Below are 55,910 nucleotides of genomic sequence, written 5' to 3'. Positions count from 1 at the left end.
GCAAACATTAGCGCGGCGGTGCGGGCGCGGGCCGCGCCCCTTTCTACAGAGCAGGGCGCCGCGATTGCGGTGCCCTGGCGGGTAGTGTCACGCTCACCCGACGGAGATATTGAGGTGGCGCACAGTGGGCGCGCACCCGCGCACTCAGTGCGCTTCGCACTTGCCGGCGGCGGCATGCTCGGCTTGACCTTGCCGGGCACAGTGTTGCCGGGTGAACGGGTCACGGTGCTTGTGCGTCACGGTGAGGCGGGAGTCTGCGCCGCAGCGCCCGATGCCATGCTCGTGCTGCGCTGGTTTGAGCCCGATGGCCGCGAATATTTGTGGCCCATTGCGCTCGAGTAGGCGCGCAGGGTAGGCGCTTGTGCCACCGCTGCGGGCACGCTGCGGGCACGCTCCGGGCACACTACGCGCGACACGCCGAGGCGGGGTGGGGAGGAAAGTTTCCACGTGCGGGCTGGCCTGTGGATAACCTGCCGCGAAGCGCGAGACTATGCGAAAAGTTCTCCCCAAGTGAGGGGGTGGGGCGGTGGATAGGAAGTGGAAAACTACATTGATGTAACTACACCATGTTGTGGTTAAGGTCGGTGTGGTTCACTATATGTAGTGCCTCGGCCGAGGCGCGTGTGTTTTGAAAGAGGGGCGTGAAATGGCCATCACGGTATACACCAAGCCGTCGTGCGTGCAGTGCACGGCGACGTATCGTGCGCTCGACAGCAAGGGCATCGAGTACAACGTGCTCGACCTGTCTGAAGACGAGACGGCGCTCGAAACGGTGAAGGAACTGGGGTACCTCCAGGCTCCCGTCGTGGTGACCGACGACGAGCACTGGTCGGGCTTTCGTCCCGACAAGATCTCGGCGCTCGCAAGCCGGCTGGCCTAGGCCGCCGCGCTTCAATACCCCGGGTAATGTACTCGGGGTACAGCGGTATATGAGGTAGATGATCATGACTGATCTGGTGTATTTCTCGAGCGTCTCGGGCAACACCAAACGCTTTATAGACAAACTGGGTCGCCCCGCAGCCCGGATCCCGCTCTACGCGCGCGAAGAACCGCTCGTGGTCACAGAGCCGTACGTGCTCCTCGTGCCCACATACGGCGGCGGCCCCGCCACAAGGGCCGTACCCAAGCAGGTCATCAAATTTCTCAACGATGAGAGAAACAGAGGACTGCTGCGCGGCGTGATGGCAGCCGGCAACATGAACTTCGGTTCAGGGTTTGCGATTGCCGGCGACATTATTGCGAGGAAGTGCCAAGTGCCCTTCCTCTATCGATTCGAAGTATTTGGAACCCCGGACGACGTTACGGCCGTTCGGAAAGGATTGGAAGAGTTTTGGAAGCATCAGTGATGGAGTCACACGAGTCCTCGAAGATCAGCGAGATGGATTACAACTCGCTGAACGCCATGCTGAACCTCTACGACGCAGACGGCAAGATCCAGTTTGAGAAGGATCGCGAGGCCGCGCGGCAGTACTTCCTGCAGCACGTCAACCAGAACATGGTGTTCTTCCACAACTTTGAAGAGCGCATGCGCTACCTGATCGACAACGACTACTACGAGAAGGCGCTGCTCGACCAGTACGCCCCCAAGTTCGTTGAGTCGCTCACCAACGAGGCTTACGCCATGAAGTTCCGCTTCCCGGCGTTCCTCGGCGCGTTCAAGTTCTTCACGTCGTACGCCCTCAAGACGTTCGACGGCAAGCGCTACCTCGAGCGCTTCGAAGACCGCGTAGTGATGGTCTCGCTCGGCCTCGCACAGGGCGACGAGGAGCTCGCGCGCGGTTTTGTGCGCGAGATGATCTCGGGCCGATTCCAGCCGGCCACCCCCACGTTCCTCAATCTCGGCAAGGCGCAGCGCGGCGAGCTCGTCTCGTGCTTCTTGCTGCGCGTCGAGGACAACATGGAGTCGATCTCACGCGGCATCAACTCGTCGCTGCAGCTGTCTAAGCGCGGCGGTGGCGTAGCGCTGTCGCTGTCGAACATTCGCGAGTCGGGTGCCCCGATCAAGAAGATCGAGAACCAGTCGTCTGGCATCATCCCTGTCATGAAGCTGCTCGAAGACAGCTTCAGCTACGCGAACCAGCTGGGCGCGCGTCAGGGCGCGGGGGCCGTGTACCTCTCGGCTCACCACCCCGACATTATGAAGTTCCTCGACACCAAGCGCGAGAACGCCGATGAAAAGATCCGGATCAAGACCCTCTCACTGGGCGTCGTGGTCCCCGACATCACGTTCGAACTCGCGAAGAAGAACGAAGACATGTACCTCTTCTCGCCGTACGACGTCGAGAAGGTGTACGGGGTGCCGTTTGGCGACCTGTCGGTGTCTGAGCACTACTACGACATGGTGGGCGATGCGCGCATCAAGAAGACCAAGATCAGCGCGCGCGTGTTCTTCCAGACCGTGGCCGAGCTGCAGTTCGAGTCGGGCTACCCCTACATCGTTTTCGAAGACACGGTCAACAAGGCGAACCCCATCAAGGGCCGCATTAACATGTCGAACCTGTGCTCAGAGATTCTGCAGGTCAACACCCCCACGACCTACAACGAAGACCTCAGCTACGACCAGATCGGCAAGGATATCTCTTGCAACCTGGGCTCGATGAACATCGCCATGGCGATGGACGGTGGCGACCTCGCTTCGACCGTTGACCTCGCGATCCGGTCGCTGACCGCGGTGAGCGACATGAGCTCGATCGCCTCGGTGCGATCGATTGAAGACGGCAATGCTCAGTCGCACGCGATTGGCCTTGGCCAGATGAACCTGCACGGTTACCTCGCTCGTGAGCGCGTGCACTACGGCTCAGAAGAGGGCATCGACTTCACGAACGTCTATTTCTACACGGTGCTGTTCCACGCGCTTCAGGCGTCGAACAAGATCGCGATTGAGCGTCAGCAGGTGTTTGGCGGCTTCGAGGACTCGAAGTACGCGTCGGGTGAGTTCTTCGACAAGTACACCGATGCCGAGTGGCTGCCCGAGACGCCTCGCGTCGCCGAGATCTTCGCAGCCGCCGGCATCGAGATCCCCACGCAGGATCAGTGGCGTGCGCTGAAGTCGAGCGTCATGGAGCACGGTATCTACAACCAGAACCTGCAGGCCGTGCCGCCCACCGGCTCGATTTCGTACATCAACAACTCGACGAGCTCGATCCACCCGATCGCCTCGAAGGTTGAGATTCGTAAGGAAGGGAAGCTTGGGCGCGTGTACTACCCGGCGCCGTTCATGACGAACGACAACCTCGAGTTCTACGAAGACGCCTACGAGATCGGCCCCGAGAAGATCATCGACACGTACGCGGCGGCAACGCAGCACGTCGACCAGGGTCTGTCGCTCACGCTGTTCTTCAAGGACACTGCGACGACCCGCGACATTAACCGCGCGCAGATCTACGCGTGGCGCAAGGGCATCAAGACGATCTACTACATCCGGATCCGTCAGCTCGCCCTCGAGGGCACTGACATGACCGAGTGCGTCAGCTGCATGCTCTAACATCGGCCAGGAGTGTTCCCTCACAGGAGCACTCCTTCTGATCTTCCAGGGCATTCCTGGCTATCCTGGGAGCGGTCATCCTGCGGGACCTGCTGCCCCGGTCATCCTGGCCGGGACCTGCTGCCCCGGTCATCCTGCGGGAGCGAAGCGAGTCGCAGGATCCAAACAACGAGAAATACAAAGCACGAGCCAAGAAGGAAACGATGAACCCGAAGCCGTTCAAGCTGGGCCACGCGGTACAGGCGATCAACTGGAACCGCATCGAGGACGAAAAGGACCTTGAGGTCTGGAACCGCCTCGTCAACAACTTCTGGTTGCCCGAGAAGGTGCCGCTGTCGAACGACGTGCAGTCGTGGGCGACGTTCACCGATGACGAGAAGCGCCTCACTGAGCGCGTCTTCACCGGCCTTACCCTGCTTGACACGATCCAGGGCACCGTCGGCGCGGTCTCGCTGATCCCCGATGCGATCACCCCGCACGAGGAAGCCGTGCTCACGAATATCGCGTTCATGGAGTCGGTGCACGCCAAGAGCTACTCGTCGATCTTCTCGACGCTCTGCTCGACACAAGAGATCGACGACGCGTTCCGCTGGTCGGTCGAGAACCAGTACCTTCAGAAGAAGGCACAGATCATCGTCGACTACTACGAAGGCGACGACCCGCTCAAGCGCAAGGTTGCTTCGACCCTGCTTGAGTCGTTCCTGTTCTACTCGGGCTTCTACCTGCCGATCTACTGGTCGTCGAAGGCGAAGCTCACGAACACGGCAGACCTGATTCGCCTCATCATTCGCGACGAGGCCGTGCATGGCTACTACATCGGCTACAAGTACCAGCAGAGCGTCGCCAATGAGACGCCCGAGCGTCAGGAAGAGCTCAAGGCGTACACGTTCGACCTCATGTACGAGCTCTACGAGAACGAGGTGCTCTACACGCAGGATCTCTATGATCCCGTAGGCCTCACCGAAGACGTCAAGAAGTTCTTGCACTACAACGCCAACAAGGCGCTCATGAACCTCGGTTACGAGCCGATGTTCCCCAAGGAGATGTGCGACGTCAACCCGGCGATCATGTCGTCGCTTTCGCCTAACGCAGACGAGAACCACGACTTCTTCTCGGGCAGCGGTTCGTCGTACGTCATTGGCAAGGCGGAAGCCACCGAAGACGAGGACTGGGACTTCTAACAAAGTCATCCTGCTAACTGGCAACGCTCGTCGTCCTGCGCGCAGTCAGTCTTGTCACGTCATCCTGCGCGAGCGTAGCGAGTCGCAGGATCCATTGTTGCGTAACAGCGCCCCTGATTTGCGAGTTTTCGCGAATCAGGGGCGTTTTTCATGCTCCCAGTCGAGAGGTCGAGGGGCGCGAGATGAACAGGAATATCCGCGCGATGCGGCATGGAGGGGGGGCGCGCACCTTCCCCGAAGTCTGAAACAGTGGCACGAGTCAGGCCAAACCGACATTGAGTCTAGGAAGATTCGATTTGTTCGAGCCAGTTGTTGACTTCTGTTACAGCCTCGGCCATCGGGAGTGGAAAGCGCGCAGAGTTGGCCGCCGAAGCGTACGCGGTTGCCCAGTGCGGGTAAGCGGTGAGTTTTGCGGGCCAAGGGCGTGGAGTGCCACCTGCGGTGATTGCTTCGCTTGCGCGTGCATCGAAGGTGTCGGTGATCGCGGCTCGGATCTCTTCGGGCGCAGGGTATCCGCTATCTTGGACGATGCTGCGAAGCAGAAGTAGATCGACGACATCGCGAGCTCGATCATTTACTGCGGCTGGTGGATTGTGAGGATCGGTAACTGCATGAACCTTTTGTGCGATTTGGTATCTCATGGACAGCCCAGCTAGATGATCTGGCGAGGGCAGCCCGAACCCAGCAAGCGAAGGCGCAGCAACCGGTTCTGAGTATTCGCCTGCATTGCCTTCGTCGGGGGAGATCTCGACCTGCATGCGACGCCACGTTTGCCCATTCAAAAGAGCGACAATATCAAAACGCCGCGGTTTGATGACCTTGTGGGGAACACGGATTATTTCGATCTCGTCCCGCCTCAATTGCAGAGGTCCAAACGGTTCTGCGAGGGTCTTGTCGAGGGCATCCAAGAAGTTGTCAATATCCCCTCTGATCAACCCATCGAGATCAGTTGTCGCACGTGAGAACTGCGGCAAACGATGCTGCAACAGTGTCCCACCCTTGAGTAAGAAATAGGGGCGTCCCTGAGTGTCCACTGCCTGCTGCAGTGCTGCAGCGACAACGGTTGAAGCCACGAGCCACCCGAGACGTCCGCCATCAGATTCGAGCCGCCGCTCCGCCTGTGCGATCCACGTATTGAGCACGCGAGCTGAATTAGGGGCTTTGTCTTTGGGGTGCAGCTGACCAATGGCTTCTGAGAGATTCATGCTTTCACCGCTTCATAATCACGGGCATCGAGTAGAGATTCAAGCTGCCTACCTGCAGTCGCGGAGAGCAGGCTTGTGCGGCCGCCTCGCTCAATGGCCTGTCGAATCAGATAGGTCGCTGTCCCCGTTCTAATGCAATCCTCAATTGTTGTCTGCAGGTCGGTAATCGGAATCCCTTCCCACCATGTCCGCTGTTTCGAGGCGAGGTCGCGACGGTGAATGACATATCGTTCTCCGCCCGAACGGCGTATTCGACGATTGCGCGTTACGGTGAGATGAATGCGCTCAGGATTTACGTCACTCACGGACCACGCAGCTAGAGCAGTCTCGTGCGAGAGGCAGGCCTCTGGTGCGCCGGTCCACAGCACCGCGAGTGCCAGGTTGTCATGAGGCGTTGCCGTCACCTGAGGAACGCGATACACGCCGTGCAGGATCCGCTCAACGCGCCCGCGAGCTGCGAGCTTAGGGAGCTCGGTCTTCGGGATGCCATCTTCGACTGCCTGAGCTGCAGTCACAAAGCCGTGCTGATCTAAAGCGATCTCACGCAGTCGCTCTAGATACGTCAACACCTCGGCCATGTCAGAAGTATACCAAAAAGGATTACTACTGGCAGTACTGCTTGCGCGGTGCGCTGCGAAGGATGCTTTGGTTCCGCCGACTGCAAGTGGTCACGCCGCACCGCAGCCTTCACCCGACCCATGTCGGACGTTGGCCGGGCACCGGCGGTTATTGAGGCCGGGTCTACAACTGTTCCTGATGGGGCGATGCAAGCCTCACCGACCTGCTGGCGACAACGGCTTCAGCGCAATGCCTATTTCACAGTGTGGTTCAATGCATATTGGAGATGCCTCCTCTACGGGCGCTCACTGCCCGTGTGTTCAACGCAGGAGCAAACGAAACAGGAGTCCTTTGTATGAGCATTATCGTCGGCGCGTACGCTGCATCACCGTCACTGACCGGGTGGCAACCGAAACTCGAAGCAGAGTACCTCGACAGTGTTCTGAGCCTCGATCATGTGCGTGGGCTCGAGCTTCCCTGGCCGGGGCGGTTGCACGCCCACGATGAGGCATGGCTGCTTGAACACCTTCCTGGTTCTGCGGACCTCGTTGTTTCGGCGATCGGCCACGCTGTGGGATCCCTCGCAGCTAACCCTAGTTTTGGGCTCGCGTCCGTCGACTCCGAAGGCCGTGAGCTTGCGTTGGTCGGTGCGAAGCGCTTGCGCGACGACGTGGAACGTCTCGTGCAGCGCTCAGGACGAGCGAGTGTTGTCTCCGTTGAGCTGCACAGCGCGCCCCTGGCGACTGACGGGAGTAGCGACGCGCTTGCCGATTCACTTGCCCAGATCTCGGCGTGGGATTGGAATGGTGCAGACCTGGTCATTGAACACTGCGACACCCTCATCGCGGGCCAACGCCCCGAAAAGGGCTATCTTTCGCTCGATGATGAGATTGCCGCACTCGAAACAGTTGGCGGCACGGTTGGCCTCGCCCTGAACTGGGGCCGATGCGCAATTGAATTGCGTGACGCCGACCTGGTCGCCGAACAGGTTGCACGGGCGCAGCAGAGCGGCCTCCTGCGCGGGTTCGTATTCTCAGGTGCGTCAGCAGTTCAGAACACCTACGGCCCTGCCTGGGAAGACAACCATCCCCCGTTTGCGTCCGCTAATCAAGGGGGAGCAGGCGAGTCCTCGTCCCTACTCACGCGTGAACGAGCACACGCTGCGCTCGCCGCAGCGGGAAGCCTTGACTGGGTTGCTGTCAAGATGGGTTTTCGGCCCATGAACGCATCGGTTGCAGAACGGGTCGACATGATTCGTCGCGCTGTCGAGATTGTTTGGGGCCTTGAAAGCGAGCTCAAACAGGTGTGATGCACGGGTGTGCCCCGACACTGGCATTGAAGCCAGGGCCGGGGCGCGCGCCCTACGGGCGAAGCAACCGCCCGGGCGGCTACTCAGCCGGCGGCATCAACACCGAGTCGACGAGGTAGACGACGGCATTGGCGGTCTGCACACCACCGCAGATCACGTTCGCGTCGTTGACCTTCAGGTTGTCGCCCGATCCGGTGACCTCGAGGGCCTGGCCTTCGACGGTCTCGTGGCCGCCCGCGATGTCGGCGGGCTCGATCTGGCCGGCCACCACGTGGTAGGTCAGAATCTTCGACAGCAGGCCATCGTCGGTCTTGAGCGCGTCGATGGTGGCCGCGTCAATCTTGCCGAACGCGTCGTCGACCGGCGCAAACACGGTGAATTCGCCGCCGTTCAGGGTGTCGACGAGATCAACCTTCGGGTTGAGCTGCCCGCTTACGGCCGCGACCAGCGTGGTGAGCATCGGGTTGTTCGATGCCGCGACCGCGACGGGGTCCTGCGACATGCCCTGGATCGAACCGTCGCCTGTGGGCACCGCCTCAGCGTAGGCTGCGCAGCCGGGGCCGACGAGGTTCGCGGCCGGGTCTGCCATGTTGCCCTCCGTCTCAGGCGTCTCCTTCGGCGTCTGCTCCTTGCTGGTGTCTTGCTGGGACTGCTTCGTGCCTTCATCGGCGGGTGCGTTCATCGAGCAACCGGTCAGCGCGACGGCGCCAGCAAACGTGAGTGCGAAAGCCGATCCGATCATCTTGCGGGTGGTAGTCATGATGTCCTCCTCGTTGTGGAACCACGGTCACCCGCGGCTTAACTCTCATTCGGAGCCCCCGCGAAACCGGATTGCACATTCCCAAAAAAACTTTTTGCTGCAATCCGATCGACCCGCGGCACCGAATACCTCGCAACTAAGGGAGGCACCATGGACACCGTGCTTATCGGCCTGCTGGGCGGGCTCATCACCGGCATCTCGCCGTGTATCTTGCCGGTGCTGCCGGTCATCTTTTTGACGGCGGGCGCCCAGTCGGCCAGGGTCGGTGAAACCCCCGAGGTGATCCCGGCGCCCCGCAGCCGCCCCTACTTCGTGATCGCGGGTCTCGTGCTGAGCTTCACGGCGGTCACGCTCGCGGGCTCGATCATTCTCGGCTTCTTCTCGCTGCCGCAGGCCGCGATCCGCTGGGCGGGCGTCGCCGTTCTTGTGTTGATCGGCGTCGGCATGCTGTTTCCCCGAGTCGAGCAGATTCTCGAGCGCCCGTTCCAGTGGCTGCCGCGGCGCAAGGTCAATGACGGCGGCAACGGCTTCGGCATGGGCCTCGCTCTCGGCGCCGTGTTTGTGCCGTGTGCGGGCCCGGTGCTCGCGGCGATCATCGTCGCCGGCTCCACCGGAACGATCGGCGCGGGCACGATCGCGCTCACCGTGTCGTTCGCGATCGGCGTCGCTCTGCCGCTGCTCGCCTTCGCGCTCGCTGGGCGCGGGCTGACCGAGCGCATCAGGGCGTTTCGTAAGCGCGAACGCGCGATCCGGATCACCGCGGCCGCAGCCCTCCTCGCGCTCGCGGCGGGCCTCGCGTTCAATCTTCCCCAGGCCATTCAGCGCCTCATTCCTGATTACACCGCAGGGCTCCAGCAGGAGCTTGCGGGGAGCGAGGGTGCCAGGCGCGCGCTCGACCTGGGCGGGCTCGTGACGGCCGAAAACCGTGAGCTTGATAAGTGCAGCAACGGGGCGGCCGAGCTCGAGAGTTGCGGCACCGCCCCCGATATTCGCGGCATTGAGGCCTGGCTCAACACGCCTGCAGGCGCCGCCGTCGATCTCGCGCAGCTGCGCGGTGAGGTCGTGCTCATCGATTTCTGGGCGTACTCGTGCATCAACTGCCAGCGGTCGATTCCGCACGTCGTGGCCTGGGATAGCGCGTACCGCGACGCCGGGCTGCGCGTGATCGGTGTGCATTCACCCGAGTACGCGTTCGAAAAAGACGCACAGAACGTGGCAGACGCCGCCCGCGGGTTCGGCATCGAGTACCCGGTCGCGCTCGACAACAATCTGTCCACGTGGACGGCCTACCGCAACAGGTACTGGCCAGCCCACTACCTGATCGACGCGCAGGGCACGGTGCGCCACATCTCGTTTGGTGAGGGCAACTACGACTCCACCGAGCGCATGATCAGGCAGCTGCTCAAAGACGCAGACCCGACGGTGAAACTCCCCGACACGACCGACACGAAAGACACCACCCCGCAGGTGGGCACGACGACGCCCGAGACGTTTCTCGGCTACGCGAAAGACGTGAACTTTGCGGGGCCCGGCGACTACGGTGCGGGGGTGAACGAGTTCACGCTGCCGCAAGAGCAGCCCCAAGACTCCTTCGCGCTCGACGGCTCCTGGCGGGTCGAGAGCCAGTACGCGACACCCGCAGGCCCCGCAGGCCCCGCCGACCCCGCGACGCCCGGTGACACCGCCGCCATTCGGCTGAACTACCGCGCCAGTGAGGTGCGCATGGTCGTGGCGGGCGAGGGCAGCCTGCGCGTCACGGACGCCGCCGGCGAGCGCACCGTCAAGGTCTCGGGCACACCGCGCTCGTACGCTCTCCTCGGCAAAGACTCGCCGCCCGCGGGCACGCTCGAGGTGCAGGTGCCCGTCGGGGTCGAAGTGTACTCATTCACATTCGGCTAAGAATCGCCCGGCAAAACACGCAGAAAGCGGGTGAGTACGGCATGCTGAAGGAGATGGTGATCGACGGTTGCGACATTCCCGAAGACGGGACGGCCGCTGACCCTGCCGACGCGGCCCTCGCCCGGGTCGCCACCGGCGACCAGCGGGCCTTCGCCGCCCTCTACGACATGCTGTCGGCGAGGGCGCTCGGCCTGATCCGGCGCGTGCTCATCGATCACGCCCAGAGCGAGGAAGTGCTGCAGGAGGTGTTTCTCGAGGTGTGGCAGCAAGCGCGTTCGTTTGATCCGGATCGGGGGAGTGCGCGCGCGTGGGTGCTCACCTTCGCGCACCGACGCGCGGTCGACCGGGTGCGATCGGCGCACGCCGCGGCGGGCCGCGATGAGCGGGCTGGGCTGCGTGAGCTGGGCACGCCGGGTCAGCCGATCGACGAACAGGTCGAGCTGCTCGTCGACGGGGCGCAGGCCACTGAGGCGTTGCACGCGCTGCCCGAAGCGCAGCGTGAACCGCTCGTGCTCGCTTACTTTGGGGGCTATTCGCAGAGCGAGATTGCAGTGTTGCTGGGTGTTCCGCTGGGCACAGTGAAGACGCGCATGCGCGACGGGCTGACACGCCTGCGCAAGACCCTGGAGGTGGTGTCATGAATCTAGGGGAGTTTAGACAGCTTTCGGCGGGCCACGCCCTGCACGCGCTCAGCGCAGCAGACGAGGCCGCGTTCACACGGGCGCTCACTGAGCACCCCGAGTGGCGGTATATCGTCGACGACGATCTCGAGACGACCGCCGCGCTCGGCGACGCGGTGCCAGGCGCCGAGCCGCCCGCGAGCCTGCGCGCCAGCCTGCTCGACCAGATCGCGCTACTGCCGCAGCAGGCGGAATCTGGTGCGGGTGCGGGTGCGGGTGCGGGTGCGGCCGCGGCCGTCGGGCCTGCGCTGCCCGAGCCCGCGACTGGTGGCCCGGAGCCCGCTGCGACTGAGCCAGGCGGCTCCGCCCCGATTCGGCATCGGCGCGTTCGCCGCCGCCGCAGAATGTGGGTGGCCGGTGCGTTCGCGCTCGCCGCATCGCTCGCGGTGTTCGCGGCGATCACCCTCGGCCCGCAGCTGCTGGGATCGGTGACGCACGAGGATCCGGCGGTGGTCGCGCTCGCCGAAGTGACCGGGGCGGGTGACGCGCAGCAGCAGACCGCCGAGGTTGCCGGCGGCGGCGAAGCGACCCTGCACTGGTCGCAGGGTCTCGACCGTGCCCTGCTTGTGACCGATGGGCTGCCGCAGCTGCCCAGCGGCGAAGACTTTGAGGTGTGGCTCGTGCGCGGTGAGACGCCGATTTCTGCGGGCGTGCTCGCAGACGGGAGCGAGCCTGCGCTTCTGAGTGACTTCGAGTCGGGCGACACGATCGCGGTGACCGTGGAGCAGGCGGGCGGCTCGCCCACGGGCGCCCCCACCACCGACCCGCTCGTCGCCATCACGACGGCCGCGCTGTAAGCTCCAGAAGACGCGGGCGTCGTGAAGTCTGAGCGGGCAGGTCGCTGTGCTTGGCCGTTCAAGCCTGGGGAATTAGGCTGCACCCATGTCCGATGATGTACTTGCATACCTTGCGCAGTTTCCAGATCAGACGCAGCAGCGCCTTCAAACGCTTCGAGGCCTCGTTCGTGAGCGCTGCCCCGCCGCAGCCGAGGGAATGAGCTACGGCCTCATCGGGTACAAGCTCAACGGCCACCCAGTCATCTACTTTGGCGGGTTCAAACAGCACATCGGGCTCTACGCAACCCCGGCTGGCCAAGCGGCGTTTGCAGAAGAGTTCGCGCCCTACGTGCAGGGCAAAGGTTCGGTGCAGTTGCCGCTCACAGAACCACTGCCTATCGACCTCATTACGCGCGTGATCTCGCACAGGGTTGAGTCGGTCTCTGACGAGCTTCCCCAGATCGGGCGGCCCGCTCGAGCTGCGCTCGAGTCGATCGGCGTCGCCCGGCTGAGCCAATTAGGCACCCATTCTGAACAGGAGCTGCTCGCGCTGCACGGGGTTGGACCGAAGGCTCTCCGGATCCTGCGTGAGAGCGGGGCGCGCTTTCGTGAAGGTCCTGTCGAGGCGCAGCTGAAATGAAACCTCCGCTGCTACGCTGAACAGTGGGTGTAATGACGGCATGTGAGGAGATGGAGCGACGTGGAGACTGAATCATCTCGCTCTTCGGAGGAGGCACACGCTGTCTGGGCGTGCGTGGAAGACGGGTTTTACGTCGCCACACAGTCGATGAGGTTCTTAGGATTTGTCGATCGCATAGAGAGCGACATTTTTCAGGTGTGCAACGCTCAGTCAGAACAGGTGGGCTTGTTCAGTTCGCTCGAGGCGGCCCAGGCGTGCCTCATAGAGCATGCACAACGTGACGGATTGTTGGCATTACGTGGGGAGGAGCTGAGTTGAACCGAAACGATACTGTAACCAGCGGGCAGCTCTTTGCCCTCATGTATTCGAGCGATGCAGTGAGCGGGGTTGACGAGGCAACGCTCGACGACATCTTGCACACCGCCCGGCGAAAGAACACGATTCGCGGCATCACCGGAATCCTCTTATTTCGCCAGGGGAAATTCTTTCAGTACATTGAAGGGCCAGAGCGCAGTATCAAAGACCTATATCGTGAGATATGCGCGGACTCTCGCCACACGAACCTACGGGTGCTCCTCGAAACGCCCGTTCACGAACGCCGATTTTCTGAGTGGACGATGGGACACGAAGCCCTGCGTCAGTCGGCCGGTGCAACACCCGCGGGCTACCGCAGCACATTTGCAGATCTCGAGGACACGGAGCGGCCTGAAAACGTACTGCGTGCGGTCATCGAACTGACGCACTGGTACAGGGCGCGCGCAGCCCGTGCATTGCGCGCGTCTGTCGAAGTTTAGGCGAGCACTTTGTCTGAGCGGCAAGGAGCCGAGCAAGAAGTCATTGCGCTTACGAATATGCGTGAGAGCCAAACCCTGCTGCGGGCTCAGCGCGCTACCACTCAGGCTGGGTTCACTGCTGAGCGTATTCCGCAACGATTCTTCGCTCGGCGACCGATCCTAATCGATGATGGTGACGAACACCTTGAGCACCGTCGGCAGCTCGTGCGGTTCTTCAGCCCGCGAACGCTGGAGATGAAACATCGAGCGTTCATTGAGCGTACCGCGCAGGAGTATGTTGCGGGCGTGCAGCAGCAGGGCGGCTGCGCACTCGATGAGCTCGCGCTGCACTTCTCGGTGCGGGTGGCGTCAGAGATCGTGGGGCTCACTCAGAGCAGCGTTCCCGCTTTAGCACAACGACTTGAAGCGTTTTTTCGACAGCCCGAAGTCGATCACACCCGGGGCGATCACGGACGCACACGCAAAGACTGGATACGGGCCGCACGTAACGCCCTCACACCCCTTTTCACCTTCTATATGAAAGATGTACGACCCGCGATTCGGGCACACCGACGTGTGCCGCAAGACGATGTGATCGGTCACCTTCTTGAGCAGGGTTACCGCCCCCGCGAGATTCTCATGGAGTGTCTGACGTATGGCACCGCGGGAATGGTCACAACGCGCGAGTTTATGAGCATGACGATGCTGTATCTTTTGCGCGAAGAGTCCCTGCGTGCGCAGTATCTCAAGGGTGACTATCGAGAGCGCATCGCCATTCTGAGCGAAATTATTCGCCTCGAACCGCCCGTCGCGCACATTTACCGGCGTGTGCAGGCTTCAACGACCGAGTGCCCGCACTCCGAGGGGGCGCTCGTTGACGTCAACGTGCGGCAGGCAAATCGTGACCCGCAGGTGTTTGAGCCGAACCCTGAAGCTGCCTGCCCGGCCAGGCAGCTCGCGGCGTCTGAACGCACCGGGCTGAGCTTCGGCGATGGGCCCCATCGCTGCCCAGGCTCCCACCTCGCTCTGCTCGAAACTGACGCTCTCGTGAGGTCACTATTGACCGCGGGAGCGACGCTCGAGCGAGAGCCGGATCATGAATTCGACACGCTCGTGCAAGGCTACAAACTGCGCGGCTTCACCCTGCGGTTCGAGAGCCCGGCACGCGAGCTATAAGCTTTCGTGCAGCGCTGGGCCACCAGTGCCGGCCTTTCAAGGGCGCGCTCCACAGATCGTGCCCTTTCACCCCCCAAGCCTCTAGCAGATTGTTCGCGGCTATCCAGCCTGTCGTGGCGGCACGTTCCATGAGTGCGATGGGCAGGTCGCATCTCACCCAGTCGCCTGCGAGCATGAGCCCCGGTAACGGGGTCGCCACTTCTGGGCGATCCTGCCAAGACTCAGTGCCGATCAATGCACAATCGCGTTCGATGAGCAGTTCTTCAGCGACGACGCCAAGCGCCGCGGTTTCTGGATATACGCGAGCAAGTTCTGCGCGCAGCTCGTTCACCAGCGCTTGTTCTTGCGCCGTGTCTCCCCGAAAGTCACCCGGAAGTGCATAAGCGTGAAGCTCTACGACGCTACCGTTATTGGCCGCGGCCCAAGCGCGAGCCCCTTCTTCGAACCGTTCGAGCACACTCACGTTATCGAGGGGTCCGAAGCGAGCTGTACCCAGGAAAGGCGGACGATCTTGACTGACTGGGCCGTCAAGCCACAGTCGCAGTACTGCAAAGGGTGGTGCGACCTGGGTAGCTTCTACCCGTTGCTTCCATAAGTGCGCCTTCTCGCTGTGGGCCTCGAGCTGTGACGCGGTCACGATCTCTCTCGTTGCCTGCGGGCCCGCTGCAAGAACTACTGCGTCTGCCTCATAGCGGGAGCCACCTGTAAGGGTTACGCACCAGTTTTTCTGCTCGGGGCAGTGCTCGATGTGTGCGACTGACCCGCGCACTCGCTGCAAACCCTGGCGTTCGAGCGCCGCACTGAGCGGCTTCCATATCGCGGTGTTGAAATCATCGCGTGGCACGTCGAACAGCAAACCCTCAGCAGAACCCAGAAAGTAGCTATGAAACATCGCTACAAGCTCACCAGCAGAAAACTCGCGCGGATCGGCAAAGAAGCTGCGAGCAAACACCTCGAGCGCGAGGTGGCGTGCCCTGTCCGGAAAGCGCAACTTGTCGAGAAAGTCTGAAGCGCTGACGTGATCAAGGTCGGCGTAGGTCTTAGGAAAATCGACGTCGAGAAGTGACAGAGCGGTATCGATATCGACCTTGGTGAGATCTCGAGCCGTGAACGTGGGGCTTTTGAGCACAAAGGAAATGAAATTCCAGGGTGGTGTGCGAGGGATGCGCGTAAACGAATCGCGGTCACCGTTGGCGCTAACCACTGGATAATCTGCCACAGGTCTCAGGATCTCTGAAAGGTCGTCGGCCCGGCTGAGTAGTTTGCGAAGGTTGTAGTACTGACGAAAGAACGCATGAAACCCGCGGCTCATACTGACGTCACCCGCTGGCGTACTGACGTTCCAAGCCCGAACGCGGCCGCCAAGGTTTTCTTCGGGTTCGATGAGTTCGACGGAGACGCCACGCTCGATGAGACCGCTCGCTGCGGCCAGGCCTGCGATGCCGCCGCCGATGACGACTACACGCCGGGGCCGATCCGGCTGCGAAGCTCCTTGTGAACCGGGAAAGTGCACTGCCCGACGATCCCGGTGGAATTTGGACGTCGGCACGTTAAACACCCTTTCGCTTTGTTAATGCCGGGGCATCGGTAGCTCGCGCCTCGCGAGCGCCCCGCCCTGCCGATTTCCAAATCAAGATCGTCAGTGTGAGCATGGCGAACCCAAAACCAAAATCCTCGATGGGAATGTTCCAAGGGAAGCGGATGCCGAGCATCGTGTCTGGATTGTAGATCACGATTGGATTTGAAAGCTTCGTCAACCAGCCGTCGACAGGTACCTGGAACGAGAACATGATCAACAGAGAAATCCAGTACTGTGCAGTCCGAAAGATTCCGGTGCGCAACCACAGCACCTCCAAGAGCACCACGGCTACCATCGTGACCATCGTGGCCAGGGTGTACTCAAGCATTTTCATTCTCCTGATGTGAACGGGTGCGGCGGTGCACGACCTTTTTGAAGTATGTGAGGACTCTCCCCACAGCTTCATACGTGAGCAGCCCGCACAGTGGTATCGCCACAAAAAAGATGAGTTCTTCGAGCGGCAGGGCAAACGGAAGCATCAGACCGGTGGTGAAGCGTTCGCTGTAGCTCCAGAGCCCTGCGTTGATCGCGATGATGTCCCAAATGGAGAACACCAGCACCGTGACGAGAACGGCTTGCAAGAGCCGCAGCGGCCGACGATACACGCGCGCACCCAGAACTATCTCGAGGGGTACTGTCAACAGGAGGCAGGCCAACATGAGGGCTACGTATTGCATTGAATCAGGAATGAAGAACATGCCGTTTCGTTTCTTTTCTAAGTGACCTGGGCATTTGTGCTGCTGCGGATTGTTCGCTGGCTATCGGTCCGTGACGGTCGCGCCCCGGCGCCAAGCGTGCGCGAGCCTGCGAATCTTGGTCTTGCGCCACAGCCAAAGGGGCCAGAGTGCCAATGACAATGGGTATGCGAATATGCCAGCGACCGTAAGCTCGTCGTGCCACACCGCAGTCGAATTGCCCGCTGGCCAGACCGACAGTTCGTGGTTCCAGCCGCGCGTGAGCGCCAGCGGCCCACTTAGCGGACGGCCATAATCGCGCATCGTGCGAGAACCTGGAGGGAGCTGGTCGCGTGTGATGTCTTCGATGAGGATGCGTTGTCGCCCAACTGGAAGCCTGCCAAATGCGAGGAGTCGCACATCTGCGGGTGTTCCCGGGGCGAACGCGGCTGAGAACGAGTGTTCTGTGGGCTGCATTTGTAGCAGCGGGCGGTAGAGGGTGGCAGCTACCGAGGAAGAGTGCATGGCGTTCCACGCTGCGTCAGCGGTGCAATCGATGCTGAATGCCACCCGAATGCGGATCGGTTTCATTTCAGCCCTCGCTGTGCTGAGCGCTTAAGTTTGACCCTTGGCGCGGGCGCGGGAGGTGAGAAACCGCCTGCGCGAGGAACTGTCGGGCCCGCTGTCTTGTCGCCACGAATGTGCTTGAGGACGAGCTCTGCGCTGATCAAACACATGGGAACACCGACCCCTGGGGCCGTGGTTGCGCCGGAATAGTAAAGCCCCTTGACTCGCTTCGATGCATTTTGGGCCCGAAACATCGCGCTCTGACTCAAAATGTGGGACGGGCCGAGCATGCCCCCGCTCCACGAAGAATAGTCCTGTACAAAATCGGCGGGACCAATGGTACGGCGCACTACGATTCGATCGTGCAGGTCAGAGATGCCTGCCCAGTGAGCGATCTGATCGATAGCGCGATCTGCGGCCTGCTCGACTGCTGAGCTGCCGAGACCCTCGTTACCTCCTGATCCAATCGACGCGTCTGCTGGGACGGGGACTAACACAAACAGATTTTCTGCATCTGCTGGCGCAACGCTCGGGTCCGTCGCGCTCGGCTTGCATACATACACAGACGCAGGGTCTGGAATGCGGGCCTGTGGGCCAAAGATTGCATCGAAGTTCGCGTCCCAATCGTCGGTAAAAAAGAGCGAATGATGGCCCAATTGGGGCAGCTTGCCCGATACGCCTAAGAGCACAAGAACGGCTCCCGGCCCGCTCTGGCGTTTGTGCCACCAGCTTTCTGGAAAGCTCTGGGCGGCTTTCGGTAATAGTGCGGTCTCGGTGTGGTGCAAGTCTGCTGCTGAGACCACGGTGTTGGCATGCTCGATGTGCTCTGTGCCGTCTTGGTCCCGCCATCTCACCCCGCTCGCACTAAAGTCCCCACCGGAGGCTTGTCGAGTCAGGATCTCGGTAACTTCGGCCCCTGTGACGATCTCGACGCCGTTGTCGAGAGCGAGCTGTTCGATCGTTCCGACTAGCCGCCAAAAACCTCCCATTGGATACTGCACGCCGTCGTCGAGATCGAGTGCGCTCATGAGGTGGTACATGGAAGGCGCACGACGAGGGTCGGTGCCGAGGAATACAGCAGGATATCCCAGCACTTGACGCAGTACTGGATCGCTGAAGCGTGGTTCGATGAAGCGCTTGAGCGATCGGAGCAGGAGCGGGATCAGGCGAGGCACTGCTCGCAGCACTTCGGGTGTGAGTAACGAACGGAAGCTGGTGAACGTGTTGTATAGGAAGTAGCGCTCAGCCATGTCGGTTGTGCGCGAAGCGGATTCTACATACTTACGCAGACGCCCCGAGCTTCCGGGCTCAACTTCCTCGAAAATATTGGTGACATGATCGAGGCCGAACGGGATGGTCAGCTGCTTCACCTGCCTATCTTCCTGTGGCATTGAGAAAACGCTATATCCGGGGTCAAGGGTGCGAAGATCGAGCTGCTCTGCGCTCGAGGTTCCGAGGAGCTCAAAGAAGTGCTCAAACACCCGGGGCATGAGGTACCACGACGGCCCGGTGTCGAACCTGAACCCCTGGTCTTGGAACGTGCCGGCGCGACCGCCGACGCGGTCGTGGCGCTCCAGCAAACGTACGCGATGGCCCTCGCGCGCGAGTAAAGCGGCGGTAGCCAAACCCGCAACGCCGCCACCTATAACGATCGTGCGAGTCATACTCTACTCAGCTTTCGCCTGGGGTAAATGGACTGGACAATAAGTAACGCTTTCGCGGGATTCGAAACTCTGACACGTTGTGTGAGTAGCTGATCCACGGGCGTCGCAGCAATTTTGTTCGTCAGCCGCAAAAACAAACGACGTGCGCAGTCCACTGCTACCCGCGCATCGCTTGGGAGCAGCGGCAGGACTGCATTGGCTTCTGCGAGTTGTGCCCGGATCGTTGCGATCCACTCCTGTTTGAGGGCTTCAGTGAAGGGGGCATCTCCGCAGAGATAGTTCCGCTGCAGACGGTCAGTGTCATCGGCGAGGTCGCGCAAGAAATTTACGTTCTGGAAGGCCGCTCCGAGGCTGCGGGCCCCATGCTCAAGTCTCGACATGTCGCTCGCGGACCGCGCCTGACCCTGCACGAAAACACGTAAGCACATGAGCCCCACTACCTCGGCTGACCCGTAGACGTAGGCTGCGTGTGCTGCGGCATCAAATCGGTTCATCTGCGAAGTAAGTGCAAAGTTCGCGGGCAAGGACGAAGTTGTTGCCGGCAAATCCATGCGCATGGACTTAAAAAATGGGCGGATCAGCGCGCAGTCAATGCCCGAAAGGCGAGCTGTGTTGGCGAAGGACTGTACGACGGGGTTGCTGCTGTATCCGGTCGATACGGCAGTCTCTGTTTCCTGCTCGAGTGCGTTTAAGCGGTGTGCTTGAGTGGCAGGGGAGAGTGCCGCGGCGGCTGCCACACCATCGACTAGCTCGTCGGCGATCCTCACCAGTCCATAAATGTTTCGAACGTGCTGGCGGTGGCGGGCACCCAATAGGTTGGTGGCGGCACCAAAGGATGTGGAGTAGCTGCGAATTATCTGATCCGTCGCGCGTTCTGAAGCACGACTGTACTTCTCAAACGGTGCGAGATTGTCTCTTCGGGTTGTCATGTTGTGCGCCCGTCAAGTGAGTCGATGAGATCGAGTAAGAAAAGGCACACTGGGGCTGGCAGCGCTCCGGGGCTCTGAGTCAACGAGGCGATGGCGGTGCTGATGCGTTCGCTCACCATCGCCTCCATGAAGCCCTTGGCCCCGCACTCCACGAGCAAATGCTGAATTTGAACCCCGGACTCGTAACGGAAATCCTCAGCTCCGATCAATTCTGCGAGCGCTGGCCAGACTGACGTGTTTCGTGCAAACGCGATTAGTGCTGTTTCTTTGCCTTCTCGAAAGTCAGAAAACTGATCCTTGCCGTGCGCGAGGCTCATGCTGAAAGCAGAGAGCAGATCGTCCTGCAGCTGGAAGGCGAGGCCCAAATGGCGGCCGATCTCGCCCAACTGCTGTTGGGTTCGGTCGTCAGTCCCCGCCATAATCGCGGCGACACGAAGGGGCAGCTCGAAAGTGTAGGTCGCTGTTTTCATGCGCGTCATCTCGAGAACAGCGGCCAAGCTCGGGGCTAGGCAGCGGTCAGCGAGTCCAACATCGTAGTATTCGCCCGCGACAGTCTCAGTCACTGTGGCATCGAGCACATCGAGTAATGCGATGCGCTGCGCCTCGGGCAGATGGACTCTTGCAAAGATTTGGTGGGCGATGGTCAGCATAAGATCGCCGATGAGCAAACCGCTGCTGCGGGCCCAGTGCAGACGCTGAGCTTGTGAGGAGTCCGGGTATGGTGTGCCGAGTGTTCCGTTTGCGAGATGACCGATCAGGTTCGGTTGTCCTCTGCGCAGCAGGTCTTCGTCGATGAGGTCGTCGTGCAGGAGAAACGCGTAGTGAAGGATCTCAAGCGCTGCAGCAACGGTGAGCGCGGCATCCCGGTGCGCCGTTGATTCAGGGTGATGATCGGTGAATGCATCAAATGCGCCCATGACGAGGCGCGGGCGTAGGAGTTTGCCGCCCCCTACGCACCTGATCGCGAGCTGCCAAAGTTCGTCATATGCGGCTCCCAGACCTCTTGCCTGTGCGCCGCGCTCGGAGAGTATGCGTGTTAGCTCTGACGAGATTTCGTGCACCAGGGCCTGAGTCATCTCGCCACGAAACTGTGTGTCAAGCATCGATGCTGCCCTTTCCCCAAAGCCCCCGGGCATGCAGCTGCGGAAGCTGCTCACGCAGCCAGGGGCTGAATGCAAACGGCGTCAGTGGGAGCGCTGTGGCGAGTGCTTCGGGACGGACCCAGGCCCACTCGCTCACCTCGCTGCTGCACGGTCTGAGTGACCCCTCAATTCGGGCGGAGAATACGGGGCACACCTCGTTCTCCACGATCCCTGAGGCGTCCACTGCCCGGTAAGAGAATTTCGGTAGCTCACACCGGATATCTTTGACTGTGGTGCCCAGCTCTTGGGCTGCACGTCTCTTGATGGCGTCTTCGAATTTCTCCTCGGGCGCCGGGTGTCCGCAGAAGCTGTTCGTCCAGACCCCCGGCCAGGTCTGCTTCGAAATGGCCCGGCGAGTCATCAGCAGTTCACCCTGATCGTTGAATAGATAGCAAGAAAATGCCAAATGGAGTGGAGTCGCAGTTGTGTGTACGTCGCTCTTCGCTCGTTCGCCTATCGGGCTGCCGTCCTTGTCGAGCAGCACGACGCGTTCTGCTAGTGGCATTGATCCTCCAAGCGTTGTTGAGACGGCTGCGCGCCTTCAATATTTCATTGACTTTAGGCTATAGTAAACCAAAGGAAAGTAAATGATGCACTTCCAACTGACTGTTTCGGGGGCTCGAGCATGAACACGTTCGGTGCAGATGCGAATGATTCACACAGTGAACAAGGCGTTGACCGCCTCGTGCATGCGTCGGCAGAGAACGAGGAACTCGAAGTTCCCGGCATGTCGCAGGAGCAGGTAGAAGAAGTTCTCCAAGTAGTGAACGGGCTCGCGCATCTGCGCAATGCAGAGCGCACTCTGACTGAATCAGCGCGCGTCGCGCTCGGCGTGTCTGCACAAGATATGCGGGCGCTGCAGTTTGTTGTTTCTGAGCAGCAGGGGGACCGCATCGTCTCACCTAGCATGCTGGCCGATTACCTACGGGTTTCGGCGGCCTCGATTACGAAGCTGCTCAATAAACTCGAGCGGGCAGAGCACCTGTCTCGATCGCTCCATCCACACGACCGCAGAGGCATTCAGATTGAAGTGTCGCCCGCCACCCGCGCGCTCGTACAGAGATCGGTGGGCCGCCAGCAGGCGAGGCGGTTCAACGCTGCTGCGCAGCTCTCGAGCGCAGAGAGACTAGTGGTCGCCCGATTCCTTGACGAGGTTACTCGGGGCATAGTCGGCGATCGGGCAGCCTGGAACGCAGTAAAACCTCCAACAACGGATTAGTTCAGCCTGTCGAGTCGAAGCTAAGGGGTGTCAGTATGGAACGAATGAAGCCGCAGCCAACTTCTGGAGTTGCAGAAGAGGCTGACCTCAGCTTTCCGACAGGTCAAGAACGAGCATTGCGTGCGAATTCCCTCGGTGGGGTTGCGCCGCTCGTGCTCGTGTTTGGAGCAACTGGCTACGTCGGCGGCAGGCTCGTACCCAGGCTACTTGCGGCGGGTTACCGAGTGCGAGTGCTGACACGAGACCGTGACCGTGCTGCTGGGATGCCCTGGGCGTCGCAAGTCGAGATCAGGGTTGGAGATGCAGCTGATTCTGCCGCAGTGCGCCAGGCCTTGCGCGGCGTAGACACGCTCTACTTTCTTGTCCATTCCATGACTGCGGGCAAGGAGTTCGCACACGCAGATCGGATGATTGCTCGTAATGTCATCGGCGAAGCTGCGAGCGCTCACGTGCAACGGGCGATCTACCTGGGCGGATTGCACCCGCGAGACGGTGAACTCTCAGAGCACCTCGCTTCACGTGTCGAGGTTGGTGACATCTTTCTTTGCTCGGGTGTCTCCACAATCGTGCTGCAAGCCGGTGTAATCATCGGCTCAGGGTCGGCTTCTTTCGAGATGGTGCGCCACCTTACAGAGGTGCTGCCGTACATGCCTGCGCCACGATGGGTGCGCAACTTTATCCAACCCATTGCGATCCGTGACGTGCTCTACTATTTGCTTGCTGCGGCTCGAATACCAGATGACTTGAACAGAACGTTAGACATTGGTGGGCCCGACGTGCTGCGGTACGGCCAAATGATGAACGGGTACGCACTCGAAGCCGGGCTCCCACAGCGGCACATCGCCTCGTTGCCTGTCCTCACACCGCGGCTCGCCTCTCACTGGGTGGGGCTTGTAACGCCGGTGCCACGCCAGATTGCCCGCCCGCTCGTCGAGTCATTGCAGCACGACTGTGTGATGCTCGAACACGATGTCGACCAGTGGATCGAGCGACCAGAGCCTGGCCTCACCCCGTACCGACGAGCAGTGAAGTTTGCGCTCGGCCGTATCGAAGGGGATTCCGTCGAGACGAGCTGGGTCGACGCCCGGGTGCCGAGAGCATCGAGCGAGCCGTTACCGAGTGACCTGTTGCCGAGTGACCCGGGCTGGTCAGGCCGAACGGTTTTCACCGACGAGCGTACCCAGCACTCACGCGCGGCTGCAGAGGATGTGTGGTCTGTGATTTCACAAATCGGGGGCGCACAGGGGTGGCACTCACCTCAGCTGCTCTGGTCGCTGCGGGGTGTCATCGATCGGCTTCAGGGCGGGGTCGGGCTCAAACGGGGTCGGCGCTCACGCGTAAATCTCAGGGCGGGTGACGCCGTCGATGTGTGGCGAGTTGAGCAAGTGATCCCTAACAAGCTACTCAGGCTCAGAGCCGAAATGCGAGTGCCCGGTCAGGCCTGGCTTGAGTTCGGCGTTGAAGCCGAAAAAGACGAGACGAGGTACTGGCAACGCGCAACCTTCATCCCCCAGGGTCTTGCGGGCAGGCTCTACTGGTTCAGCATGCTGCCATTCCACGGTCTCATATTTCGTACTATGAGCCGCAGCATCGTTGCACAAGCCGAGAAACTTACCGCTGATGAAAGAGACGCGAGCGCGAGCGGCTGAAGCCAACGCTCCAAGAGCCCCAAAGCGCGGTAGGCCTTGTGCAGTGATCCGGATCCCTGGGAGTATTGGGAGGCACCAGGCCTCACGCTGCAGGCTGGGGACACAGGGGTCCCCGTAGTGGGCGACCCCCGTCGTATTTCACGCGGAAAGGTGCATTACATGACACACACGTCCCAGGGAATCGTCGACGCCCTCGACTTCGACATCGTGTTTCGGCGCGGGGCCGAGGCGGGCCCCAAGCTGACACTCACCGTGCCGACCGACGTGACAGGCGCGCAGGCGAACATCGGCGCGCTCACCCTGAAGAACCAGGTGCGCGACGCCCGCGCGCATCTCAAATCGGCCGGCGTGAGCGAAGCTGACGCCGCGAGCATGCTCGCGCCGGTTGCCGAGATCGCAGCCGACACGTCGTACTGGCGGCTGCAGAGCCGCGGGCTCATCATCTTCGTAGCCGAGGGGTTCTGCCACGCGGTGCGCATTCCGATCGCGGTGCACGAGAGCCTCACCGTCGCAGACAGTTTCAACATGCTGCCGCTCGCCCCGGTGCTCGCGAGCGACCGCAAGACCTACATTCTCGCGCTCGCGAAGGGCGCGGTGCGCCTGTTCGACGCGACCCGCAACACGGTCGAGGAGCTGCCGCTCGAGAACATTCCGGCGTCGTTCGACGAGGTTGTTGAAGAGCTGCCCGAGCGCACGATCGACGTGCGGTCGGCGGGCCCGGGCGCCAATGCCCCCTACTCGAACGGGCACACCGGCGACCTGCAGCAGCTGCTCATCGAGAAGTACATTCACGCGGTCGGCAAGGCTGTCGGGGCGCGGCTGGGCACGGCGCGTTCGCAGCCGCTCGTGCTCGCTGCCGTCGCCGAATACCTGCCGCTGTTCAAGCAGGCCTGCGACTACCCCGCGATCTTTGGCGAGGCGATCGCGGGCAACCCCGAGCACGCACTGCCCGACGACCTGCGCTCGGCCGCCTGGCATCTGCTGCGCGACAACGACCGCGCGCACGAGGCTGAAGAGCAGGATCGCGCCCGCTCCCTCGCCCACAACGGCAAGGGCGCGTTCGACCTCGTCGAGATCGCGCAGGCGGCGGGTGAAGGCCGAGTCGACACGCTCTACCTGCCGCGTGACGATGCGCGCATCGCTGACCCCGAACTGCGTGCGCACGCGAACCGCGCGCTCATCGCGACGCTCGCTTCGTCGGGCACGCTGCGCACGCTCAGCGAGCCAGACGGCGACGGGCTCGCGACGTTTAGGTACTAGCGGGCTAGGCCTGCTGGGCTAGGCGCGGGGCCGGATCGGGCAGGATCCGGCCCCCGTCCGGTGGTTACAATCCTTGGCGTCTCAACGTTGCTGGCTCGGGTTCATCCCCTGAGCAGAGTGACGACGCAGGGTGCGACGCCAGAAAAATAGCATCACCATCGCGCCGAGAAGAAGCGCACCCACCCCGAAGGGCGCAAGCTGCACCCATACTGGTGGTGTCGAGATTACTGATATGGGCAGGCGTGTCTCGCGGTAGCTGCCGTCCTCGTTCGTGCCCGAGGCGACGAGATCGTGGCGGCCGAGCTCCATTTCCCATGGGACGCGCACCTGGCCTTCGATGCGTCCCTGTTCGTCGGCAGTGAGCCCGCCCAACAGCGTTGGATTGGAGTGAAGCGAGATGATCACCGGGGTAAAGGGCGCGTACCCTTCGCCAGACACGTTCACAGGTGCGCCGTTCATGAAGAGGCCAGTAGCGCTCGGCTTGAAACCCGATGCTGCGCTGTCGAGGCTTACCTGTGGAGCTGGGGGCACAAAAAGTCGTTGTGAATTCGCGACGATCCCCGACTTTTCTCGTCTTCTCTGTTCGTCCAGTTGTTGCTTCGCTTCATCGGGGGAGAAAGTTTTCACGGTCCGAGACCAGTTGATGATTGCCCCGCTTGTCGCGCGGTATCCGGCGACATTAGGGTGCATCGATTCTGGTGAAGGCTTTTTGCCCAAAAGCTCTACACCATTGATATAACTTTCTTGTCCAGCGCAGAGGGAATGATTCGGCAACATAGCGTCAGCGGTATCGCTGACAAAGTACACTTCGTACCCGTTGTTGCGAGCGTCGGCTACAGCTGCTTTAAGTGCAGCATTCAAGTGCGCCGCGAGCTGGTTCGCCACCTTCACCTCGCCCGGACCCAAGACGTGCCAAACCGTGGCTTCATGAAACCTAACCGTTCCGCAGGCGCCAAGGCGGGAGGCATGGGTCAGGTTTGGGTAGGCGACCACCACTACGGGCGCTGTCGCACCACCGCGCTGCGTCATGCGTTCGGGAGTGTTAATCCTCTTCCATGTCTCCTGGTACACAGGCGAGAGCTTCTCACGCAGCGCCTTAGCATTCGAAAACCATCCGGAAATTTGTTCGGCGTTCTTGTCGCAGTTACCTATCACGCATTGGGTGATGATGTCTGAAAATTTGAAATCGTTGCCACCGATGCTCATGATCACGCCAGCGGGGGCCTTCTTCAATCGGTCGAGCTGCGTGAGTTGTGGAGGTGCTTTGTGTTTGTGGCTTGGGTTCGTAAGATCTTCGCTCACAGCCCCCGAGCAGGCCAAATTCACAATCTGATCTGGCCTGAAGTCGGGCACTAAATATGTGGCTGTGCTGCGATGGCAGTCTTGCGAGACGTCCTTTGGGGGATTCGTATAGTTGTAAGCCCCTTCGCCCGACGAATAGGAATCACCCAAAATCACGAGGGGGTGCCCGTCCTCGACCGGAGTGCGCAGAAAATCGCCAAGGTACGATCCTAATTTACCCTTGTCGCCGCTCGAAGCTGCGAAACCTACTATGCCCTGCGCTGAAACTCGATCGGCGTTTGTCGCCCACGCGTGCACAGTGAACTTGCGTCCCTGCGGGTTCTTTCCGGGGCTGCCTTCGAGATGTTGCAAGTCTAGTGAAGTTTCAGTGTCACCGACGATCCAGGATTTCGTTATTGATGATGCGCCACGAATATTGCCAAGCCTGAGGAGGGTGTTTAGGTTTACGGGAGTCCCGGCTTCGAGATCGAGCGAGAGTCGAGTATCGCTCGCACTAATGGGAGTGACATTTGTAACTGTTGCGGTGATTCGTGCGGGGATACCCGCGAAACTAAGAGTTTCAGCGACTTCGATGTGTAACTTCGCGCGCGTCATATCGCGGATCTCGTTATTCAGTTCATCACTGTCGTCAACATCGACATACTTTCCACCGGTCACCGATGCGATGCAGTCGAGTTCTTCGCGCCCTGCCTCTGAAACGCGAAAGCCAACAGCATGCACTGTCACGTCAAACCCGTCTTCTATGATCTGTTCGGTCACTGCGCAGGGGGGCTCACCGCAGTTGCTTTCGCCGTCAGACACGAGCACGAGTGTTGCCTGAGTCGTGCCGGTTGATTTCAGCTGGTCAACGGTGGCCTGTAAAGCTGGCCCCGTGGGAGTGCCACCTTCTGCAATGAGTGAGTCAACTTGCCTGATAGTGCCTGCAAGGTCGGTGATTTTTGCTGGCGTGATCTCGAAAGAGCCTGCTGAGCAGTCGCTCGTGCCCCCGGGGTACTGCCACAATCCAAAAGGTTGAGCGGCCGGAAGGCTACGGATTGCGTTACTAACGGCCTTCTTCGCACCCGTGAGTTTGATGAGGCCCGTGCCATCTTCTTCGTTCATCGACCCCGAGAGGTCGAGCACCATGATGAGGGGAGACTCGCCCGCTGAATCTGGCTGCTCTGCCACAAGCTCCGCCTGTTGTGATTTCGGTGTAGTGGGGTGTGCCACTGGCGAGGAGAAGACGCCAAGAACGAGGGAGATAAGGGTCAGGAGCGTGATGATCTTGTGGATCATTGTGACTGCACCAGCCTTGCAATTGCATCGTCAGAGCCATAGACGATAGCGTCAGCAAACGCTACCTCGGCGTCGCTGATGGAAGTAGGCCCCACGCGAAGGGCAAGCTGGATCGCATCGGTCACGTCTAGGTCGATGTCGGTGGATGAGCCATAACCCGCAACTCCCTTTTGGGCTATCTGTCCATCGACAAGCACTTCATAGGGGATCTTCGCCCCGGGGACGCTGTCGTCTGAAATCCCTACCGTCGCCGTAAACCGATCGGCGGTCTTCGAGAACGTCCAGGTAGTCGTCGAAGTTTCGTCCACTTCGCCATAGCAAAGGAGGGCGGTCGTGTATGACTTGCCGTTGACCGAGATGTTTGAATTGTTGTCACATCGTCCTGTGAGAGGGCGAAGCTCTGTGAGGGGCAGAGTGGAGCCATCCGTGGCGACCACGAGCCGCGCTTCTTGACCCAGGGGTTTGCCGATTGCTGGCTCGGTATCGATGACGGTGCCGGCTGTAACACCGTGCGCATAGCGCAGCTCAAGCGACACACTCGCGCCAAAACCTGAGAGGATCTCTGTAGCTTCCGGTTGCGTTTTACCCGAAAGCTTCGGCATTGTGACGGGCACAGCGATGCCAAGTCTGACGCTCGTAAGGTTAGACGAGCCAAACGCGGGCTCTTGCTCGGCAACAATGCCAGTGGCAACTACTGAGGGAGCGTCATAAAGGGTGATCGCATCCACTGGAATCCCAGAGTCGGCGAGAACCTGCTGTGCGGTTGCCTCAGTGAGCCCTCGCACGTCGGGCATCTGGAGCATCGAGATGTCGGTGAGACCCTCTGTGTCCGCACTCGTGCTGTCTGACGCCGTGGCCTTGCTGGTCTCATGTGATGCGACGACCAGCGAACTAGCGGCCCACCAGCCACCTGCCGCTGCCGCAAGCAGAAGCGCTGCGACAGTGGAGCAGACCATACCAACGAGCCATCGACGTGGATGGGTGACTCGAATGGACTTCCGTGGCGCCGAGGGCTGAGCTGGCATTGGCTCTTGAACTTGCGGAGGGTAAAGCTGTGGAGGAGGCAGCTGCGTTGGCATCGGCTGCTGCATGTGCTGTGGTGGGGGCTGGAGATAACCAGGCCCCGTTCCTGGCTCAGACATTCGCGCTCCATTGCGTTTTCAAATATCAACTGAGTTCTGAGAGTAGCAGTGACCGGGGGAAATAGGGTATCTGTGTCGTTGCTGTGGTCTCCTTGAACGCTCTCAAGCAGTGGTGCAGCCAGCCGTGCCGCAGTTAATCGTCAAAGGCGGCATCCATGCAGCGCATCGCGGCGAGCACCTTCGGCACGCCGATGTAAGGCAGCAGGTGTACGAAGCACTCAGCCACCTCTTGTTTGCTCATACCGGCCACATCGACAGCGGTTTTGATGTGGCCAGTGAGCTGCGGTTCGGTGCCGCCCATTGCGGCCAGCGCCGCCATGTTGAGCACCTGCCGGTCGCGCAGGGCAAGCCCCTCACGCTGATAGGTACCCCCAAAGACCGCGCCCACGACCCAGTCAGATGCGCCGGGCGCGTACTTGTCGAGCTGCTGCTTCCACGCTGCCGCGCCCTCGGGCGACTGGGTCGCTTCAACGAACTCGTTGCCTTTGCCCATGCTCAACGTCACGCTCATCACCTCATGTCTTTCGCCAACCGTGGTTGCCTCGACGCTATCACTCGGCAGCGTCTAGCCCGTCTGAGACTTACTCACGAGTGGGCGGGCTATCCGTCCGCTCGACGAGTAGGTTCAGCCCCGCATCGGGGTGGTACGTCCAGGTTGCTAGGAAGTCGCCCCACGCTTGCTCACGAGTGCCGTCGAGGGAACGGGTGCGGCCGATCTTCACGTCGAGACTCTCAGGAGCGCCCTGCGACTCGAGAAAGCACCAGACAGTGTCATAGCTTGCGCCGGTGATCTTGGTTACGCGAGCAAACTCGATGCCCTCGCCGCCGTCGAGACGCTCATACTCTCCTTCGCCAGCGCCGCACTCCTGAGCCGCGAGTTGAAACGCCTCATTGCGCTCGGTCACGGCGTCTTCGAGACTCTGTTCTTGAGCTGCGCGTTGCTGCAGCACGAACGCAACTCCGGCGCCTGCCGTGCCGAGCAGCATTACCGCGCATGCGCCAGCGATGAGCGCGATCTTGGTCCCTGAGGTTTTGCCTGTCGTGGCTTTGCCGACAGCGGCTTCGCCGGCCGCCAGGCCAGAAGGCACCGACGAGAGTTCGGGGGATTCAGTGTTCGTCATGGGGTGTTTCTTTCTGTGCACGCGTCGTCGGCTGGCTCACCATGTGTGCTCCCGCGTCGGGGAGTCCTAATGCCGTTGCGATCATGAAGTTCCCCGCCATCAGGTGCTTAACGGGTACACCATTGATCGTGAAATCATCTTGGGCGCAAGAACTGCCCGTGCCGCCCGTGCCGGCCGAAGGGGTGTCGTCGTCAGAGCGAGGAATATCTGAGGTGTTCATGGGTGCTTGAGCCTCCGGTAGATATATGGGCGTGACGTTGGGGTGGTTAGCGAGGTGAGCAACAGGCGGGCTTCGTCTGTGCGACGAAGCCCGCCTGTAGCACCGCTACTGCACCGCGACGAATACCTTGTCGCCGAGCAGCTCGGGCTGTACGGCGATCGTGCCACCTGCAACCTCGGCTGCGGGCACGGTGAACACGAAGTTGCCGGTGCTGCTCGCGCCCGGGTACAGGGTGCCGATCACGTCGAACGGCTCGGGCGCGACGACCATCGAGTCGTAACTCTTGAGCGTGTTGCCGCCGCTCGTCACAAACTCGGTGGTGAGAAACGGCGTCGTGCCGGTTTCGTCGGTGCCGTTGTAGGTGGCGGTGATGTTGACGAGCACGTAGACGCTGCCTTCGGGGGCAGGCTCATTGAACTGGTTTGCGTCGGCGATCGCCTGCGATGCGTCGAGGTTCACGCTGTTGACGGTGGCGCTCCAGTCACCCTGCTCGATCAGGCTACCGAGGGCGGCGGGGTTGGCGCGGGTGCCCACCTCGGCGCCCGCCGCTTCGTCGGTGTCGCTTGCAGCGTCGGTCGACGCTTCGTCGCCCGACTCCTGTGGCGCTGAGACGGAGGTTTCACTCCCAGAGAGAGCGTCATCGATGCCCGCGGCGAGCGTGCCAAAGAACACGACGAACCCAACGATGGTGCCCACGATGGAGAGGATCAGGGCTGAGAGGCCGAGGCCCTTGCCCTTACCCTTCATGAAGAGGGAGACGATCGAGAGAATAAACGCGACGGGCAAGAGCACCCATCCGACGATGAGCGCGCCGGGCATGCAGGCGAAGATGAACCCGACGATCGCGGTGATGAGCGCGACGAGGCCAATGGTGTTGCGAGGCTTCTTAGCCGGTGCCGCAGCCGGTCCCGCAGCCGGTGCGGTCGCTGCCCCGGTCGCCGCCCCGGTCGGAGGGGTAGCTGCCGCGGGCTGAGGCGTGGTCGCCACAGGGGGAGTGTTTTCAGGAAGAGACATCGGGGCTCCTAGCATTGATGATGGCTGGTGGGTGATGAATCGACAATAGAGCTGGCACGAACCATGTTGTCCCGAGACCGTCGATAAGCCCCCTTATCAATACTTCGCAAGCAAATAAGCGAGCAATCACAGTACGATCAACACATGACCACGACAGACCGCACCGGGCAATTCATCTCGCCCTCGCAGATCGCGCAGCTTGCGCGGGTGCAGCGTCCCGTCGTTTCGGCCTGGCGATCACGCTTCGCGCAAAGCTCCACACCTTTTCCTTCGCCCCAGGCCCACGAAAAGGGCACCGATCTGTTTGACGCGCACGACGTGGCAGCGTGGCTCGTGGACACGGGGCACGGCAACAACCCCGACGCGGTTGCAGACGCCGCGGCCTTCACCGACCCGGTCGCGCAGGCCGGCCAGCACGAGGCCCTCGTCGAGGCGCTCATCGCCCTGCGGGTGCGGGTGGGCGAACCCCTCACAGGCCGTGACCTCGACACGCTCGCGGTCACCCACGATCGGTCAGACCGAGCGCTCGCCGCAGAGATCACGACCAGACCAAAGGGCACTGACTGGGCCGCGTACCTCGACGCGCTCGTCGACGCCGCCTACTCGCCCGAGGGTGCGTGGAAGCGGCGAGTAGCTGCGGCCCGGCATCGGTCGAACGACGGCCCCGCGGGCGCACTCGACGCTGACGCGCTGCACCTGCTGCGTCTGCTCGTCACGCAGGCGATGCCGCCCGCCATGCTCGATCTGGCTTGCGCGGGCGCCCCGCTCGCAGATGCTGCGACGTTTCGTGACCTCGTCGACGGGCCAGGCGAAGACACCGAGCGGTGTATTGCGCTGCCCACAGACGGCAGCGCCAGGCATGCGGCCAGGTACCTCCTCGTGCATGGCCACGAACCAGCAGACACACCGACACCGGCGTCCCTGGTCTTCGCGCGGCTGCCCGGCCTGGCACCCCAGGCAGAGCTTGCGGCGCTCGAGGAGCTCGTGATCGAGCTCGACGAGTGGCAGACGGCGCTCGTGCTCGGCCCAGACACCCTGCTCGTCGACGAGCTCGCGGGCCCCGGCGAGGCGTCGCGCGACGCGCTCCTGCGTACGGGCCGGGTGCGTGCGATCGCGCGGCTGCCAGCGGGCTGGGTGCCCGCGGCGCCCCGCCACAGTCTCGCACTGTGGCTGGTGGGCGGGTCGCAGCGCGCGGGCGGCATCGCCGAGCGCATCTCGGCAATCGGCGACCTGCGCGGCACGCGCCTCACCCACGCCGGCATGCGCGACCTCGCAACTGACCTGTCGAGCATGCTTGGCAGCATCACGCAGGTGCGCGGGCACGCGTTTCGCTACCTGCGGGTGGTGCGCACGTCCCGGCTGCTCGCTGAGGGCGGTTCGCTCGTCGCGCACGGTGCGCTGGCGGCCCCGCTGATCTCGGCGCAGCCGGCTCCCACCGAGCTCGCCGCGGCCGTCGATGCGGCGCTGGCTACCCTCCGCGTGAGCCCGGCGCCTGCCGCGCCTGTCACCCCCGTGACCGCGACGCCCGGCACACAGACGCTCGCGGTGACGGCGCAGCAGGCGCTCGATGCAAAGGCGCTGCGGCTGCTCGGCGGCGCGCGCCTCGACCCCAGCGATATTGCGGGTGCAGGCACGCATGATCCGGATCAAACCGGGCGGGCTGCCGGGTACCGCGTGATCGGTGCGGCCGAGGTGCGTGGCGGGGGGAGCGAGCGTGCGATCGACCCGTTGCGGCTCGCGGCGGCGTACCCGCGCGCGATGCTCACCGAGCCGGGCGACGTCGTGTTTACGGCGGGCAGCCACCCGGCCGCGCTTGTGGACCGCGAAGGAACGTCGGTCGTGGAGTATCCGGCGCGCGTGCTGCGTGCCACGCCAGATGGCGGCCTGCACCCCGACGTGCTCGCGGCCGACGTGGCCGCGCAGCAGCCGGGCAGCCCGTGGCGCGGGTGGCAGCTGCGCCGAGTGCACGCCAAAACCGCGCCCGCGCTGTCTGAGGTGCTTGCTACCCTGAGGGCCGAGCACCGGGCGCTCGAAGCACGCGCCGCCCGCATCGAGCGGGCCGAACGGCTACTCATCGATGCCGCCGCTGCGGGCGTGCAGCTCGCGCCACAAGAACCAACCGCGACGTTACCTACTTCTCACTCACCCGCCGATGAAGGGACCACCCATGCCGCCTCGTAAGAAGACCGCGGGGGCGCCAGCCGCGCCCTCGACCATGAAGGAGCTCAAAGACACGCTGTGGAAGGCGGCCGATAAGCTGCGCGGGTCGATGGACGCGTCGCAGTATAAAGACGTCATCTTGGGGCTCGTGTTCTTGAAGTACGCGTCAGACGCGTTCGACGAGCGGCGCGAGCAGATTCGGGCAGAGCTTGTCGCAGACGGCTACGAAGCAGACCAGATCGCCGACATCATCGATGAGCCCGAGGAGTACACCGGCAACGGTGCGTTCTGGGTCGACGCGCGTGCCAGGTGGCAGTACCTCGCCGAGCACGCGAAGGGGCTCGCCGGGGTCGACGGCCAGCCCGACAAGCAGATCGGGCAGCTCATCGACGAGGCGATGGAAACGATGATGGCCGCGAACGGGCAGCTCGAGGGCACGCTGCCGCGCATCTTCAACCGTGACAACCTCGACCAGCGCCGGCTCGGCGAGCTCGTCGACCTGTTCAACTCGGCGAAGTTTGCGGGCCAGGGGCAGGGGGCTGAGAGCGGGCGGCGTGCGCGCGACCTGCTGGGTGAGGTGTACGAGTACTTCCTTGAGAAGTTCGCGGCGGCCGAGGGTAAGCGCGGCGGCGAGTTCTATACGCCCGCGGGCGTGGTGCGGGTGCTCGTTGAGCTGCTGCAGCCGGCGAGCGGCCGCGTGTATGACCCGGCGTGCGGCTCGGGCGGCATGTTTGTGCAGGCCGAGAAGTTCATTGACGCGCACCACGGTGAGGGCGCCGATATCTCGGTGTACGGGCAAGAGCTCAACGAACGCACCTGGCGCATGGCGAAAATGAACCTCGCGATTCACGGGCTCTCGGGTAACCTCGGGTCGCGTTGGGGTGACACGTTCGCGCGCGACCTGCACCCCGATGTGCAGTTCGACTACATCATGGCCAACCCGCCGTTCAATATTAAGGACTGGGCGCGCAGCGAAGACGACGCCAGGTGGCGGTTTGGTGTGCCGCCCGCGGGCAACGCGAACTACGCGTGGATTCAGCACATCATCTCGAAGCTTGCGCCTAACGGCACGGCGGGCGTGGTGATGGCGAACGGTTCGATGTCGTCGAACTCGGGCGGTGAAGGTGCGATTCGCGCGCAGCTCGTCGAAGCCGATCTGGTGTCGTGCATGGTCGCGCTGCCCACGCAGCTGTTTCGCTCGACCGGTATTCCGGTGTGCGTCTGGTTCTTCGCGAAGAACAAGGCCGCTGGCGGTGCTGGTGCCGGCTCTGCAGCTGGTGCCGGTGCTGTTGGTGCCGTGTCCTCTCCCACCGTCGACCGCACGGGCGAGGTGCTGTTCATCGACGCCCGCGAGCTCGGCCACATGGTCGACCGTGCCGAGCGTGCACTGAGCGATGAAGACATCGCGAAGATAGCGGGCACGTTCCACGCGTGGCGGGGCATCGAGTCTGAGGCGGCGGCTGCGGCCTGCCCCGAGGGGTACGCCGATGTGGCGGGCTTCGCGAAGTCGGCGACGCTCGCCGAGATCAAGGCGGCCGACTACGCGCTCACACCCGGCCGGTATGTCGGGGCTCCCGAGCCCGAGGACGACGGCGAGCCGATCGCCGAGAAGCTCGATCGCCTGCAGACGGAGCTCTTCGCGCACTTCGCAGAGTCGGAGCGCCTGGCCGCAGTCGTGCGCGAGCAGCTGGGGCGTGTCGATGTCTGAGTGGCGGGAGGTAACGCTTGGTGAGGTAGCGCCGTTGAAGTATGGCAAATCGCTTCCTGAGCCTCAACGAGAACCCGGAATAGTGCCGGTTTATAGTTCCGCAGGGATTACTGGGGCACACTGTTCGGCACTTGTCGAAGGTGATGCAGTCATCATAGGGCGAAAAGGAAACGTAGGGAGCGTGTACTTTGCGCGCAAATCGAGCTTCCCTATTGATACTGCGTTTTACACGCAAGGATCGTTCGACACCAACCTTCATTTTCTTTATTACCTGCTTACCGCTTCGGGGCTCGACAGGCTAAGCCGAGATAGTGCAGTTCCTGGGCTGCGTCGCGAAGAATATGAGCGTGTGAAAGCACTCCTGCCATCGCTTGCGGAGCAGCGCGCGATCGCGGAGGTGCTGGGCGCACTCGACGACAAGATCGCGGCAAACACCCGCCTCGCCGCCACCGCCGACGCGTTCTTGCGCAGTCAAATTGATGCCCAGTGGCTGAAAGGAACTGACCGGTCTGCGACACTGTCTGATTTTGTCGAATTGAATCCCAAAGAGAAGCTGGCGAAAGGGTCGTCTGAGACCTCGTATATCGACATGAAACGATTGCCAGAAGTCGGATGGTCGATTGAGGGGCAAGACAAGCGGCCCGCCAAGGGCGGGGCGCGGTTTGCGAACGGGGACACGTTGCTCGCCCGAATTACGCCATGCCTTCAGAATAGGAAGACTGGTTTCGTTGACACGTTGAACGACGGAGAGATTGCGGTCGGTTCGACCGAGTTCATCGTATTGCGTAGCCGCGCAAGTATTGCGGCACCAATTTCTTTCCTGCTGGCCACAGAGTCGCGGTTCCGAGAGTTCGCAATTCAAAGAATGATCGGAACTTCGGGCCGACAGCGGGTTGCCGCCAGCGCACTCGAAGGGTTCGCGATGCCCGCACCCGACATGTCGTGGCTAAAGGAATTCGGTGAACAGGCAACCTCTATGTTTGCGTTAGTTCGTTCAACTGCAGCAGAGAACCGCACGCTCGCCGAGACGCGGGACGCGCTGCTGCCGAAGCTCATGAGCGGGCAGCTGCGTGTGCGCGACGCCGAGCGCATCGCAGAGGCCGCGGGAGCCTGATCCGGAACGATCATGTTCACCTGCGCCTATGCTTTCGACCCGCGCCTATGCTTTTGTCCCTGATAGAGGCGACGATTCCATAGGCTTCAGTCGAAAACATAGGCGCAGGTCGCCACAGCACGTGTAAAGCGCCTTTACACATCAACAAAACGTGTAAAAAATCGGGCCGATTTTTTACACGTTTTCTGAACGTGGCAAAAGGGTTGCTATGTCCTCGTGTGCTCGGGCGCCGAGTTGATAACGGACCACCCATCTATTATCAAAAACCGCGAGTTTTGATAATGAACTGTGATTTGATTATCAAAACACGAATTGGTGAGGTGGCACGATGATGCAGCAAGGTGAAGGGGATGTTCCCTCGTGGCCTGCGCTTGACCACGAGAAACAGGTATGGGAAGGCGGGCAGTTTGCCGCCGTCGGCCCCGCGGCTACGCAACTTGCTCAGCGAGGCGCGACCTATTTCTCTGCGGTACCGCCGTTCATCGCGCACCGTGTGCCTCGCGTCACACCAGAGGTTGACAATCTTGCCCGAGAAGCGGAACAAGAACTCGCCCGCTTCGACGCAGAATGCGGCTACAGGCTGGCTGCGTTTGGCCCGATCCTGCTGCGTTCTGAGGCTGCGTCGTCGTCTCAGATCGAGAACCTCACTGCCTCTGCCCGACAGATCTTTACGGCAGAACTCGGCGGGCGTGGTGCCCGCAACGCGGCTGAGATTGTGGCGAATACGAGAGCGATGATGGCTGCGCTAGAGCTCAGCGACTCGATTGATGTCGAAGCTATACGGCAGATGCACCGAGTACTGATGTACGATCAACCGCGCCATACGCCAGGGGAGTACCGTGGCGAGGCGGTGTGGATCGGGTCAAGCGCGTATAGCCCAATCGGAGCAACCTACGTGGCGCCCGCTGAGAACCGGGTGCCAGAACTCATGCAAGACCTCGCAGCGTTCTGTGGCCGCAGTGACTTGCCGGGCCTCGTGCACATGTCGATTGCGCACGCACAGTTTGAGACGATCCACCCGTTTAGCGACGGTAATGGTCGCACTGGTCGCGCGCTAGCGCAAGCGATGCTGCGCCACAGTGGCATCACTCGAACTGTTGCGGTGCCCGTGTCAGCAGGACTTCTCACCGATGTGCAGGGGTATCACAGCGCGCTCGCCGCCTACCGCGAAGGTGATGTCGGGCCTATCGTGCAGCAGTTCGCCGCAGCGTCACTCTTGGCGGTGCCTAACGGCCGTATGTTGCTCGAAGAACTCGATGCAGTCGCGTTGCAGTGGCGAGAAGCTACACGAGCCAGGCAGGGGAGTGCGAAACAGAAGATCCTCGACTATGCCCTGGAGCGGCCAGCGTTCACCGCAGAGATGGTCGCACGGGCGCTCAGTATCGCTCCGTCAAACGTCTATCGCTATCTCAAGAACCTTCGTGACGAGGGCGTGCTTGCCTACAAGGTTGAACACAAGGGGCCAGCGGTGTGGAGAGCACCAGCGGTGCTCGAAACGATCGACGCGTTTGCTGCGAGAGCTGGGCGCCGCACGCTCAAAAAGGAGCCCAGCACAGACTCGGCCCGCAATGACTGACTTGTCGTGGGGTGGGTCGGGAACGCAGGCTGTGGCCTCAGCGGCTCCCTCGACGTGCAGGGTGGCTGGCGAGGTGAGGCGTGGAATGTACTGGCTTACTTGTAGACGGTGTAACGCACCGGCCACGCGTGGTCACTCACTGAATGTTTTCAAGCAGTGAAAGGTCGGGGTCGCCTTCGGCTCCAAAATCGCGGCGAAGGCCACTCAGCTCGCGAGTGGGCATTTCGCCAGTGGCAACCTGGCGCGAAATCTCGCTGGCGAGGTACGCATCTTCGATGTCTTCGAGGTGCTGTTCGATTGCTTCGCGTGCGTAGAAGGCTTTGCTGCGGTGTGTGCGTTTAGCGAGCAGATCAAGACGCTCACCGAGGGCTTCGGGGAGACGGATCGTGACTACATGACTAGACATGTAATCAAGATTACAGTTTGCCAGGGAAGCGAGCCAGAAGCCGACACCTTCGGTCGCTATCCGGTACCCGAGTGGATAACTGCCTCCTCGATCACTATCAAAAACCGAGATATTTGATAATCGATCGCCCGAGGGCGCCGCCGAGCTGGTGGTTGAGGCAGCGGATTCAGTGACTCCGTCGTTGCGGGGGATAAATGTAGGTGATTCCGCGATTCGGCAGCGCTCCGGCGTCAGCCCCGGTGCCGGAGCTTGACAGCCCAAAGTGTGCAGGGTGCAAACTCGTTGGTAATGCGTGAGTCCGGGGCCGGCGAAACACCCAAGGAAGAGTGTTAAGTTATGAGTGAACACATTAGGAGGTTGTGGTCAAGCTGCGACACGGTGTTCGCAATGAACCGGAGGTCGGGGAAGAGCGATGCGTTTGATTTCATTCAAGCCTTACAGCTGCGGTTTCGCGTGCGGTACGAGCGATACTTGGAGTACTTGCGTGATGGCATTCCAATCAAGTCTCCCGAGAATTTTCGCCGGCTCAGCTCAGCGGGTGAAGACCCAACGGTCTATGAGATCAAAGTCGACAAATATCGGCTGTACGTCGTGCGGTATCAAGCCTGCTGGTATGTGACGCACGGTCGTGTAAAGCCAAAAGACAGCCAGGTTCCACGGGAGGTTCGCAAGGCGCTCGACATCTTTTGGGAATGGAATGGGGACGAGTTATGAGTACAGATATTTTTAGGGGCGGCGATCCGAAGCATGACCTTGTCTACGCTGAGGAGGCCGCCAAGATTGATGCGGCTGAGCGCATTGCAGCCGCCCTGGAGCGTAGTGGTGTGAGCCGCGCTGAACTTGCACGCAGGCTTGGTGTCAGTCGAGCAGAGATCACCCGCAGGCTGAAGGGTGAGCACAACATTGGCGTGGGCACGCTCGCCGCAACACTTCACGTTCTTGGCGAGACGTTGTCTCTGAATCGACATGTAGGTGTCACGGGTGTGGCGGACGGCAGCTCACTCTGGAGGCTGCCTGGCGCTACTGCGCCACGCCGCACATCAACTAATGGTGTCTGGGCCCGAGCGGAGGGTGAGCCACGTGCTTGAGAAAGGCGGAATGGGCTACGTTGCAGGGCCTCGAGTGCTCACCGTGGAAGTCGACGGGCAAGGTGTGTATGGGCCTCATGTCGCCTGGAGCGTTGGATATGCGCCAGAATGTGACGAATTTGGGAGCAGGTTCTTGCTCGGTCATCTGCATGTTGCTGGGGAGCGTGGATCGGTCACCGTTGACGTTGGCGCGCAACTCGTTGAAGGGTGGGATGGCGTAGCTCAATCCGTCGATGGTGTGCGTGAGTTTGAGGTGGGTCTGGAACGGGCTCGGGACTTTGGAACGATATATGTGACGGCGCGAATGGCGGCTTTGGGGGCGCTGGGGCTTGTGGAATCTCGCACCGAGGTGCCTGCTATAAGTCCAGAGGTCAGGCTTTCTGCTCTCGTGCGTGTAGAAAGACTGAGTTGATAGCGGCCTCCTCGATGATTATCAAAAACCGCGACTTTTGATAATCAATAGCAGCCACGCAACCAGTCAATATGGCCGGGCCATTTCGATTGATTCAGCGGTCCCGGGGTTAAATTAGGTCGGAGGCGGTGTCGCTCACTGTGCGAGTTCCTGGTGAAGATGCGATTCACTGCGCTTGCGAAGTGATGGATGCACATCGCCTTACCAACACTTATCGGAATAAGTGTTGGTAAAATGGTGCGGTGGCAACAGATATTGCGAGGGCACTGATTCCAATTCATGCGGTCTCGTTTGAGGAGTTCGAATGGAAGCCGCGCGTGCCCGAAATCTACACTCGCGCGGAACTTGAGCGGCAGACTGGAACCTACCGGGCTTCTGTTGCTGCCCCAATCGCGGAATGGGTGCCTGCCTTTCCTGCCGAGGCGCTGGCTGATGTCGAAGATGCAACACGCCAATTGGTCGAATTTGACCTGCACGCGCAGCGCACCCTCGCAAGCGACAACCCTGCCCTCGGCCCGATGTCCGCAATTCTGTTGCGTACGGAGGCTGCTTCGAGCTCACAGATCGAACAGTTGACGACCTCGGCGAAGCAGCTTGCGCTCGCTGAGATCGATGAGGGCGATAGGGCGAACGCGCGGGAAGTCATCGGCAACGTGCATGCGATGGAAGCCGCACTGGGTTTAGCTGGCGACGTGAACGAGGAATCCATTCTCGCCATGCATAAAGCTCTGATGCTGCACCAGCGTGGGTTCGATCCCGTGCTCGCAGGGTGCTTCAGGGCCGAGCAGGTGTGGATCGGGCCGGGGGAGGCCGGGCCATTGACCGCAGACTTTGTGGCACCTCACCACACCCGCGTGTCCGCTGCCATTGCCGACCTCATTCGGTTTGTGCGGCGGCAAGATCTGCCAGTGTTGGCGCAAGTGGCGGTGGCTCATGCGCAGTTCGAGACGATCCACCCGTTCCCCGATGGCAACGGTCGCACAGGAAGAGCTCTTGCCCAGTCAATCTTGCGCAACAAAGGCCTCGTGAAATCGACCGCAGTACCGATCTCAGCAGGACTGCTTGTCGACATTGACCGTTATTTCGCCGCTCTGGGTAGTTTTCGCCAGGGAGATGCGGCTCAGATCATTCATGAGTTTGCGCGCGCCGGTCGGGTCGCGGCCGTCACTGGCCGCGACCTCGTGAATGATCTCGCGGCTCAGCTCGACGACTCGAAGGCCAAACTGGCGGGCATTCGCTCCGATGCAGCCGCATGGCGGATCCTGCCGACGCTGATCAGCCAGCCCGCGGTGAACACGAAGCACCTGATTCGGGCTCTTGGGCTGGGAGAGATGGCGGCGCTGCGCGCCCTCGACGCAATGGTTGCAAGGGGAGTGCTCGTTGAAACGACAGGGAAGTCACGAGGGCGAGTGTGGCAGCACCGCGGCATCTTGGGCGTGCTCGATGACTATGCGGCGCGGATTCGGCGCATGTCGGCGACGTAGCACTCTCGGTCGCCATGCTTAACGCAGGTCTTGTGCCCAGGTATCGAGGGACCGGGCGTCACATTCGCTAGGGTGAATGAAGGTGTGAAGATCACCGACGAGCACCTGCCGCACCAACGTAGAACGGACGACACCGCATGATGCGCACGAGCGAGGCCGACTGGGAGAACCGGGTGCTCGACCAGCTGGCAGAGCCGCTCGGTTGGCGGGTCGCGGTCGGGTCAGACATTGCGCCGGGCACCGGCGAGCGCGAGTCGTGGGGCGAGCTGCTCATCAAGCCGCGGCTCGTCGAAGCACTGCGCAGGCTCAACCCCGGCGTGCCCGCCGAATACCTGCTGCAGGCCGCGAGCGAGATCGCGACACCGTCGTCGCAAGACGCGATCACCGAGAACCACCGGGTGCACGAGTGGCTCGTCAAGGGCTACCAGCTCAGCTATCTCGACGCAGACGGTGTCGAACAAAACCCCACGCTGCAGCTGCTCAGCCCAGACCCGGCTCGCAACGACTGGCTTGCTGTCAACCAGGTGACGCTGCGCGAAACCCGCCCCGGTCACGGCGAGGCCCACCGCCGCTTCGACGTTGTGCTCTACGTCAACGGCATGCCGCTCAGCGTCATCGAACTCAAAAGCGCAGGCTCCACCGCGACCGTCGCGCACGCCCACGCGCAGCTCGAAACCTACCTCGAAGAGTTTCCACTCGCATTTCGGTTCTGCGTGTTCACGCTCGCAAGCGACGGGCTCTCGGCCCGCTACGGCACCCCATTCACACCGCTCAACCACTTCTCGCCCTGGAACGTCGACGGCGACGGCCACAAACTCGCGCAGCCGCGCATCGACCGTGTCGCAGGACTTGACACCGTCGTCGACGTGCAGCCCATCGACGACGCCGTCTACGGTCTCTACGATCACGCCCGCATGCTGCAGCTCACGCGGCACTTCACCGCGTTCGACGAGGGTGACCAGGGCCTCAGCAAGCGCATCGCCAAACCGCACCAATTCTTTGCCGTCGAAAAAGCGGTCGCCGCGACGGTGCACGCCGTCGACTCCGACGGCAAGGCGGGCGTCGTGTGGCACACGCAGGGTTCGGGCAAGTCGATGGAGATGGAGCTGTACGCGGGCCTCGTCTCGCGCCACCCAAAACTCAAGAACCCCACCCTCGTCGTGGTCACCGACCGCACCGAGCTCGACGGTCAACTGTTTGAGACGTTCAAACGCAGCCAGCTGCTGGGCGAAACACCCCGGCAGGTCGCCAGTCGCGAAGAACTGCGCGTCGAACTGAGCTCACGCGTCACCGGCGGCATCTACTTCACGACGCTGCAAAAGTTTGGCCTCAGCAAGGCCGAGAAAGACGCGGGGCTTGGCCACCCGCTCTTGAGCGAGCGCCGCAACGTCATCGTCATCGTCGATGAGGCGCACCGCAGCCATTACGACTCGCTCGACGGCTACGCCCACCACCTCAAGCGTGCGCTGCCACACGCGACCCTCATCGCGTTCACGGGCACCCCCATCTCGTTCGATGAACGCAACACCCGTGACGTTTTCGGCGACTACATCGACATCTACGACCTGAGCCGTGCCGTCGATGACGGCGCCACCGTGCCCGTCGCGTTCGAGCCCCGGCTCATCAAAGTGGGGTTCTCGCACGAACTCACGCCCGAAGAGATCGACGCGGCCGCCGACGAAGCGACCCTCGGCCTCGACGACACCGAGCGCGCCAAGATCGAGGCCTCCGTCGCGGTCATGAACGCCGTCTACGGCGCCCCGCAGCGCATCGATGAGCTCGCGCACGACATCGTCACCCACTGGGAGCGCCGCAGCCGCGCCATGCGCCCGCTCATCGAGGGGCCCGGCAAGGCGCTCGTCGTGGGCGGCACCCGCGAGATCTGCGCCAAACTCTACGACGCGGTCATCGCGCTGCGCCCCGACTGGCACGATGACGATCCGCTCGCGGGCCGCATCAAGGTCGTCTACTCGGGCACGCCGTCAGACCCCGCGCTCATCAAGAAGCACGTGCGCCGCGACTCAGAAAACACGCGCGTCAAAGCGCGCCTCAAAGACCCAGACGACGAGCTCGAACTCGTCATCGTGAAAGACATGCTGCTCACCGGCTTCGACGCGCCGCCGCTGCACACGCTCTACCTCGACCGCCCGCTCAAGGGCGCGCTACTCATGCAGACCCTCGCGCGCGTCAACCGCACCTTCCGCGGCAAACAAGACGGGCTGCTCGTCGCGTACGCCCCGCTCGTCGACAACCTGAGCGCCGCGCTCGCCGAGTACACCGCCACCGACCAAGAGACCCGGCCCGTGGGCCGCGACACGGCCGAGGCGATCGCGTTCGCGCACGAACTCGTCACCGAGCTGCGCGCGCTGCTGGCGGGCTGTGATTGGCAGCGCGTCGCACGCTCCGGATCCCCTCGCGCACTCATCACCGCCGCGACCATCGCGACCGGCTATCTGCGCGATCCGGCACACGTTGCCGCAGATGGCGTGACGCCGGCGGCGACGCGGTTTCGTGAGCTCAGCAGCAAGCTTGCCCGCGCGTGGGCGCTTGCGGCGGGCAGCGAACAACTGCCCGAGCTGCGCGACGAGATCTCGTTCTATGAAGAGGTACGGGTGTGGATGGCGAAGTACGACTCCGCGGCGCGCCAGGCGCTCGACGAGCCGGTGCCCGAGGAGGTGCAGCGGGTGCTGCGCGGCCTCGTCGCCGAGTCGACCGCGTCGAATGAGGTCATCGACATTTATGAGGCAGCCGGGCTGCCGGGGTTGTCACTCGACGACCTCGGCCCCGACGCGCTCGCCCGCGCGCAGCAGGCGTCGAATCCGCAGCTCGCTATCGAGGCGCTGCGGGCGCAGCTCACCCAAGAAACCCGTGAGGTATCGCGCGGCAACCTCGTGCGACAGCAGACGTTTTCGGGGCGCATCACCGAGATCATGAACCGCTACACGAACCAGCAGCTCACCGCCGCGCAGGTCATCGCCGAGCTGTTTAGCGTCGGCCAAGAGATCACCGCCGAAGCCGCCCGCGGTGAACTGTTTGACCCTCCGCTCACGCGCGACGAGCTCGCCTTCTTCGACGCGGTCGCCGCCAACGAGTCAGCCAAACAGCTGCAGGGCGATGTGGCGCTTGCCCAGATCGCCCGCGAGCTCGTGCAGATCGTACGCCGCGACGTGCGCACCGACTGGAGCGTGCGCGAGAACGTGCGGGCTAAGCTGCGCTCGTCGATCCGGCGCCTGCTCGTCAAGTACCGTTACCCGCCCGACCAGCAGCCCGCCGCGATCGACCTCGTGATGAATCAGATGGAGGATCTCGCGCCGAGGCTCGCGGCCGAGCGGGCCGCGTAGCGCAGCCCACGCAGCTGCGCCACGCCAGCAGAGTTACGCCGTGATGCCGCGCTCGTCGAGCAGCGCGAGAAACGCGCGCATCCAGGTGCCGTTGTCGGGCCAGGCCCGCGCCGACACCAGGTTGCCGTCGACGACGTCGCCGCCGTTCTCAAACGTGCCGCCCACGGCGGTCACATCGATCGCCAGCTCGGGGTAGGTCGACGTGGTGCGGCCGTTCAGCACGCCCGCTGCGGCCAACAACAGCGGGCCGTGGCAGGTCGCGGCGACCGGGGCGTCCTGCGCAAAGAAGTGCTGCGTGATGCGCTGGGCGTCGGCGTTGTTGCGCAGGTACTCGGGGGCGCGGCCGCCGGGCACCACGATCGCCACGTAGTCGTTCGGGTCGACATCGGCGAGTGCCACGTCGGCGTCCCACGTGTGGCCGGGCTTCTCGGTGTACGTGTCAAAACCGTCCACAAAATCGTGCACCACGAACTGCAGTTTGCGCTTTTCGGGTGCGCCGATGTGCACCTCGAAGCCAGCCTCCTGCAGCCGGTGGTAGGGATAGAACACCTCGAGGGTTTCGGCCGCGTCGCCGGTGATGATGAGAATCTTGTTCGCCATGGTGTGCTCGCTTTCGGTGTCGGGCGTCGATGCCAGACTGGGGGAGAGACGGAGTGTCTACCTCCACTGTGCGCGCGACGGGCGGAGCCTCGCCAGCCGCGTTCTCACTGTGTGCAAAAGCGGGGCGAGATCGTTGCCTTTTGCGGGCCAGGCGTGCTTATCATGGGGCATGGCCGCCCGCCCGCTCGATGAAGTAGCCCCGATCCGCTCTGCAGACCGAGTGCTGCAGGTGCTTGACGCGGTGGCCGAGGCGCCTGACGGGCTCACCGCGCGCGAACTCGCGAGCGAGCTGGGGCTCACGGCACCCACGACCTACCGGCTGCTCGGCACGCTCACGGGCCGCGGATACCTCGTGCGCACTCGCGCCGCACGCTACCTGCTCGGCCGCGCGGTCGAGCACCTGGGCCGCGCGATGCACGCGCAGCTCGCCGTCACCCCGGGTGTGCGCGAGGTGCTCAGTGGCCTGCGCGACGCGGCGCGCGCGCCCGCCTACCTCACTGTGTTTCGGGGCGGTGAGATCGCGGTCGCTTACGTCGCTGATTCGACACGCTATCGCCGGATCGGGCAGCTGCACGTGGGGTTTAATGAGGCCGCACACGTCACCGCGTTTGGCAAACTCATGCTTTCGGGGTGCGATGAGCGCGAGCTCACCGGGTACCTCGAGCAGCACGGGTTGGCGCGGGTCGCGCCGCAGAGCGTGACGAACGCGGCCGAGTTGCGTGCCCAGCTGGAAGACGTGCGTGCGCAACAGTTGGCCGTTGAAGTCGACGAGTACATGCCGCACCTCGCCTGCATCGCGGCCCCCGTGCGCTCGCCTTCTGGGGGCCTCGTGGGCGCAGTGTCGCTGTCTACCTCGAGCGAAGATTTTGCGGCGCGTGCGCACGAGCTTGAGCGTATGGTGCGGCGCGGCGCGTGGCATGTCTCGAGCAGTCTCGCGAGCAGTCTCGCGCAGTGAGCGGGCGGGTTTCACTGTCTTGGGCATGGCCGCGGTAGCGCTGTCGTAGGCTCGCCGTAGGGTGGTGGCATGAACGAGATCAAGTGCCCACACTGCGGGCAGACGTTTACCGTCGACGAGGCCGGCTACGCAGACATCGTGAAGCAGGTGCGCGACAGCGAGTTTGAGGCGCAGCTGCACGAGCGGCTTGAGATTGCCGAGGCCCAAAAGCGCAGCGCGCTCGAACTCGCCGCGGCCAACGCCCGCAGCGAGATGCAGCGTGCCGTCGCCGAGAAAGAGGCCGAGACGCAGGCGCTGCAGGCGAAACTTGAAGCCAGTGAGACCGACCAAAAGCTCGCGGTGACCGAGGCGCTTGCGGCGCTCGAAAAAGAGCGCGATGCGCTGCAGAGCGATCTAGCGGTGGCGCGACAAGAGCAGCAGACGGCCGCCGAGCTTGCCGCGTCAAAGCTTGCGGCCGAGCAACAGAAAGCGGCGGCCGAGCGCGCGGCCGAGGTGCAGCAACTCAAGGCGCAGCTCGCCTCGGCCACGCTCGAAAAACAGGTTGAGCTCGCGGCGGCCGTCGGCAAGGTCGAGAAGCAGCGCGATGAGCTCAAGAACAGCCTCGACCGCGCGGCGCTTGAGAAAGAGCTCGCCGAAACGTCGTTGAAGGACAAGTACGAGACGCAGATCAAAGACCGTGACGACATGATCGAGCGGCTGCGCGACATGAAAGCGAAGCTCTCGACCAAGATGGTGGGCGAGACGCTCGAGCAGCACTGCGAGATCGAGTTCAACAAGCTGCGGGCGACCGCGTTTCCGCTCGCATACTTCGAGAAAGACAACGACGCCCGCACCGGCAGCAAGGGCGACTACATTTTTCGTGACCTCGACGCGGCGGGCACCGAGATCGTGTCGATCATGTTCGAGATGAAGAACGAGGCCGACACGACCGCCACCAAGAAGAAAAACGAAGACTTCTTCAAAGAGCTCGACAAAGACCGCACCGAGAAGGGCTGCGAGTACGCCATTCTCGTGTCGCTGCTCGAACCAGAGAACGAGCTTTACAACACGGGCATCGTCGATGTTTCGCACCGATACCCCAAGATGTTTGTCGTGCGACCGCAGTTCTTTGTGCAGATCATCACGCTGCTGCGCAACGCCGCGATGAACGCCCTCAAGTACAAGACCGAGCTGGCGCAGGTGAAGGCGCAGAACATCGACATCACCGACTTCGAAGACAAGCTCGAAACATTTAAGAATGCGTTTGGACGCAACTGGCGCCTGGCCTCAGAGGGGTTCGAAGAAGCGGTGAAGCGCATCGACGAGTCGATCAAGGACCTCGAGAAGGTGAAGCAGGCGCTGCACAAGTCGGCCAACAACCTGCGGCTCGCAAACGACAAAGCCGACGACCTCACCATCAAGAAGCTCACCCGCGGCAATCCGACGATGACCGCGAAGTTCGCCGAGCTCGAGCAGTGATCCGGATCCCCGGCGTCAGCCGCGCGCGGTTGACGCCCGGGCCGTCAGCGTGATCGCGGGGCCGCGCAGGGGAGCCGCGGGCGCCTCGCCGTTCGCGACCGCGATCGCGGCGTCGACCGCGGTGCGGGCGAGATCGTCGGGGTGCAGGTCGAGGGTGGTGACTGCCGGCGTCGACACCAGGTTGGCCGGGGCGCCCGATGCCGCGGCGACCAGCACGTCGCCGGGCACCGAGAGACCGCGCGCCGTGAGCGCAGTGAGTAGCCCGTCGGCGTGACGCCCGGTGAGGCAGTACACCGCGTCGGGCACGAGCTCGGCATCACCGTCAGGGGCGCCGGCAGAGGTGTCAGCAAAGGCGCTGCCAGCATCGCTCTTCGAGCCGAATAGTTCCCCGGCGATCGCCTCACCCGCGGCCTCGCCGAGCGCTTCGGGGTGTGATGCTGCGCGGGCCACGATGCCTCGCTCACGGCACCACTGCGCATAGTGTCGCAGCGACTCGGCACGCCACCCGTTGGGCTCGGTGCCCACGACAAGCGCTGGGCGACGCGCCCCCTGCGCCCAGAAGTGGTCGAGCATCACCCGCATTTCCTCGTCGATGCGGGTGTCGATCGCGGCGAAGGCGTCGGGCCGCGCCGGGTCGGCGCCCACGGTCACGAACGGAATCTGTGCGGCATCGAGAGTGGTGAGAATCGGGTCGTTCTCGTGCGGCATGAGCACGATGAACGCGTCTGCCGCGAGTGCACTATTGGGGCTGTCGGGCTGGGTCGGGTCGCCGACCAGCATGAGCGTGTAGCCGCGGTCGAGCGCGGTGAGCGCCGCCGCTCCCGCGAGGCGCATGAAGAAGTCGACGCCCTGGGGCATGGGATTCTCGAGGGTGTGCAGCGGTCGAATGATCAGCCCGAGAATGCCAAAGCTTGAGGTGCGCAAGCCTCGGGCAATCGCGTGCGCGCGGTAGCCCTGCTCGCGGGCGATGCGTCGCACGCGCTCAGCGGTGTGCTTGTTGACCGTGGTCTTGCCGTTGAGGGCCAGCGAGACCGTCGCGGGCGAGACCCCGGCCGCCCGCGCCACGTCTTTGATGGTGGTTCGTTTTCCCTGCGCCCGCATGGGTTCAAGCCTAGTTGTTTAAATCGATTTAGAAACCTAGGCTCGAACGCACGGCGCAACGAGCGCCACCAAGCATCCGCACCGATCAACGGAGATTTCCTCGCATGTCCCACGAGCCCCAGCAACCTTCACGCCAACACCTCGTCATCACCGGTGCGACGTGCGCCGAGCTCGGCGCGAGTCGCGGGGCGCAGCTGCGCGACACCCTCGCCGCCGCCTATGAGGAGTACGCCGAGCTGTTTCGCGCCGCCGGAGTCGACGAGGCCACCGAACGACAGGCCGCAGCAGTGACGCTTGACACACTGCGCGCGTGGCGCCCAGAAATCGTGACCGAGTTTGAGGCGATCGCCTCCGCGGCCGAAGTCACCCTCGAGCAGGTCACCGCGCTCAATGCCCGCACCGAGGTGCTCGCCGCCTCGGCGAAGCCCAGCAACGAGTGCTCGACGATCGCAGCGCTCGTGAACGGCCGCCAGCGCGGGGTGCAAACGTGGGACTGGCACGTCGAACTCGACCCGTTCTGGCACACACAAGAGGTCGCGGGCCCGGGCTACCGATTCGCGGGCGTCACCGAGCAGGGCATCATCGGCAAGATCGGGGTCAACGAGCGAGGGCTCGCACTGCACTTCAACATTCTCGGCCACGAACAAGACCGCCCCGGCGGGGTGCCGATGCACGTGCTTGCGAACGTCGTGCTCGCCGAGTGCGCGACAGTCGCCGAAGCGATCGCGCTCGTGCGTGCGGCCCCCATCACCTCGTCGTCAGCGTTTACCCTCATCGACGCGGGGCGCGCGGTGTCGCTCGAGATCACCCCGGTGGGGGTCTTCGAGATTGAGCAGCAGGCGGGCGCGGTCGTGCGCACCAACCACTTTCAGGCGCCGCTGCCGCTCGAACGGCAGAAGCCCGTCTACGAGCCCGACTCATCGCAGCGGCTCGCGCTCGTACAGCGCCGGCTCGCGACCGGGCTGCCCGCGGGGGACGAGCAGCTGGTCGCGCTGCTCGAAAGCGGCGCGGGGGAGCCGCCGCTCACCTGTGTGCCCGACATGACTCAGCCGCTGGGCGAGCGCTGGGCCACCCTCTGCACGGTGCTCACCGACCCCGCCGCCCGCTCCCTGCGGGTGCTCGACGGCACGCCGCTCGACGCGGGCAGCAAGGAGTGGCGCACGCTCAGCGTGTAACGAGGAGCGGCTCGCCATCGACCACGGTGGCGAGCACACGCACACCCGCCTGCGCCTCGGGCGCAAGCATCGTCGGGTCGGCACTGAGCACCGTGAGGTCTGCCGCGTACCCCGCCGCGACAACGCCCCGCTCGCTGGGTTCCCCGCTCGCCTCAGCCGCCGCGACCGTCATCGCGCGGTACGCCTCACGCGCGCCGATGCGCTGCGTGGGCTGTACCGGCTCTTGATCTGCGTCAGCAAGCGGTCGTCGCAGCTGCGCCTCAGCGAGCGAGATACGCGGGTCCGCCTCGCCGATCGGCCAGTCAGAGCTGAGGGTCACGGTCGTGCCCGCATCGAGCAGGTCGCGCACGCGCCAGCCCTGCGCGGCGCGCTCGGCGCCGAGCCGCTGCGACCACGGGTCGTCGCCCGTGGCCCGCGTGAACCGGGTTGCGTGCGTGGGCTGCAACCCAGCGACGACCCCGAGCGACGCGAACCGCGAGACCAGCCGGTCAGGAATCGACTCGATGTGTTCGATGCGGTGCGGCGCGGCCGCGGTGTGCCCGGTGCTCTCGATCACGTCGAGCACATACTCGACGGCCCGGTCACCGATCGCGTGCGTCACGGTCGGCAGCCCGGCCGCCGTAAAAAAGGCTACGGCCGCGCGATACGCCTCGGGGTCACGCCACAGCGCCTCACGGTTCTCACCGTGGCAGTCGGGGTGCTCAAACCAGGCCGTGCCGTTGTCGGCTGTGCCATCGAGCATTAACTTGACCCCTGCAACGTGCCAGCGCCTGCCGCCGCATGCTGCAAGCGCGGCGATCTCGGCCCACACATCGGGCCCAGAATCTGCGGGAACGAGCGGGAAGCACCGCACCCGTACGGGCAGCTCTCCCTGTGTTTCGAGGAGCTCGTAGAGCTCGTTTGATGGGTCATGAAAGTCGAGGGCGTGCACTTCGGTGAGCCCGGCGCAGGCGAACTGGGTGAGCGCGTCGAGCAGGTACTCGGCCTGCATTTCGAGCGGCGCTGCCGGCAGCGCCGAGAAGACCAGATCCATCGCCTGCAGCTCAACCAGCCAGCCTGTCGGCCCCGACGCATCGCAGACGACCCGAGATGCGTCGGCAAAGGTTTCGTCGCCCGTGATTCCCGCCGCCTCGATGGCCGCGGGGCTTGCTACCACGGCGTGCGCGTCGCTCGTCATGAGCACGATCGGCACACCCGCAAACCAGGTTTCGAGCACGCGGCCGCAAGGTTCTGGCCCAAACACGGCAGGGTCGAGCGCGAAGCCGCTCACCCATGCGCCCCCGGCCGCGGCGGGCGCGATCCGGCGCCGCAGCTGCTCGAGGCTCGTAACACCGGTGAGATCGACGCCGCCACCGCGGCTCTCAGAACCCCACACCGGGTGCGTGTGGGTGTCGACCAAGCCAGGCAGGATCGCGGCCCGCGGGCCAAAGTCGAGCCTGCGGGCCGCGGGGTTTAAGGCCGCAAGTTCGGGGCCGCCGGTGGCGATGATCCGGCGCCCAGATATGGCGACGTGGGTCGCTCTGCCGGGCCCGGGGGCCTGATCTGAGGCGAAATTGAGCACGCCTCCGGCTGAGATGAGGAGATCTGCGTCGGTCATGAATCCTGATTCGTGAGGGGCCACGTGAAACGGCCAGGGCGGGCGAGGAGCGCGTAGACGAGCGCGCTCACCGTGACGCCGACGGGCACCGAGAGGTCGATGTACCCGAGGGCGACGGCGAGCGGGCCGGTCCACACGTCGGTGGAGAGAAAGAGCGCGGTCGCGAGCGCACCGAGCGCAAACGACGCAAGACCCGCGACGCTAAAGCCGGCGCGGTACCAGTACCGTGACGTGCGGCTCTCATCGAAGAGGTCGAACGCATCATATTGATTGCGGCGCAGCAGTACGTCGACCGCGTAGATCGTGATCGAGGGCACCGACACGATCAGCAGAAACTGCAGCATCAGGTTGACCGCGTCGATGAGGCTCGTCGACGCAGCAAGGTAGATCGTGAATGCGGTGCCAAGCGCGCCGATCAGAACCGCCGATGGGATGCGCCGGATCGGCACGCCGACCGCCTGCAGCGCCATGCTCGCGGTGTAGGTCGTCATGCCGTTGAGCGCGATCGTGTTCAGAATGATCGCGCCAACAAAGATGGGACCAAACCAGCCGGGCAGCAGGTCAAGAAGCGCGTACTCAATGCCGAACTCGAGGGCCTGTGCGCCCACAGCGGTCGCGAGCAGAGTGCCTGCCGCGGTAGCAAGAAACCCGGTAACAGCCCCGCCGAGTGCCGTGGCGAGTGCGATGTGAGTGGGCGAGGCAGACCGGGGAAGGTAGCGGGCAAGGTCGGCGCTGTTGTTATAGGACAGCGGTGTCGAAGCGAGAATCGCGAAGCCGATTGAAAGCGACGACCATAGCTCCAGGCCGTGCAACGGTTCGGGCTGCGCGAACGATAAGTCCATGAAAGGGCTGAGAAATGCAATCGCTACGGTGAATACGATCAGCAGCGTGATCGTGACGAACGTGTAGGCGCGCAAGATAAGTGCATGGCCGTAGACGGCTACGAGTACGGTGATGGCGGCAATGACGATCGCTACGCCGGCGGCTGTATAGAAGCCACCGGCGCCGATGCCCAGGCGTGTGACGAGCTCGCCTCCCATGAACGTTGAAGCGACCCAGTTGAGTGCGAGGAAGACGCCCGAAATGAGCCAGCCCAGCAGCGCCACAATGACACGGTTCCCGTTGATGCCATAGATTGCGCGAGTAATCACAGAGCCGGAGGTGCCGACGGCCGGGCCGCTCGTGGCGAGGATGCCAGGAAATGCCCAGAGCACGCTTGAGACGGCTATGAGTAAAATCGCCTGCCAAATCTCGAGCCCCAGGACGAGCACCAGGGAAGCCCCGACGGTGAGGCTCAGCACGCTGATGTTGGGCGCCGCCCACACAGCCAGGAGATCGCGTGGGCTACCGCGCCGCTCACTCGGTGAGATGAGGTCGATGCCGCGAGTCTCTGGGTGGCGCGCTGCCTCTGCTGTCGTGTGTGGTGGAAGGACCGTTTCGGACATGGTGGCTCCTTTGCCGAGCAAAACAATTGGACACGTGTACAACACCTATTTGGTCACTTATTCAATAGGATGGGTTGCGTGGTGTCAACTTCGGCCAAGAAGCAGGTGCGCAAGCCCGCGGCAGAGCGCAAGCGTGAGGTTGTTGAGCATGCAGCCGCCATTGCGCTGGACGCCGGGCTCGAACGAGTGACCGTGAGGGCGGTCGCAGATTCATTGGGTGTGCGGCCGGGGTTGATCGGTCACTATTTTCCGGCCGTTGAGTCATTGGTGATTGCGGCGTTCGAACTGGCGGCCCAGCAAGAGCGGAAGCGCATGTTTGCTGTTGCTGTCGCTGAGACGGCAAGCGTAATCGACCGGTTGGCAGCTTTCTCGGCGTACGCGGTTTCAGAAGAAGCCGGGCCACTGGCCCGGTTATGGCTCAACGCACGCAACCTGTGCCGCTTCGTGCCAGCCCTGGAAGCTGCCATCGCGAGCCAAGAAAGCTTCTACCGGAGCCACATGCGCGCCCTTGTTGCCGAAGGGTTGGAAGATGGCAGCTTCGCCGGAGTTGATGCAGACGAAGCCGCGGCTCAGATCTTGATTGCATTCGACGGTGTCGGTGCTTACGTCAACGCCGCCGAAGAGGTGGCGGAGCCCGCGTACCTCACGTTTGTGGCGCGAGTGGCTGAGTTGGCATGCGGGCTCGCGCCCGGGGTGCTGAGTCGCAAATAGGCCGGGACCCCTTGTGGGAGATCGTTGGCCGAGAATAGGATCGCGACATGCAACAACGCCACCACGCTATCGACTACATCGAACTGGGCGCCCCAGATCTTGCCGCAACGAAGCAGTTCTATGAAGGCGTGTTCGGGTGGGGCTTCAACGACTACGGCCCAAGCTACGCAGGGATCCAGGGCGAAGGCGGCACGGGGGAGATTGGCGGGCTAGACGCCGGGACCACCCCCGGGCCAGGTGGCCCCCTCGTGTTGATCTACTCCGACGACCTTGACGCAACGCTCGCCGCGATCATTGCGGCCGGCGGTGCAGTAACGAATGGGCCTTATGAGTTTCCCGGCGGCAGGCGTGCGCACTTTCGCGATGTTGCCGGCAACGAGTTGGGGGTCTGGACGAGGGCGTAGACACCAAACCGCCATCTGGGGGAAACATGCGGGCAATTGTCGCGACACGCCGGTGATCTATGCCCGGTTTGCCCTCGGGGGCAGATCTGCGTAATGTTATCTCTTGTCGCCGCAACGAAGCCGGGCCGCAGAGCGGGCCGGCTGAATTAGCTTGCGGTAAACACCACGGTTTTTGGTGGTGTGGATGGCAGTAACTCTTCGGGAGGCTTCGGCTGGTACGGGGGGTGTCTGGTCCTTGAGAACTCAATAGTGTGCACTTGAAAATTGTCAAATGCCAAATTTTATATCCCGTCGCCAAGCTGTTTGGTTTGGTTGATGGCGATTCCTTTTGGACAAATTATATGAACGTCAGTATTGATGTTTGTTTTTGTCAGGTTGAACTCGCAGCACGTCTTCGCCTTATTCCGGTGAGCGTGTTTGCAATCGTTTTTTACGGAGAGTTTGATCCTGGCTCAGGACGAACGCTGGCGGCGTGCTTAACACATGCAAGTCGAACGCTGAAGCCCCAGCTTGCTGGGGTGGATGAGTGGCGAACGGGTGAGTAACACGTGAGTAACCTGCCCATCACTCTGGGATAAGCACTGGAAACGGTGTCTAATACTGGATATGCACAATGGCCGCATGGCCTGTTGTGGGAAAGATTTATCGGTGGTGGATGGACTCGCGGCCTATCAGCTAGATGGTGAGGTAATGGCTCACCATGGCGACGACGGGTAGCCGGCCTGAGAGGGTGACCGGCCACACTGGGACTGAGACACGGCCCAGACTCCTACGGGAGGCAGCAGTGGGGAATATTGCACAATGGGCGCAAGCCTGATGCAGCAACGCCGCGTGAGGGATGAATGCCTTCGGGTTGTAAACCTCTTTTAGTAGGGAAGAAGCGAAAGTGACGGTACCTGCAGAAAAAGCACCGGCTAACTACGTGCCAGCAGCCGCGGTAATACGTAGGGTGCAAGCGTTGTCCGGAATTATTGGGCGTAAAGAGCTCGTAGGCGGCTTGTCGCGTCTGCTGTGAAAACCCGAGGCTCAACCTCGGGCTTGCAGTGGGTACGGGCAGGCTAGAGTGCGGTAGGGGAGATTGGAATTCCTGGTGTAGCGGTGGAATGCGCAGATATCAGGAGGAACACCGATGGCGAAGGCAGATCTCTGGGCCGCTACTGACGCTGAGGAGCGAAAGCATGGGGAGCGAACAGGATTAGATACCCTGGTAGTCCATGCCGTAAACGTTGGGAACTAGATGTAGGGCCTGTTCCACGGGTTCTGTGTCGTAGCTAACGCATTAAGTTCCCCGCCTGGGGAGTACGGCCGCAAGGCTAAAACTCAAAGGAATTGACGGGGGCCCGCACAAGCGGCGGAGCATGCGGATTAATTCGATGCAACGCGAAGAACCTTACCAAGGCTTGACATGTAGAAGAACACTGTAGAGATACAGGACTCTTTGGACACTTCTATACAGGTGGTGCATGGTTGTCGTCAGCTCGTGTCGTGAGATGTTCGGTTAAGTCCGGCAACGAGCGCAACCCTCGTCCTATGTTGCCAGCACGTGATGGTGGGAACTCATGGGATACTGCCGTGGTCAACACGGAGGAAGGTGGGGATGACGTCAAATCATCATGCCCCTTATGTCTTGGGCTTCACGCATGCTACAATGGCCGGTACAATGGGCTGCGATACCGCGAGGTGGAGCGAATCCCAAAAAGCCGGTCTCAGTTCGGATTGGGGTCTGCAACTCGACCCCATGAAGTCGGAGTCGCTAGTAATCGCAGATCAGCAACGCTGCGGTGAATACGTTCCCGGGCCTTGTACACACCGCCCGTCAAGTCATGAAAGTCGGTAACACCCGAAGCCGGTGGCCTAACCCTTTTTGGGAGGGAGCTGTCGAAGGTGGGACTGGTGATTAGGACTAAGTCGTAACAAGGTAGCCGTACCGGAAGGTGCGGCTGGATCACCTCCTTTCTAAGGAGCACTCAACAGCAT

50 protein-coding genes and 1 rRNA gene (1 of these 51 running past the window's edge) are annotated in these 55,910 nt (G+C 62.4%); 29 read left to right on the top strand and 22 right to left on the bottom strand.

Translation table 11 applies throughout. From position 1 onward, the window contains the following. The 5 genes from ACXR2T_RS07510 to nrdF all read left to right on the top strand — a co-directional run. On the top strand, positions 1–342 hold the 3' portion of the coding sequence (locus tag ACXR2T_RS07510; protein ID WP_458838873.1) for a hypothetical protein. Its footprint begins 63 nt before the window's first position; only the last 342 of its 405 coding nucleotides appear in the window; its start codon lies off the left edge, out of view; the stop codon is at positions 340–342. A 304-nt stretch (positions 343–646) separates the two neighbouring features. Beyond that, the gene (gene nrdH / locus ACXR2T_RS07505) at positions 647–880 is read left to right on the top strand and encodes a glutaredoxin-like protein NrdH (RefSeq protein WP_017792526.1); all 234 of its coding nucleotides are present in this window, start codon (positions 647–649) and stop codon (positions 878–880) included. Positions 881–944: 64 nt separating this feature from the next. Then, the gene (gene nrdI, locus ACXR2T_RS07500; protein WP_458817034.1) at positions 945–1,346 is read left to right on the top strand and encodes a class Ib ribonucleoside-diphosphate reductase assembly flavoprotein NrdI; all 402 of its coding nucleotides are present in this window, start codon (positions 945–947) and stop codon (positions 1,344–1,346) included. Then, positions 1,346–3,484: a class 1b ribonucleoside-diphosphate reductase subunit alpha gene (gene nrdE / locus ACXR2T_RS07495; RefSeq protein WP_458838878.1), complete on the top strand. Its 2,139-nt coding sequence runs from the start codon at positions 1,346–1,348 to the stop codon at positions 3,482–3,484. Before nrdI ends, nrdE begins: the two co-directional genes overlap by 1 nt. A gap of 203 nt (positions 3,485–3,687) precedes the next feature. Continuing rightward, a complete protein-coding gene (gene nrdF / locus ACXR2T_RS07490) occupies positions 3,688–4,665 on the top strand; it encodes a class 1b ribonucleoside-diphosphate reductase subunit beta (RefSeq protein ID WP_458817032.1) in 978 nt (325 codons plus the stop codon). 281 nt (positions 4,666–4,946) lie between these two features. Here the strand turns inward: nrdF and ACXR2T_RS07485 are convergent, their stop codons facing one another. Together ACXR2T_RS07485 and ACXR2T_RS07480 are read right to left on the bottom strand one after the other, a co-directional pair. Then, complete coding sequence (locus tag ACXR2T_RS07485) at positions 4,947–5,870, bottom strand: nucleotidyl transferase AbiEii/AbiGii toxin family protein (protein WP_458840186.1); 924 nt, start codon at positions 5,868–5,870, stop codon at positions 4,947–4,949. After that, entirely contained in the window at positions 5,867–6,448 is a 582-nt protein-coding gene (locus tag ACXR2T_RS07480; protein WP_458840184.1) for a type IV toxin-antitoxin system AbiEi family antitoxin domain-containing protein, read from the bottom strand. Before ACXR2T_RS07480 ends, ACXR2T_RS07485 begins: the two co-directional genes overlap by 4 nt. A gap of 335 nt (positions 6,449–6,783) precedes the next feature. On the opposite strand from ACXR2T_RS07480, the gene ACXR2T_RS07475 reads away from it, so the two are divergent. Further along, positions 6,784–7,737, top strand: a complete 954-nt coding sequence (locus ACXR2T_RS07475) for a DUF4862 family protein (protein ID WP_458840183.1) — start codon at positions 6,784–6,786, stop codon at positions 7,735–7,737. Positions 7,738–7,816: 79 nt separating this feature from the next. Here ACXR2T_RS07475 and ACXR2T_RS07470 read toward each other — a convergent pair whose 3' ends face one another. Next, complete coding sequence (locus tag ACXR2T_RS07470; protein ID WP_458840182.1) at positions 7,817–8,497, bottom strand: fasciclin domain-containing protein; 681 nt, start codon at positions 8,495–8,497, stop codon at positions 7,817–7,819. A 150-nt stretch (positions 8,498–8,647) separates the two neighbouring features. On the opposite strand from ACXR2T_RS07470, the gene ACXR2T_RS07465 reads away from it, so the two are divergent. The 6 genes from ACXR2T_RS07465 (at position 8,648) to ACXR2T_RS07440 (ending at position 14,441) form a co-directional block, all read left to right on the top strand. Then, entirely contained in the window at positions 8,648–10,396 is a 1,749-nt protein-coding gene (locus ACXR2T_RS07465; protein WP_458840181.1) for a cytochrome c biogenesis protein DipZ, read from the top strand. Between the two features lie 41 nt (positions 10,397–10,437). Beyond that, positions 10,438–11,037, top strand: coding sequence for an ECF RNA polymerase sigma factor SigK (gene sigK, locus ACXR2T_RS07460; RefSeq protein WP_458816367.1), 600 nt, complete (start codon positions 10,438–10,440; stop codon positions 11,035–11,037). Then, entirely contained in the window at positions 11,034–11,873 is an 840-nt protein-coding gene (locus ACXR2T_RS07455; RefSeq protein ID WP_458840179.1) for an anti-sigma factor, read from the top strand. Before sigK ends, ACXR2T_RS07455 begins: the two co-directional genes overlap by 4 nt. Positions 11,874–11,958: 85 nt before the next feature. Further along, positions 11,959–12,492: a DUF1801 domain-containing protein gene (locus ACXR2T_RS07450; RefSeq protein ID WP_458840177.1), complete on the top strand. Its 534-nt coding sequence runs from the start codon at positions 11,959–11,961 to the stop codon at positions 12,490–12,492. Between the two features lie 314 nt (positions 12,493–12,806). Further along, positions 12,807–13,286, top strand: coding sequence for a BLUF domain-containing protein (locus ACXR2T_RS07445; protein ID WP_458840176.1), 480 nt, complete (start codon positions 12,807–12,809; stop codon positions 13,284–13,286). Positions 13,287–13,295: 9 nt separating this feature from the next. After that, entirely contained in the window at positions 13,296–14,441 is a 1,146-nt protein-coding gene (locus ACXR2T_RS07440) for a cytochrome P450 (protein ID WP_458816375.1), read from the top strand. Here the strand turns inward: ACXR2T_RS07440 and ACXR2T_RS07435 are convergent. Genes ACXR2T_RS07435 through idi form a run of 8 tightly spaced genes read right to left on the bottom strand, consistent with a single transcriptional unit; the run spans position 14,404 to position 21,501 of the window. Further along, positions 14,404–15,990, bottom strand: a complete 1,587-nt coding sequence (locus ACXR2T_RS07435) for an FAD-dependent oxidoreductase (protein ID WP_458816377.1) — start codon at positions 15,988–15,990, stop codon at positions 14,404–14,406. The genes ACXR2T_RS07440 and ACXR2T_RS07435 overlap by 38 nt on opposite strands. A gap of 1 nt (position 15,991) precedes the next feature. Continuing rightward, the gene (locus tag ACXR2T_RS07430; RefSeq protein WP_458840172.1) at positions 15,992–16,348 is read right to left on the bottom strand and encodes a lycopene cyclase domain-containing protein; all 357 of its coding nucleotides are present in this window, start codon (positions 16,346–16,348) and stop codon (positions 15,992–15,994) included. Next, positions 16,341–16,718: a lycopene cyclase domain-containing protein gene (locus tag ACXR2T_RS07425; protein ID WP_458816381.1), complete on the bottom strand. Its 378-nt coding sequence runs from the start codon at positions 16,716–16,718 to the stop codon at positions 16,341–16,343. Before ACXR2T_RS07425 ends, ACXR2T_RS07430 begins: the two co-directional genes overlap by 8 nt. A 60-nt stretch (positions 16,719–16,778) precedes the next feature. Beyond that, entirely contained in the window at positions 16,779–17,285 is a 507-nt protein-coding gene (locus ACXR2T_RS07420; RefSeq protein ID WP_458816383.1) for a hypothetical protein, read from the bottom strand. Beyond that, a complete protein-coding gene (gene crtI, locus ACXR2T_RS07415) occupies positions 17,282–18,925 on the bottom strand; it encodes a phytoene desaturase family protein (protein WP_458816385.1) in 1,644 nt (547 codons plus the stop codon). Before crtI ends, ACXR2T_RS07420 begins: the two co-directional genes overlap by 4 nt. Then, positions 18,922–19,854: a phytoene/squalene synthase family protein gene (locus tag ACXR2T_RS07410; RefSeq protein WP_458840170.1), complete on the bottom strand. Its 933-nt coding sequence runs from the start codon at positions 19,852–19,854 to the stop codon at positions 18,922–18,924. Before ACXR2T_RS07410 ends, crtI begins: the two co-directional genes overlap by 4 nt. Further along, positions 19,851–20,930, bottom strand: a complete 1,080-nt coding sequence (locus tag ACXR2T_RS07405; RefSeq protein ID WP_458840190.1) for a polyprenyl synthetase family protein — start codon at positions 20,928–20,930, stop codon at positions 19,851–19,853. The genes ACXR2T_RS07410 and ACXR2T_RS07405 overlap by 4 nt, the downstream gene beginning before the upstream one ends. Before the next feature lie 19 nt (positions 20,931–20,949). Beyond that, a complete protein-coding gene (gene idi / locus ACXR2T_RS07400; protein WP_458840168.1) occupies positions 20,950–21,501 on the bottom strand; it encodes an isopentenyl-diphosphate Delta-isomerase in 552 nt (183 codons plus the stop codon). A 120-nt stretch (positions 21,502–21,621) separates the two neighbouring features. On the opposite strand from idi, the gene ACXR2T_RS07395 reads away from it, so the two are divergent. From ACXR2T_RS07395 to ACXR2T_RS07385, 3 genes are all read left to right on the top strand, one after another. Next, positions 21,622–22,215, top strand: a complete 594-nt coding sequence (locus ACXR2T_RS07395; RefSeq protein ID WP_458816393.1) for a MarR family winged helix-turn-helix transcriptional regulator — start codon at positions 21,622–21,624, stop codon at positions 22,213–22,215. Positions 22,216–22,250: 35 nt separating this feature from the next. After that, a complete protein-coding gene (locus ACXR2T_RS07390) occupies positions 22,251–23,864 on the top strand; it encodes an SDR family oxidoreductase (protein WP_458840166.1) in 1,614 nt (537 codons plus the stop codon). Positions 23,865–24,023: 159 nt separating this feature from the next. Then, on the top strand, positions 24,024–25,124 hold the full coding sequence (locus ACXR2T_RS07385; protein ID WP_458840164.1) for a baeRF3 domain-containing protein: 1,101 nt from the start codon (positions 24,024–24,026) through the stop codon (positions 25,122–25,124). 81 nt (positions 25,125–25,205) lie between these two features. On the opposite strand, the gene ACXR2T_RS07380 is transcribed toward ACXR2T_RS07385, so the two are convergent. The 6 genes from ACXR2T_RS07380 to ACXR2T_RS07355 all read right to left on the bottom strand — a co-directional run bounded on the left by ACXR2T_RS07380 (position 25,206) and on the right by ACXR2T_RS07355 (position 31,198). After that, entirely contained in the window at positions 25,206–27,701 is a 2,496-nt protein-coding gene (locus ACXR2T_RS07380; RefSeq protein ID WP_458840162.1) for a GDSL-type esterase/lipase family protein, read from the bottom strand. After that, entirely contained in the window at positions 27,698–28,657 is a 960-nt protein-coding gene (locus ACXR2T_RS07375; protein ID WP_458840160.1) for a PASTA domain-containing protein, read from the bottom strand. The genes ACXR2T_RS07380 and ACXR2T_RS07375 overlap by 4 nt, the downstream gene beginning before the upstream one ends. A 319-nt stretch (positions 28,658–28,976) precedes the next feature. Further along, the gene (locus tag ACXR2T_RS07370) at positions 28,977–29,354 is read right to left on the bottom strand and encodes a carboxymuconolactone decarboxylase family protein (RefSeq protein WP_458840158.1); all 378 of its coding nucleotides are present in this window, start codon (positions 29,352–29,354) and stop codon (positions 28,977–28,979) included. A gap of 70 nt (positions 29,355–29,424) precedes the next feature. Then, complete coding sequence (locus ACXR2T_RS07365; protein WP_458840157.1) at positions 29,425–29,964, bottom strand: flagellar basal body-associated FliL family protein; 540 nt, start codon at positions 29,962–29,964, stop codon at positions 29,425–29,427. Continuing rightward, a complete protein-coding gene (locus tag ACXR2T_RS07360) occupies positions 29,951–30,184 on the bottom strand; it encodes a hypothetical protein (protein WP_458840155.1) in 234 nt (77 codons plus the stop codon). Before ACXR2T_RS07360 ends, ACXR2T_RS07365 begins: the two co-directional genes overlap by 14 nt. A 105-nt stretch (positions 30,185–30,289) precedes the next feature. Further along, positions 30,290–31,198, bottom strand: a complete 909-nt coding sequence (locus ACXR2T_RS07355; RefSeq protein ID WP_458816419.1) for a DUF308 domain-containing protein — start codon at positions 31,196–31,198, stop codon at positions 30,290–30,292. Between the two features lie 144 nt (positions 31,199–31,342). Between ACXR2T_RS07355 and ACXR2T_RS07350 the strand changes: the two genes are divergently transcribed. The 4 genes from ACXR2T_RS07350 to ACXR2T_RS07335 all read left to right on the top strand — a co-directional run bounded on the left by ACXR2T_RS07350 (position 31,343) and on the right by ACXR2T_RS07335 (position 37,756). Next, positions 31,343–33,379, top strand: coding sequence for a hypothetical protein (locus ACXR2T_RS07350; RefSeq protein ID WP_458840154.1), 2,037 nt, complete (start codon positions 31,343–31,345; stop codon positions 33,377–33,379). Then, positions 33,366–35,066 (top strand): class I SAM-dependent DNA methyltransferase, encoded by a 1,701-nt coding sequence (locus ACXR2T_RS07345; protein WP_458840152.1) that lies wholly within the window; start codon positions 33,366–33,368, stop codon positions 35,064–35,066. The genes ACXR2T_RS07350 and ACXR2T_RS07345 overlap by 14 nt, the downstream gene beginning before the upstream one ends. Then, positions 35,059–36,180, top strand: coding sequence for a restriction endonuclease subunit S (locus tag ACXR2T_RS07340; protein WP_458840188.1), 1,122 nt, complete (start codon positions 35,059–35,061; stop codon positions 36,178–36,180). The genes ACXR2T_RS07345 and ACXR2T_RS07340 overlap by 8 nt, the downstream gene beginning before the upstream one ends. 328 nt (positions 36,181–36,508) lie before the next feature. Next, positions 36,509–37,756 (top strand): Fic family protein, encoded by a 1,248-nt coding sequence (locus ACXR2T_RS07335; RefSeq protein ID WP_458840151.1) that lies wholly within the window; start codon positions 36,509–36,511, stop codon positions 37,754–37,756. 136 nt (positions 37,757–37,892) lie between these two features. Here the strand turns inward: ACXR2T_RS07335 and relB are convergent, their stop codons facing one another. Further along, on the bottom strand, positions 37,893–38,162 hold the full coding sequence (gene relB, locus ACXR2T_RS07330; RefSeq protein ID WP_458816430.1) for a type II toxin-antitoxin system RelB family antitoxin: 270 nt from the start codon (positions 38,160–38,162) through the stop codon (positions 37,893–37,895). Positions 38,163–38,498: 336 nt separating this feature from the next. On the opposite strand from relB, the gene ACXR2T_RS07325 reads away from it, so the two are divergent. The 4 genes from ACXR2T_RS07325 (at position 38,499) to ACXR2T_RS07310 (ending at position 44,487) form a co-directional block, all read left to right on the top strand. Next, positions 38,499–38,876, top strand: a complete 378-nt coding sequence (locus ACXR2T_RS07325) for a hypothetical protein (protein ID WP_458840149.1) — start codon at positions 38,499–38,501, stop codon at positions 38,874–38,876. Then, positions 38,873–39,250: a helix-turn-helix domain-containing protein gene (locus tag ACXR2T_RS07320; protein WP_458840147.1), complete on the top strand. Its 378-nt coding sequence runs from the start codon at positions 38,873–38,875 to the stop codon at positions 39,248–39,250. Before ACXR2T_RS07325 ends, ACXR2T_RS07320 begins: the two co-directional genes overlap by 4 nt. A 654-nt stretch (positions 39,251–39,904) precedes the next feature. Beyond that, positions 39,905–41,146, top strand: coding sequence for a Fic family protein (locus ACXR2T_RS07315; RefSeq protein WP_458840146.1), 1,242 nt, complete (start codon positions 39,905–39,907; stop codon positions 41,144–41,146). Between the two features lie 140 nt (positions 41,147–41,286). Beyond that, positions 41,287–44,487, top strand: a complete 3,201-nt coding sequence (locus ACXR2T_RS07310) for a type I restriction endonuclease subunit R (protein ID WP_458840187.1) — start codon at positions 41,287–41,289, stop codon at positions 44,485–44,487. Positions 44,488–44,520: 33 nt separating this feature from the next. Here ACXR2T_RS07310 and ACXR2T_RS07305 read toward each other — a convergent pair whose 3' ends face one another. Next, positions 44,521–45,087, bottom strand: a complete 567-nt coding sequence (locus tag ACXR2T_RS07305) for a DJ-1/PfpI family protein (RefSeq protein WP_458816438.1) — start codon at positions 45,085–45,087, stop codon at positions 44,521–44,523. Between the two features lie 169 nt (positions 45,088–45,256). Between ACXR2T_RS07305 and ACXR2T_RS07300 the strand changes: the two genes are divergently transcribed. Then, positions 45,257–46,042, top strand: a complete 786-nt coding sequence (locus tag ACXR2T_RS07300; protein ID WP_458840145.1) for an IclR family transcriptional regulator — start codon at positions 45,257–45,259, stop codon at positions 46,040–46,042. Positions 46,043–46,111: 69 nt separating this feature from the next. After that, on the top strand, positions 46,112–47,500 hold the full coding sequence (locus ACXR2T_RS07295; protein ID WP_458816442.1) for a DUF2130 domain-containing protein: 1,389 nt from the start codon (positions 46,112–46,114) through the stop codon (positions 47,498–47,500). A 15-nt stretch (positions 47,501–47,515) separates the two neighbouring features. Here the strand turns inward: ACXR2T_RS07295 and ACXR2T_RS07290 are convergent, their stop codons facing one another. Next, entirely contained in the window at positions 47,516–48,601 is a 1,086-nt protein-coding gene (locus tag ACXR2T_RS07290) for a LacI family DNA-binding transcriptional regulator (RefSeq protein ID WP_458840143.1), read from the bottom strand. 104 nt (positions 48,602–48,705) lie between these two features. On the opposite strand from ACXR2T_RS07290, the gene ACXR2T_RS07285 reads away from it, so the two are divergent. Then, positions 48,706–49,776, top strand: a complete 1,071-nt coding sequence (locus ACXR2T_RS07285) for a C45 family autoproteolytic acyltransferase/hydrolase (protein ID WP_458840141.1) — start codon at positions 48,706–48,708, stop codon at positions 49,774–49,776. On the opposite strand, the gene ACXR2T_RS07280 is transcribed toward ACXR2T_RS07285, so the two are convergent. Together ACXR2T_RS07280 and ACXR2T_RS07275 are read right to left on the bottom strand one after the other, a co-directional pair. After that, positions 49,766–51,373, bottom strand: coding sequence for an amidohydrolase (locus tag ACXR2T_RS07280; RefSeq protein WP_458840139.1), 1,608 nt, complete (start codon positions 51,371–51,373; stop codon positions 49,766–49,768). The two genes, ACXR2T_RS07285 and ACXR2T_RS07280, sit on opposite strands and share 11 nt — an antisense overlap. Then, entirely contained in the window at positions 51,370–52,818 is a 1,449-nt protein-coding gene (locus tag ACXR2T_RS07275; RefSeq protein WP_458840137.1) for a purine-cytosine permease family protein, read from the bottom strand. The genes ACXR2T_RS07280 and ACXR2T_RS07275 overlap by 4 nt, the downstream gene beginning before the upstream one ends. A 78-nt stretch (positions 52,819–52,896) precedes the next feature. On the opposite strand from ACXR2T_RS07275, the gene ACXR2T_RS07270 reads away from it, so the two are divergent. The 3 genes from ACXR2T_RS07270 (at position 52,897) to ACXR2T_RS07260 (ending at position 55,889) form a co-directional block, all read left to right on the top strand. Further along, complete coding sequence (locus tag ACXR2T_RS07270; RefSeq protein ID WP_458840135.1) at positions 52,897–53,529, top strand: TetR family transcriptional regulator; 633 nt, start codon at positions 52,897–52,899, stop codon at positions 53,527–53,529. A gap of 47 nt (positions 53,530–53,576) precedes the next feature. After that, positions 53,577–53,933, top strand: a complete 357-nt coding sequence (locus ACXR2T_RS07265) for a VOC family protein (RefSeq protein ID WP_458816454.1) — start codon at positions 53,577–53,579, stop codon at positions 53,931–53,933. 429 nt (positions 53,934–54,362) lie between these two features. Then, a 16S ribosomal RNA gene (locus ACXR2T_RS07260) occupies positions 54,363–55,889 on the top strand. Positions 55,890–55,910: the final 21 nt, after the last annotated feature.

Source organism: Leucobacter faecis (genome assembly GCF_054456635.2).
This window is presented reverse-complemented; position numbering and strand designations above follow the sequence as displayed.

Excerpts from the sequence above, each read along its gene's own strand:
- ACXR2T_RS07450 (WP_458840177.1), top strand. The coding sequence starts at position 11,959 with ATGTCCGATGATGTACTTGCATACCTTGCGCAGTTTCCAGATCAGACG.
- ACXR2T_RS07380 (WP_458840162.1), bottom strand. The coding sequence starts at position 27,701 with ATGATCCACAAGATCATCACGCTCCTGACCCTTATCTCCCTCGTTCTT.
- nrdE (WP_458838878.1), top strand. The coding sequence starts at position 1,346 with ATGGAGTCACACGAGTCCTCGAAGATCAGCGAGATGGATTACAACTCG.
- ACXR2T_RS07480 (WP_458840184.1), bottom strand. The coding sequence starts at position 6,448 with ATGGCCGAGGTGTTGACGTATCTAGAGCGACTGCGTGAGATCGCTTTA.
- ACXR2T_RS07320 (WP_458840147.1), top strand. The coding sequence starts at position 38,873 with ATGAGTACAGATATTTTTAGGGGCGGCGATCCGAAGCATGACCTTGTC.
- ACXR2T_RS07385 (WP_458840164.1), top strand. The coding sequence starts at position 24,024 with ATGACACACACGTCCCAGGGAATCGTCGACGCCCTCGACTTCGACATC.
- nrdH (WP_017792526.1), top strand. The coding sequence starts at position 647 with ATGGCCATCACGGTATACACCAAGCCGTCGTGCGTGCAGTGCACGGCG.
- ACXR2T_RS07335 (WP_458840151.1), top strand. The coding sequence starts at position 36,509 with ATGATGCAGCAAGGTGAAGGGGATGTTCCCTCGTGGCCTGCGCTTGAC.
- ACXR2T_RS07305 (WP_458816438.1), bottom strand. The coding sequence starts at position 45,087 with ATGGCGAACAAGATTCTCATCATCACCGGCGACGCGGCCGAAACCCTC.
- ACXR2T_RS07350 (WP_458840154.1), top strand. The coding sequence starts at position 31,343 with ATGACCACGACAGACCGCACCGGGCAATTCATCTCGCCCTCGCAGATC.
- ACXR2T_RS07485 (WP_458840186.1), bottom strand. The coding sequence starts at position 5,870 with ATGAATCTCTCAGAAGCCATTGGTCAGCTGCACCCCAAAGACAAAGCC.
- ACXR2T_RS07395 (WP_458816393.1), top strand. The coding sequence starts at position 21,622 with ATGAACACGTTCGGTGCAGATGCGAATGATTCACACAGTGAACAAGGC.
- crtI (WP_458816385.1), bottom strand. The coding sequence starts at position 18,925 with ATGACTCGCACGATCGTTATAGGTGGCGGCGTTGCGGGTTTGGCTACC.
- ACXR2T_RS07465 (WP_458840181.1), top strand. The coding sequence starts at position 8,648 with ATGGACACCGTGCTTATCGGCCTGCTGGGCGGGCTCATCACCGGCATC.
- ACXR2T_RS07375 (WP_458840160.1), bottom strand. The coding sequence starts at position 28,657 with ATGGTCTGCTCCACTGTCGCAGCGCTTCTGCTTGCGGCAGCGGCAGGT.
- ACXR2T_RS07345 (WP_458840152.1), top strand. The coding sequence starts at position 33,366 with ATGCCGCCTCGTAAGAAGACCGCGGGGGCGCCAGCCGCGCCCTCGACC.
- ACXR2T_RS07340 (WP_458840188.1), top strand. The coding sequence starts at position 35,059 with ATGTCTGAGTGGCGGGAGGTAACGCTTGGTGAGGTAGCGCCGTTGAAG.
- ACXR2T_RS07420 (WP_458816383.1), bottom strand. The coding sequence starts at position 17,285 with ATGAAACCGATCCGCATTCGGGTGGCATTCAGCATCGATTGCACCGCT.
- relB (WP_458816430.1), bottom strand. The coding sequence starts at position 38,162 with ATGTCTAGTCATGTAGTCACGATCCGTCTCCCCGAAGCCCTCGGTGAG.
- ACXR2T_RS07295 (WP_458816442.1), top strand. The coding sequence starts at position 46,112 with ATGAACGAGATCAAGTGCCCACACTGCGGGCAGACGTTTACCGTCGAC.
- nrdF (WP_458817032.1), top strand. The coding sequence starts at position 3,688 with ATGAACCCGAAGCCGTTCAAGCTGGGCCACGCGGTACAGGCGATCAAC.
- ACXR2T_RS07280 (WP_458840139.1), bottom strand. The coding sequence starts at position 51,373 with ATGACCGACGCAGATCTCCTCATCTCAGCCGGAGGCGTGCTCAATTTC.
- ACXR2T_RS07425 (WP_458816381.1), bottom strand. The coding sequence starts at position 16,718 with ATGTTCTTCATTCCTGATTCAATGCAATACGTAGCCCTCATGTTGGCC.
- ACXR2T_RS07455 (WP_458840179.1), top strand. The coding sequence starts at position 11,034 with ATGAATCTAGGGGAGTTTAGACAGCTTTCGGCGGGCCACGCCCTGCAC.
- idi (WP_458840168.1), bottom strand. The coding sequence starts at position 21,501 with ATGCCACTAGCAGAACGCGTCGTGCTGCTCGACAAGGACGGCAGCCCG.
- ACXR2T_RS07325 (WP_458840149.1), top strand. The coding sequence starts at position 38,499 with ATGAGTGAACACATTAGGAGGTTGTGGTCAAGCTGCGACACGGTGTTC.
- ACXR2T_RS07360 (WP_458840155.1), bottom strand. The coding sequence starts at position 30,184 with ATGAACACCTCAGATATTCCTCGCTCTGACGACGACACCCCTTCGGCC.
- ACXR2T_RS07275 (WP_458840137.1), bottom strand. The coding sequence starts at position 52,818 with ATGTCCGAAACGGTCCTTCCACCACACACGACAGCAGAGGCAGCGCGC.
- sigK (WP_458816367.1), top strand. The coding sequence starts at position 10,438 with ATGCTGAAGGAGATGGTGATCGACGGTTGCGACATTCCCGAAGACGGG.
- ACXR2T_RS07355 (WP_458816419.1), bottom strand. The coding sequence starts at position 31,198 with ATGTCTCTTCCTGAAAACACTCCCCCTGTGGCGACCACGCCTCAGCCC.
- ACXR2T_RS07390 (WP_458840166.1), top strand. The coding sequence starts at position 22,251 with ATGGAACGAATGAAGCCGCAGCCAACTTCTGGAGTTGCAGAAGAGGCT.
- ACXR2T_RS07300 (WP_458840145.1), top strand. The coding sequence starts at position 45,257 with ATGGCCGCCCGCCCGCTCGATGAAGTAGCCCCGATCCGCTCTGCAGAC.
- ACXR2T_RS07405 (WP_458840190.1), bottom strand. The coding sequence starts at position 20,930 with ATGACTCAGGCCCTGGTGCACGAAATCTCGTCAGAGCTAACACGCATA.
- ACXR2T_RS07475 (WP_458840183.1), top strand. The coding sequence starts at position 6,784 with ATGAGCATTATCGTCGGCGCGTACGCTGCATCACCGTCACTGACCGGG.
- ACXR2T_RS07430 (WP_458840172.1), bottom strand. The coding sequence starts at position 16,348 with ATGCTTGAGTACACCCTGGCCACGATGGTCACGATGGTAGCCGTGGTG.
- ACXR2T_RS07285 (WP_458840141.1), top strand. The coding sequence starts at position 48,706 with ATGTCCCACGAGCCCCAGCAACCTTCACGCCAACACCTCGTCATCACC.
- ACXR2T_RS07265 (WP_458816454.1), top strand. The coding sequence starts at position 53,577 with ATGCAACAACGCCACCACGCTATCGACTACATCGAACTGGGCGCCCCA.
- nrdI (WP_458817034.1), top strand. The coding sequence starts at position 945 with ATGACTGATCTGGTGTATTTCTCGAGCGTCTCGGGCAACACCAAACGC.
- ACXR2T_RS07290 (WP_458840143.1), bottom strand. The coding sequence starts at position 48,601 with ATGCGGGCGCAGGGAAAACGAACCACCATCAAAGACGTGGCGCGGGCG.
- ACXR2T_RS07310 (WP_458840187.1), top strand. The coding sequence starts at position 41,287 with ATGCGCACGAGCGAGGCCGACTGGGAGAACCGGGTGCTCGACCAGCTG.
- ACXR2T_RS07470 (WP_458840182.1), bottom strand. The coding sequence starts at position 8,497 with ATGACTACCACCCGCAAGATGATCGGATCGGCTTTCGCACTCACGTTT.
- ACXR2T_RS07365 (WP_458840157.1), bottom strand. The coding sequence starts at position 29,964 with ATGACGAACACTGAATCCCCCGAACTCTCGTCGGTGCCTTCTGGCCTG.
- ACXR2T_RS07370 (WP_458840158.1), bottom strand. The coding sequence starts at position 29,354 with ATGAGCGTGACGTTGAGCATGGGCAAAGGCAACGAGTTCGTTGAAGCG.
- ACXR2T_RS07410 (WP_458840170.1), bottom strand. The coding sequence starts at position 19,854 with ATGACAACCCGAAGAGACAATCTCGCACCGTTTGAGAAGTACAGTCGT.